Genomic DNA, 57,671 nt, shown 5'->3' with positions numbered 1-57,671 from the left:
ATCGAACACCGTCTCGCCGTGACAGGTCTCGACCGACTCCCGGACGGCATCGCTGCGCGCTTCCTGCGGCTCGGAGGTGACCCGCCACAGATGCGAGCCCGCAATCGCATGCGCGACCATCAGCCTGAGCGCGACCTTGGGCCGCGAGAGCAAGGCGGCGCGCACGGCGGCATGGCGATGCAGGTCGATATATGTCTGCATCGGGCCGGTCACCTCGGGGCGCACCGGCTTGGGGTGGTCGCTCTCGGGCGCCTCGCCGCGCGCGAGGCGCTTGGCTTCCTTGCGGCTGAGATAGCCCTCGTAGAAGACCACTTCGCCGCTGGCGCGCACTTCGATATAGACGCGCCCGCCCTTGCGCTTGGGGGCCCGCTCATATTCCCAGTGCTGGAAATGCTCGGTCGGCGGCACGATCTCGACGCCGGTCCATCCCGCCTCCAGATAGGCGACGCGGCGCTGCTCGATCGCCGCGTCCTGCGCCGCCCAGAAGGCATCATTATCGGTTACGTAGCGCCGTTCGTCGAACAGGTCTGCGACCAAAGCGACCCCGCTCGTCTCGACGTCGAACAGCGCGTAACGAGCGCAGATCGCCTGCCCGCCGAGCAGCCAGCCGCGCAGCTGCCAGCCGGTCGGGCAATGCCTGTCGGGCGCGTCCCACAGCGCCAGCCAGTCCTTTTGCCGAGCCTTGGTGGCAAGGGTGAGGTGGCGCACCGTCGAGGCATCGATCTTGTCGTGACGATACAGATAGCGGATGCGCGGCAGCAGATTGCCGAGCGCCAGCGTGCGTCGGACGGCGAGCACCGGCAGCGCGAAGGTATCGGCGATCTCCTCCGGCGACTGGCCTTCCTTGACCAGCCGGACGAAGGTTTCCCAGCGAGTCACTTCGTCGGGGTCGAGCCGCGCCATGTTCTCGATCAGCGACGCCTCGACGGCAGCGGCATCGTCGCCGTCTTCAAGAATCGCACATGGATAGAGGAACCTTTCTCCATCGCCGACGCGCTCGGCGGCGATGAGTTCTCCGGCGCGGAAGCGGCGCGCACCAGCGAGGATGCCGAAGCGATCTTCCTCGCCGGGCCGGACGATCAGGGTCTGGAGGATGCCGCGCTTGCGGACGCTCGGCAGGATGTCGGAGACATCGGGCGGGCGCTTGGCGAAGCGCATATTGGCCTTATCAACATAGAGCTTGTCGATCGCGATGAATTCTAGTTTCATGGGTCTTGCTCCTTGTGAGCACCGGCCCCGTGCATCTTGAGAAGTGGGCGGGACCGGTTTTCGGGGTTGCGGCGAAAGGCGCGCCGCGCGCCTTTCCCGCCGTCACCCGGACGGCGGAAACCGGTCGGCCAGATCGGATCCGGTCGCGGTGGCGCGGCGGAGCAGCGCCTCGGCTGAGAGAATCGAGCCCGCTTTTCGCGACCAGGCTGCCCAGACCGCGAGCGAATGGCGGGTCGCGAATGTCAGGTCGCGCTCGATGCGCATACCGAACGGCAAGCGCAGCGCCTCGATCTCGCGCAAAGAAAAATAGCCAAGTTCGGGACAGCCGAAGCCGAGATCGGCCAGCCCGAACAGCGTATCGCCGTCTTCGCCCAGTTCGCTCGCCAGCCATGTCGCAGCGCCCATCGGGTTGAACAGCTTGGCGAGCGGACGCTTGTCGGCGGCGTCGCTACAGGCCTGCTGGCGCAGCGCGGCGCGAAGCTCTGGTGTGAGCAGGCTCATGCTGCGCCCTCCATCGCAGGCGCTTCCGAATGGAAGGTGAGCAGGAAGTCGGCTGCCTTGCTGGCGAGGCTTGCGGCGCGAAAGATCGCGCGATTGTCGGCGCGCAGCACGGCGAGCCAGGAGCCCAGATAATCGGCGTGGCGGACGCTCGGCACGATCCCGAGCGCGGCGCAGAGAAAGGCAGACGCCAGTTCGGCGACCAGTTCCTCGCGGGCATAACCCTCGCTGCCAAAGGGGTTGGACAGATCGCGCGCAAGGCGACTCGGATGCCCGGTCCAGTGGCCCAGTTCGTGGAGCGCGGTGCGATAATAATCGATCTGATGCCGGAACGCGGGCTGCGGCGGCACCCGCACATAATCCTGCGCCGGCGCATAATAGGCCTCGGCCCCGCCGATCCGGAAATCGGCGCTGGTCGCCGCTATCAGCGCCTCGGCGACCGGGACGATCTCGCGCGGCGGCAGGGGCGCCGCACCGCTGAGCATCCGCTCGGGCAGGCCGTCGCACTGCGCGACGTTGAACAAGGTGAAGCGCTTGAGGAAGGGCACGGCGCGGGCCTCGCCGCCCTCGCTTACCGCTCGCTCCTTCTCGGCCTCCGGCGTGAACCTATCGGCATAGACCACGCCGACTCCATGCTCGCCCTTGCGGACGCACCCGCCGGCATCCAGCGCCTGCCGGAAGGTCAGCCAGCCCTGCGAAGCATAGCCCCGCGCGATCACCTCGCCCCACAGGATCAGGACGTTGATCCCCGAATAGGCGCGGTTAGAAGCGGCATTGCGCGGCAGGCCCGGCGCTGCGGCAGCAGCGTCCCACGGCTGCACCCATGGGAAGCGCCCGGCCTCAAGCTCGGCCACGACCCGCGCGGTTACCTCTCCATAGATCGAGGCGCGAGCCGTGCTCCCCTCTACCTCTCCCCGCGTCCGACGCTTGTGGTCCTTGCTCACGATCTACCTCCTCACCAAAAACAGCACCCGGCCCCGGAAAGCGGGGTGGGCGGCGAGGAAGCCCTGGAAGGCCCGCGGCCAGGGGCGGGGCGCACCGCAGGCAGCAACGCAGTGGAGGACCCGGGCAGCGCCCGGGTTGCGCCCCGCCCGAGCGGGCCTAGACGGGCGCGACGGCCATCCCGCTGACCGGGAGCGGCCAGACAGCGCCGGCGCGCCAGCGCGCCGTCCACATCAGCATGCGCCAGCGATCGTCACCGCCAAGGCCGGGACGCGGCACGCGGCCCGGCGGCGCGCATGCGCCGTAGAGCGCGGTCGCAGCGACGCGATGCACGAATAAGACGCACTCTTGCCGACAACGCAGGCGGGGCGGCGTGCGCGCGCAAACCGTGCGCCAGCCGCCGCCGCGCCCCCCGGTCAAAGGCAAGTGTGCATGCGCGGGCAAACGAGTTTCTCGCGAACCCTGTGGCTGCGTGCAGCCGCAGTGTGAGCACCCGCCAAACCCGCGCTCCGACAATCCGCGTCGCGTCCCCGAGGCGCCCTTCTCGCGAATATGGCCTTGCCGCTGCGGGTCAGCTGCTCAATGTTCAAGAGCTAACCGCAAGTCTCGCCTGACAGCTGCCACTGTGCCAGAAAGTGATATGACCCACGCACCTCCCGCGCTTCGTAGTGGAGTGATCGTCACCGCCTGCGACATCATGAATTTCATCGGGACCAATGCCGAGATCGAAGGTCTCGTCCTCGAATATGATCTGCTAGATCAGGTGGCGAGCGGCGGCTCGGTCGCAAAGACGATGCTGAACCTGAAGAAATTCGCGGTGCTGAATGCATCGCACCGGGTGATGACCGACAGAGGCGAACGGCCGCTCGCTGCCGTCCTTGTCGACAAGGCAATAGAAATCGCAAGGAAGGAGAGGCGGGCCGCGGCATTGCTCGAGAAGCTCGAGCGCTACCTCAACCTCGACGGCTATTCGCTCATGTTCAGCGCCGTTGACGGGCTCTTCGATACCCGGAAAGTGCCCTCGGGATTTACAATCAGCATGCCTGCCTTCGTGGAGCTTCCCGAGAGCGCGAGCGAGGTGGACCTGCTGCTCGACGCAAACGGCTTTGAGGTCGCAATGCGCCATCTCGACAGCGCGAGAGAAAACATCACGCAACGCGACTGGGAGGCGGCGAACGGTCAATGCCGCACCTTCCTCGAAGCGCTTACCGACGCGATCGCAGACGATCTTTACGGTGCCGAAGCAGCATCCCTGCAGGGCGGGCTCGCGAAACGCCGGCTGCTTGCGGACAGGGGGTTCCTCTCGCGTGCGAAGCACGAGTTTGGGGAAGGCAATGGGCACGCATTCCTTCCGGGCCTGGCGAAGCTTCTTCATCCCGATGGCGCGCACCCCGGGATCTCGAATCAATCGGACGCACTGTTCCGCCTTCAGGCGGTCGTCGTGACTGCGAGATGGCTTTTGAAACGCCATGAAGCCGTCCGTTAGGAACGGGCTGCGCCGTGACTAATCACCAGGCAGGGGAAATCTGAATGGCCGGAATTAAAGGGCTGAGGCTGTCGGGTGAGGCGAGGCTGGTTGCGGATGCCTACCTGGAATGGCATCGGATCCTGATCGCGGGATCCGAACCGGTGGGCGCCGCTCAGCAGATCGTCGGCACCGAAGTCCGTTTTCGGCGCAACGCCAGGCACGAGAGGATGCACCTCGACTTCTGGGTAGGGTCCGCAGCCGGTACAGCCGTGCAGTTGAATCAGCCCGGGACCGCGGGATCGGAGAACCCGGGGACCACGATAGCAGTGGATGACAGGGGCGATCGATATCTGGTGCGCCAGGGGGACCTGCACGAGAGCCCGTCGTCGCCGCGCATACAATGGGGCGAGTTCACGCGCCGGACCGGCCTCGAGCCCGAGCCGATGCAGGTAAAGGGGGCGCCGTCGCGAAAGGAGTGGCACATCGTCACGCCGCTGGATCACGTCTCCCATGCTGCGATCCGCGATTCGACCGCCGAATTCGTCCGGACCTGCTGGAACGCGCGCACCTACGGGCAAAAAGCCGCTGACGATCAGAGCCAGATGGCTGCGCTGTTCGGCAAGCGGGAGCGAGGCGGCTGGTACGACATCGACCCTGCGTTGCAGCCGACGCGCGTGCTGCGCATCCAGGGGTATGTTCTTGAATGCCTCGAAGAAGTGCTGAAGCCATTCGGGATAGAAATCCAGAAGCCGCGCCACGCGGCCAATTACGAGGTCGATGGGGCGATCGACACCGGCGCGGGGCCGTTGCTTATAGAAATCAAGACCGGTGTTTCGGCCGCCGATGTCTATTGCGGCGTTGGTCAGCTCACTCTTTATCCCATCGTGTTGCCGGATCTCGCAGCGCACGCGAGGCTGTTGCTGCTGCCAGGCGATCCGACAGCGCATCTCATCAAGGCGCTGAAGTCCTGCAAGGTGGAACTGCACAGATACGAACTCAAACGGGGCCGGCGCCGTGCGACGGCTGTCTTCTCGGCTGCATTCCTGCGCCGATGCGGCGTATCGGACATGGATGTCCGGAGCCTGATCGCGGCTGGCAAGGCCCTGGCATGAAGCGCGACGAAGATTCGAGCGCTGCCCGCACCGACCAATCGGTTGGTACAATACGCCTGCCCGAGGCGGTGAGGACGTTGGTTACAGCCCACCGCGCGCTGGTCCTCTCATACGCGGCAACCGACCTGCGCTTCACGCTCGATGGCCGGCTGGTCGGCGACATTGGCGAGGCCACGGCTGCGAGCGCCTTTGGCCTGGGGCTTTGCCGGAAACGCATGCCGGGCGTCGACGCCCTGACGCGTGATGGTCGCACGGTGCAGATCAAGGCCAGCGGAATCGGCAAAGGGCCAGCGTTCTCGCCGGGGGAGGGCTGCGCGGATCACCTCATTTTCCTGATGTTCGACTTCGAGCGGGCCGAGGCGCGCGTCCTGTACAATGGCCCCGAAGCGCCGGTTCGGGCCGAGCTACCGCTCAAGTTCACTGGCACGAAGCGCGTGTCGGTGCCGCTGGTTCTGACGCTGGACGCTGCCGTCGACGAGTTGGACCGCCTGAAGAGAGTATGTTGATTGAGGCCAAGGCCACGCTCGGACAAGGCAATCTGAGAAGGGAGTATTCAGATTTGCGGCGTAACCCTCGTCGCATTCGAAAATGAGGTGACGATGCCCTGCCCGCTCTTGATCGGTATGAATCCGAGCCCCCGCTTTCCCAAGACGTCGTGGCACCCGGAAGCGGAATCGACCAGAATACTGGCCGAATTCGCTGTCGGAGACGCCGAGATGACGTGCTACCTCGAAGACGGTCTGGAACTCGACAATCTCAACCCGGCGATCCCGGAGGGCGCCGACAAGAAGATGTTCGTGGACGTCACGGTCGCGCGCGAGAGACTCGACAACTGGGCGAGACAGGGTCGCCTGCACGACCGGCTGGTCGTGCTGCTCGGCGATCAAGTCGCTCGCGTCTTCACGACCTGGGCCGAAATCGAGCCTGTCCCAGGCGACGGAGCCTCGCACATTCGTTCGTCACCGCGCCTCGCCGGCGTAGAAATTCGACTCGCTCGGATTCCCCACCCCTCCCGCATCGCCCGTCTGCGACGTTCCGCTCCCGATAACCTGGAGAGTGCCGAGATATGCTTTCGTTCCTTAGGCGCAATTTACAAGGAGGGCGAGGCAATTGCCTTTGCCGAAAGGCTCGAGATAGATCGCAAACACATAGAGGAGGATGAGCGGGTAACGGCTACTCTCATTGTGATGGAGCAGAACATGCTTCTGCGCGAAGAAGAGAACGCCGAAGCGCGTCAAAGCAGGCTCGAAGCTCGACGGGAATTACGACTGGAACGATTTCACGTACAGTTCGACGGAGATGATATCGAAGAATAGCCAGGCCCGGGGCAACGAGCGACATCAATACTTGAAAAATAATGAGTGGGCTGGAACGGATCAGTCAATCAGTCCCGCCGCTATCGAACGACAACTTTTGGGCGCCCACCGAGCTCCAGCTAACGGAACCAGGGGTTGATATCGACATGCCGGCGGCAGCCTTCGGGGAACGTCGGCCCGCTTTCGCGACCCCGACGGGAACATTGTCATCCTTTCTAGCCGGTGATCTGCTTTCCAGGCCGCCTACATCTAATGCCCGCTTGCGGGTGCACGTTGCAGCATGGCTGGAGGCGCTGTTGGAAGCATTCCGGAATGGCTGGATCTGACCGGAACCCAAAGGCGCCGCCGACCTGGGCACAGCGCAGAGGTCTGGCTCAGGTGCGCAGCAGCGCCCGCCAGGCGCCAGCCGCCATGCGCGTAGCCTCCTCGACACGCCGGCGCACCCGCGACATTAGAAAGTCAGACCGCCCCTTCCACTCGGAGCCGACGAGCTGCTCGCCATAAAGGGCAACTGCCATCTCGCGATAGGATGCGCCTGCTGCGATCGCATCCCCGACGCGCAGTGTCTCGAGTCGCCGCGGCAGGCCGGGCTCAGTCGGATAGAGCGTCCCGGCGAACCGCCCGGTACGCCACAGCCCGAGCATGCGCCGCAGGGTCAGGACGTGGGCATCGAGTTGGGTCAGCCCAGACAGGAGATAGTCGAGCCGCGCCGGCCCCTCCTCGACCAATGTGCCCTCGACCACGTCGATCCGAATGCGGTGCCAGCCATCGGACAAAGCGACATGCTCACGTCCGCCGCCGCGCACTATTGTGGCCCAGCGCGCCAGACGCGCCAAGTCGATCGCCTCGGGGTCCGATCCTGCGGCCGGCAACGCGCGGACCTGGAGAACGAACGGGTCGAGGTCCGCGTGCCAGAGCAAGCGAGCCTCGGGTGCCGGCCGCGCCGCATCTTCCGCGAAAGCAGAGTCCAAAAGCTCGGGCCTCCGCCTCCATCTCGAGATGCAATACGATGCTGTTGCTGCGCCGCAGGCGCGCGCTCATCGCGGCATAGGCAGGATCGCGGCGCAGCCACTCCCAGGCGAGGCCCGCGCGATCGATACCCTCCAGCGCGCGATACGGCGCGCTGTCCCGCCAGTCGGGACGGCCCTCAGGCGCGGGCCCCATCGCCGGCCAGACGAGACAATGCGCCAGCTCCAGAGCCGCTTAACCGTGGTTGCCGCGACCCTGATTTGCCCTCGAGGCGCGAACCGAATATCGAATGCTCATCGATCCATCTGCGGTGTCGACGGAAAAGCGGCGCGCGCGGACAGGGCATGACTGGGACGAGGGCGCAGCGGCTTGGGGCGCGTCCGGCATCGGCGTGGCATGGCCTATGGTACTCGCGACAGCAGAGAAATTCGCAATCGCAGTGCAGGCCGCGGAAAGCATCGCCGAACTCGGCGACCTGCTCGACGCGATCGCGCGCGAGATGGGCTTCCAGCATTTCGCGCTGGCGCATCACGTGGATATCCCGCGAGCGCCGCAGCCGGCGATCCGGATCCACAACTATCCCGGCGAGTGGGAGGCATATTTCGACGCTGAGCGGCTCGGACCCTCCGACCCGGTGCACCGGGCGAGCCACCTGACCAATGTCGGCTTCCACTGGTCGAAACTGCCCCAGCTCATTGTGATCACGCGGCGCGACGAGGAGATCCTCGCGCATTCGCGGCGCATCGGGCTGGCGGACGGCTTCACGGTCCCGGCGCACGTCCCGGGCGAATCGGCGGGCTCGTGCTCCTTCGCGACCGTCAGCGGGAAGCCCTACAGGATGGAATGGATGCCGCTGGCGCAATATGTCGGCGCCACGGCGTTTGAGGCCGCGCGTCGCCTGTCGGGTATACGTCGCATCGATTCCGACCGACCGCGGCTCAGCGACCGTCAGCGCGACTGCATCTACTGGGCCGCGCGCGGCAAGTCGGACTGGGAAATTTCGCAGATCCTCGACATCGGGCATGACACAGCGATCCAGCACATGAAGGAGGCCCGTAGCCGCTACGGGGTCGGCAACCGTACCCAGCTCGCGATCCACGCCCTCTATGACGGGGCGCTGACCTTCACCGATGCGCTGCGACGCTGAAACTCCCCATTTCTGGGGAATGGCAACCTCGGACGACCAGGCACAGCATCAGGCTTCCACGACCAAGGAAGCCTTGCCATGCTATTCACACACGACGACGACAGCGCCGCAAGCGACGCGGTGATGCGCGCGATGTTCGAAGCCAGGAAGCGCGTCTTCGTCGACCTGCTCGGCTGGGACGTGCCGGTTCTCGCCGGGCGATACGAGATCGACCAGTTTGACGACCGCTATGCGAGATACCTGATTCTCGCCGACGACGCCCAGAACCACCTGGCCTCGGCACGGCTGCTGCCGACGACCCGGCCGCACATCGTCGGCGACCTGTTCGCCGAGCTGTGCGACGCCCCCCCTCCCAGCGGCCCCGACACCTGGGAGATCACCCGCTTCTGCCTCGACCGCAGCCTCAAGGCGGCCGCGCGCCGCCAATGGCGCGACGCACTGGTCGCCGGGCTCGCGCATCATGCGCTAGACCAAGGCATCACGACCTATACCGGCGTCGCCGAGCAGGGATGGCTGAAGCAGATTCTTGCATTCGGCTGGCGGGCTGAACTGCTCGGCGCCCCGCGTACGATCAACAACATGACGATCGGCGCGATCAGGATCGAGATCAGCACCGACACTCCGGCACTTCTGGCGCGCCGCGGCATCTTCGCCGCCGTCGATCTCCACCAGGAGGCGGCGTGATGGCAACCCAGTCCCTTACCTCCGCCCCCCAGGCCTCGACCGCGTCCTATCCGATGGTGCAACTCGTCGAGCAAGGCTATTGCGTCGTCCCCGACGCGCTCGCGGCCGAGACGATCAAGGCGCTCGACGCCGACCTGGCGCACAATTTCGCCGACACGCCGTTCTGCCAGGGCGGCTTCTATGGCGAGCGCACCAAGCGGTTCGGCCGGCTGCTCGCCCGCAGCCCCCATGCCGCCGAACTCGTGATGCACCCGGAGATTCTTGGCATCGCCGAGCAGGTCCTTGGCCCCTGGTGCGACTGTATTCAGCTCAACCTGACCCAGGCGATCGCACTCCACCCGCAAGCGCTGCCGCAACTCCCGCATCGCGACCAGGATATGTGGCGCGGTCCTACCGGCACCATCGAATATCTCGTCAACGTGATGTGGCCGTTCACGCCCTATCGCGAGATGAACGGCACCACCCTGATCTGGCCGCGTAGCCATGGTGCCAAGGCGCTCGATCCCGATCCCGACACCGCGCCGATCGCGGTCGATCTCGACCCCGGCGATGCGCTGATCTTCCTCGGTTCAACGCTGCACGGTGCCGGCGGCAACCGCAGCTTCACCGTTCGCCGCGGCGCGATCGTCAGCTACTGCCTGGGCTGGCTCAAGCCCTATGAGAACCAGTGGCTGGCCTATCCGCCCGAAACAGCGAAACACTTCGCGCCCGAACTCGCAGCACTGATAGGCTACCGCCAGCACCGCCCGAACCTTGGCAACTATGAAGGGCAGTGCCCATCGCTCCTGCTGGGCGATAGCCCCCCCCACCCGCTCGGCGCGATCGATGCGCTACGACCTGATCAGCAGGCACTGATGGAGGCGCATGTCGCTGGGCAGCGCGATCAAGGATGAACCATGAGCCCCGGCGCCACCTTCGAGCGCGTATATCACGATATCAAGCGCATGCTGGCGGAAGGCGAGCTTCCGCCCGGCACCCCGATCGAGCCCGCCATGCTAGGCAAGGAGATCGCCTCAAGCATCACGCCGATACGCGATGCCCTGCATCGTCTCACCGGCGAAAGACTGGTCGAGGCGCCGAACCATAATGGCTTCCGCGTGCCGCTGCCGACCGAGGCTGCTCTACGCGATCTATACGACTGGAACGCGCAACTTCTCGGTCTCGCCGCACGCCGCGTGCGTTCCTCGCCGCCGCGATCTTTGTTGACCAATATCACACGTGATGCTGATTTGGTCGCAGCGATAGCCCGCCTCTTTGTTGATATCGCCAACGCGACCGGCAGCCCAGAGCATGTTCGCGCCACCCAAAACCTCAATGATCGCCTCGCGCCGTTTCGCCGTCTCGAAGCACAGATACTGGGCGATGTCGGCGCAGAGGCCGACTTGCTGGCGACATTCCACAGCAAAGGTGACCGCACTCAGTTGATCAAGTTGTTGGGGCAATACCACCGTCGACGCATGAAAATCGTGCCGGCGCTCCTGGCCGAGCGCTAGCGCTAAGGCCGGTGCGGAGTGGCTGAGAAGGCGTACCTCCTGTCGGATAACCACCCGCTTCCGTGCAGCGCGCCCGGCCGTTAGCGAGAAGCAGAATAAATGCGGACTGGATTGCACATGCTATCGAGTATATAACATCGTATCGTTTCTCGAAGCTGCAGTTTATGCCATGGGCGCCGTGATTTCCGCTTGCACGAAGAAGAAGTCTGGAGCTGTGCAAGCCTCGGCGTCGAACATTGTGCCCGGCACGATCGAGGAAGTCGGCGCTCAATGGATCCGTGCGCTTCAGGGAAGTGAAGCGCTCACGTCGGCGGCGGCGCTCTATCAGGGCAGCAGCCATACCGAAAGCCAGCGCGCTGCGAGAAATTTGGACTTTCCGCACCTAATCGTTTCAGCCGGACTGGGCTTGATTTCAGCGGACGCACCGGTCCCACACTATGCAGCCACGATCCTCGCCGGCAACGACAGCGTCCTGGCTTTGCTCAGCGGTGGCGACAAAGCAGCGCGTTGGTGGCGCTGGCTGCAGGCGAACTCGCCTTTGGCCCAGTCACTTGATCATGTTCTGAACACATCTGATGGACCGTGCTTGATCGCGCTGCCGCAACCCTATCTGGCAATGATCGCCGATGAGGTGCTGGCGCTACCGCCTGCGGCACTGGAACGCGTCCGGCTTTTCTCCGGAATGCAGGCACCTCAGGCCCTGGCGCATCTGCAAATGCCGTATGACGAGCGGCTGGACGACAAAAGCAAGACGTACAGAGGCACCCGGCAAAACTTCGCTTCGCGCGCGCTGCGGCATTTCGCGGAAACGATTTTGCCGGGGCGAGAGACGCAATCGGCGGCGCAGCATGCGCTCGCGGTCGATGCATCGCTCGCTGACTGGACCGCACCGGAACTGACGGTCGGACAGCGCAAGACCGACACAGAATTGCGCGCCATCCTTTCGGCGCACTGGGATGCAATGGGGGGCCGGTCAACGCGGATGCTGAGGCTTCTTCGCGACGATCTAGGCATTGCCTGCGAACAAGGCCGGTTCGCGGGCTTGATGCGCGACATGCGCGCAACACGAGGCGGAACCGCATGAGGATGCAGGAGAAACTGCGGGTCCGCGCGACGCGCACTCGCCAAGGCGACAATATCGAGGTTTTCTCGTTCTTCCTGCGCGGTGCCGATGTCGCACGGATCGCCGATATCAATCGTGTCGGGCGGTCGAACGACCAGCTGGAAGGTTTCCAGCGACCGGAGATCAAAGACCATGTCCGCTCAATCACGGAGTTTCTCGATTCCGGCCCCGTGCTGTTTCCCAATGCGATCATTCTGGCTTTCTCGTCGGATGTCACTTTTCAGGCGGTCCGCGGACGCGGGGTTAAAAACTGTTCGGACATTAGCGATGGTGGCGTGATCAGCATTCCCGTCCGCGATCAGGGCAAACGCGCCGCCTGGATTGTCGATGGTCAGCAGCGCTCGCTTGCCTTGGCGCAGGCAAAGAATGACACGCACGTTGTGCCGGTCGTTGGCTTTCTAAGCGCGGATCTCGCAACGGCGCGCGAGCAGTTCATTTTGGTCAACAAGGCGAAACCGCTCTCCGCCCGGCTGATCGACGAACTCCTCCCTCTTGTCGGAGGATTGCTGCCGCAGGATCTCGAGGAGCGCCGCCTGCCCAGCGTCCTAACCGACGAGCTCGCCAAGGATCCCAACTCACCCTTCTACAAAATGCTCAAACGCAAGTCGGACCCGGCAAACGTGGGCGTGATTACTGATTCCTCGCTGCGCGCTGCGATCGGACAAAATCTCAAATCGTCGATGGGCGCGCTGTCGCAGTATCGCGGCGGCGACGAGGTCGACACCGACGCCATGTACCGCTCGCTCTTCATCTACTGGTCGGCGGTTCGCGACGCCTTTCCCGATGCCTGGGGTAAGAAGACGACGCAGAGCCGTCTCATGCACTCGGCAGGGATCCGTGCCATGGGCGTGGTGATGGACCAGATCATGGTGCGCGCCGACAGCATGGCCGATCCGGAGAAAGAGGTTCGCGCCTCGTTGGAGCGCCTTGCCCCGCACTGCCACTGGACCAGTGGCGAATGGGAAGAACTTGGTGTCAAATGGAATAAGGTCCAGTCGGTCCCCCAGGATATTCAGCGTCTCGCCGAGCATCTGTGCCGCGTCGATCGACGGTTGGCGCGAGTGAAACCATGAAGTTCATCTTCGCCGACAGCCTTGATTATGTGGACCCTGCCTTCGACTTCATCGCGGACCGCAGCCCCGCCGAGCGTCAGCCCTATTGGGACGATGCCTATCCGCATGAGATTCTGGGCTATGCGCCCTATGACGGCGTGCTGGTCTCGCGCGGCATCATTGGCGACCACCGGGTCAAAGGAAAATACACGTCGAGCCAGGCCCGGCGCTTCCACCTTGTTGGCGCGCGCAAGTTCCTCCGGCTCGACAAGCCGCAATTCAAGGATCTGGATATCTTCGGCGATTGCGGCGCCTTCACCTATGTCCAGGAAGAGCGCCCTCCGTACAGCGCGACGGAGATGGCCGAATTCTATGACGAGTGCGGCTTCACGCACGGCGCTTCAGTCGACCATATCATCTTCGACTTCGATCCTGCCGCCACCGGCATGGCCGGCGGCAGCGACGACGCCAAGGCCCGCTTCGACATCACGCTGGAAAATGCCGATGCGTTTCGCCGCGAGGCGCTGGCGATGGACGCAAGCTTCAAGCCGCTTGGTGTCGTGCAAGGCTGGTCGCCAGCGAGCATGGCAGAAGCGGCGCGCCGGCTCGTGGCGATGGGCTATGACTATCTGGCGCTTGGCGGCATGGTCCCGCTCAAATCACCCGAGATCAAATTGTGCCTGGAAGCGATCCGCGACGTGATCCCATCCTCGACGCGGCTGCATATCCTCGGCTTCGCCAAGGCGGACGATATCGACGGGTTCCACGGCTTTGATATCGCCAGCTTCGACACGACCTCGCCGCTGATCCGTGCCTTCAAGGACGCCAAGCAAAACTACTATTTGCCGGGCGATGGCCTAGCGCTGCGCTATTTTACGTCGATCCGCATTCCGCAGGCGATCGAAAATCCCAAGCTTCAGCGGACGGTGAAGAAGGGAATTTTCCGGGCGGAGGATCTAGTTGCGATGGAAAGCGCCGCATTGTCTGCGCTGCGCGCCTATGACGCTGGCGGCGCCGATATCGACGATGTGCTGCAGGCCATTCTCATCTACAGCGCCGCGCTCGTTGAAGAAAAATCCTACGCAGAGTGCCGCGACAGCATTTTGCTGGCGCGATTGGCGGTTCGCTACCGCGAGACGCTGATGGAAAAGCCCTGGAAGCAATGCGGTTGCCCTATCTGCGCGACCGTGGGGGTCGAAGTTATCATTTTCCGCGGCAGCAACCGGAATAAGCGCCGCGGAATCCACAATCTCGCCATCTATCACGAACATATCGAACGATTGGATTTGAAGCGTGCCGTCCACCGACCTTATGACCTATCTCGCAGTCTGTGCGCGACAAAGCGATGAGCACCAGGTCCTCACCTTCGCAGCCACGGCCGGCGACATCTTGCGGTTTGCGACGATCGATCGGATCGGGCGCAGCGCGCAGGGTGTGCTTAGCGGGTTCCAGCGACCGCAGGTCGCAGCGCATATCCGCGAGATCCGCGACTATCTTGAAAAGCCCAATGCGGTGCTTCCGAACCCGATCGTCGTCGCCTTCATTCAGGGCGTCACTGTCGAGGCCCGCGAGGAAGGCTCCGCGAGGCTGCAAATCGATGTGAGCAGCGGTGCGCCTGGCCTGGTGGTCGATGGCCAGCAGCGGCTGTCTGCACTGACGGAGTTGGACCGGGATTTTCAAGTTTTCGTGTCCGCGTTGATCTGCCGCGATGAGGCCGAACTGCGGCGGCAGTTCGTGCTGATCAACAACACCAAGCCGTTGCCCAAGTCGCTCATCTATGAGCTGTTGCCCAGCGTGGATGACCTGCCGCCAAGGCTATCGCGTCGCTCGGCGGCGGCAGAAATCACCGCCCGGCTGAATTACGAAAATACTGCGCTGAAAGGCTATATCAAGCAACACACCATGCCCGAGGGGTCGATCGCCGATACCGTGGTGCAAAAGGTCGTGATGGAGTCGCTGTCCAACGGCGTGATGCGCGAACTTGTCCGCATGCCGAAGGGTGAGGATCGGTGCGTGAAGATCGTGTCGAACTTCTTCGACGCCGTGAAGCGCGTGTTCCCCCTCGACTGGCACGGCCACAAACCTGCGACGTCCAGGCTATTGCACGGCGCAGGCATCCAGGCGCTCGGCGACGTCATGGAAGTCCTCGCACAGCGGGCGGACGCGCGTTCGATCGACGATTTCGAGGAGGGTCTCGCCTGTCTGAAGGGCCGAACCGCCTGGACCTCGGGAGAGTGGCATTTCGGCGATGAGGTGCGTCGTTGGAATGGGCTTCAGAACATCAATCGCGATGTCGCGCTCCTCAAACATTATCTGGTCGGTGTGGTGAAGGCCGACCTACGGCGCCGGGCCAAAGCTGCGCCTGCCCCTTTGCTCGACGGGCTGCCCGACGCATGAGCTACGCGGTCAAAGAGATCTTTAAGACGCTGCAGGGTGAAGGCGCACAGATGGGGCGTGCCGCGGTGTTCTGTCGTTTTGCCGGCTGCAATCTCTGGTCGGGGCGCGAGATCGACCGGGCGGACGCGGTCTGCAGCTTTTGCGATACCGACTTTGTCGGACTAGACGGCACAGGCGGCGGACGCTTCGCGGACGCGGACGCGTTGGCGGGCGCAATCGAGCGCGAATGGGCTGGAACCGCAGAACTGCGCTATGTCGTGCTGACCGGTGGTGAGCCCTTGTTGCAGGTCGATGACGCGCTGGTGGCGGCGCTGCACGCGCGCGGCTTCGAGATAGCAATTGAGACCAATGGTACGCTGCAGCCTCCCGAGGGGATCGATTGGATTTGCGTCTCGCCTAAGGCGGACGCGGAAGTGGTGCTCACGAGCGGACATGAACTCAAGCTCGTCTATCCCCAGGCCAAAGCCGCACCGCAGCGCTTCGCCGAACTCGATTTTCACCACTTTTTTCTGCAGCCGATGGACTCTCTCGAGGCGAATGCCAATCTGGCCGCCACGATTCAATTTTGTACCGACAACCCGCGCTGGAGGCTTTCGCTTCAGTCGCACAAGATGATCGGGATCCGCTGATGTTCGAACTCAGCAAGCAGTTCCGTTTTGACGCCGCGCACACGCTCGACCGCTTAATAGAGACCGAATCGAGCCGCCGCATTCATGGTCATAGCTACCGCGCCGAGGTGTTCTTGCGGGGGCGCCCCGATCCCGCCACGGGCATGATCATTGATCTCGGGGTGCTCCAGCGTGCGATCGAAGATGCGCACGACGCACTCGATCACCGCTTCCTCGATGAGATCGACGATCTGGGCCCCGCGACAATGGAAAATCTTAGCCGGTGGATCTGGGACCGGCTGCGTCCAACCCTCGCCAACCTCCACAGGGTTAGCGTCTATCGCGATTCGAGTGGCGATGCCTGCAGCTATTGGGGCGAAGAGGTGGCGGCATGAGCGAAGGAGCACTGGTCCTCTTTTCCGGCGGCCAGGACAGCGCCACTTGCCTTGCTTGGGCGCTGGACCGCTTCGACAGGGTCGAGACAGTAGGGTTCGACTATGGGCAGCGCCACCGGGTCGAGCTTGAATGCCGCGACAGCTTTCGCCAGGAACTTATCGAGCGGCACCCCGACTGGGCCACGCGTCTTGGCCCGGATCATATGCTCGACCTGTCTATCCTCGGCCAGGTGAGCGAGACCGCGTTGACCAGCAACGCCGAGATCAAGATGCGCGAGGATGGTCTTCCCAATACCTTCGTGCCCGGGCGGAACCTCTTGTTCTTCACGCTGGCTGCGGCACTCGCCTACCGGCGCGAGCTTCGCCACATGGTCGGCGGCATGTGCGAGACCGACTATTCGGGCTATCCCGACTGCCGCGACGACACGCTCAAATCGCTGCAGGTCACGCTCAACCTCGGCATTGGCAACCGCTCTGTCCTCCACACGCCTCTAATGTGGCTGGACAAAGCGGCAACCTGGCGTCTCGCCGAAGAATTGGGCGGCGCAGCGCTTGTCGAACTCATCCGCACCGGGACCCATACGTGCTATAAGGGGGACCACGACGTGCTACATCCATGGGGCTATGGCTGCGACGACTGCCCGGCCTGTGAGTTGCGTCGCAACGGCTATGAACAATTTACACTAGCCGATTGATATCCTGACCACTTGAGCCGAAGATGCTTCCGATGGGCGGGGATCTCAACGGGGACGGGAGCAGGGATAACTGGCGCGCGCGCAGCATAGCGCGGGCGGCCAAGGCCTTCTTCGTGGCTCAAGCGGCGGGTGATCGACTTGCGCTGTTGCGTGAGTGGGTGCGCCTCTCGGATAACGTCCTCGATCTAGCCAGCGCCGGTCTTGAATTGAGCGATCGCGAGCGCGCGACACTCTCTCGCTTCGGCCTTTCGCTGAACGGAAATATCGTCCGGTTGGACGGAAGGCCGCCAGACCTTCCCGCGGATTTCGCCGAGGCGCTCGCACTCGATAGCGCGCCGCGTCGCCCATACCGCACGTCGCCGCCCGATGCGATGCTGCTCCGCCTGTCACAGCACCAGGAGTATCGCTGCGAGACGCAAAAGGCTGCATTGAGGGCTGTGGCGACGATGCCACCAGGCGCGACACTCATGGTGTCGATGCCGACGGGCACGGGGAAGAGTCTGCTATTTCAATCCGCGCCAAGCCTTTGGCCATCGCAAGGCAGGGCCTGCATCGCCCTGATCACCCCGACGGTGGCGCTTGCGCTAGACCATGAACGGTCGCTCAAGAAGATCCCCGGCTTGGAGAATAGCCGCGCGATAACGGGGCAGTTGAATGCGAACGAGCGGCGTGATCTGCTCGATGCGTTTCGGCGTGGCGAAGTTCCGGTGCTGATCCTCTCGCCCGAAATTGCTTTCACGTCGGCGCGCGAAGAGCTGCTAGATGCGGCGACCTCGCCTGATCAAAAAGCGCCCGGTGTGAACGCGCATCTCAGCGGCTTTGTCGTCGATGAAGCGCATATTATTGAGAGTTGGGGCCGAAGCTTCCGCCCCGATTTTCAGCGTCTGCCTGCGCTCGTCGGAGAATTGCGAGAGCGCAATCCCGCGTTACGTACCATGCTGTTGTCTGCCACGCTTGGACCGGCGGCCCGCGCCGTGCTGCGCCAAGCGTATCAAGGTGGGCTGTGGCTCGAAGTCCATGCCGGCGTTCCACGCTATGAGTTCGATCTCGCGGCAATGTCAGTCGCGTCTAACGAGGAACGAGACGACCTGCTGCTCCGCTTAATCGACCACGCGCCGCGGCCAACGATCGTCTACACTAACCAGGTTGAACATGCCGAGACATTAGCAGCGACGTTGCGGAAGCGCGACTATGCGCGGCTGGCCGTCTTCACGGGCGCGCTGACCGACACGCGGCTTCGCCAGACGGTGATCGAGGCTTGGGCGGACGACGAGCTCGATCTAATTGTCGCGACCTCTGCGTTTGGAATGGGCATCGACAAGGCCGATGTCCGCACGATTCTTCATGTCGGGATCCCGGAAAGCCCTGCCCGCTACTATCAGGAGATCGGCCGCTCCGGGCGCGATGGCCATCAAGGGATCGCGCTCAGCGTCTGGACACGGCAGTCGGCGGATGGCCGTTTCAAAAGCGGCGAGAGGACCCGCGACGACGAGAGCCAGGCCGCCGGAATGGCGGCAGGGTCATGGCTGACGATCGAAAAGGCGCGGCTGCGCTGGCGCAAGATGCGGGCACTTGCCGAGCGGCAACATTTGATCTCCTGGTCCGGGGCCAAACGGCTGGCGCAATTCGATATCGATGCGATGCACGAGGAACTCAAGGGCGAAAGCAGCGACTATAATCGCCGCTGGAACATGAGTTTGCTTAACCTGATGCAACGCGCAGATGCGCTCAGAATCACGCAAGTCCGAGACCGTGGATCCGACGCGACATTCTGGGAAGCGGAGATCCTCGAAGACGCACTGTTTGCTAATGAGGCTGCGCAGGACGTGCTGTGGGAACGCCTGACGCTTTTGCGCGACGGCGAACAAGCGGAGGCGCTGGGCGAGTTTCGCGCCTTCCTTAAGGTGATGCGTACGCCACCATCGGCGGCGGATTGCGTGCTGGCCGCGGTCTATCGACTGATCGATCCGCTTGCAGAGACGCCGGATTGCGGGCGGTGCCCGCCCTGTCGCCGTAAGGGGCAGCGTGCCCCGCGCAACATGCATTGCAGCGGCGGCAAGGACATTTGGCAGATTGCCTGTGCCGCGTCAGGGCAACTCGCCACAGGCCCGACTTTCGTTGAATGCGATGACCTCACTGCCGAACTTCCGACCGCGCTGGGGGTGCTCGATCGACTGGGCATCCTCCAATATGTCGTACCGGATGGCGAAGGTCCTGCGTGCGCGGATAGACTTGCACAGGGTTCGGGTCTGGGGCTGGTGACGGAGCATCACGAATGGTTTGGTTACGCGGCGCTAGAGGTGCTGGACATGCCAACGGCGCTTTTCCTGCCGCGCGATGACGAGATTGGTGTGGGTCTATGGCAGCGCAGCCGCGCCTTCGTTCACCGCTTCCCTGGGCAAACGCTCGTCATCGTTGGGTCGCGTGGCCTCACCTTCGAAGGGCGGCCACTAGCGCAGATCGCCTCGCGCACTGCGCCCTATGATATCGCTGTGCTTGCGGCACTGACGCGCGACCAGGTTGAAGGGAGCCTTCACTAATGGCTTTGCTCGCAGCAACGCAGGGGACACCTGAAAGGCTCTGGGCGATCGTGACCGTGATCGACGCCCATGGCGGAACGATTGCTCGACCGGAGCTCGAGCAATGGCTCAAGCCGCGCTGGGATGGGGTGACCGACGCCACTCGTGACCGCAACGATCGAGGCCTCGTCAACCAGGCGCTGCAGGCCGCTTCAGGACTCGGTCTCATCGAGACCAGCAGGGATACGGTCGCGTTGGCCGTGCCTTCGCTGCCCTCCAATATTGCGGGATTTACCGACCTCGTGCACAGCTTTTTGCTGGCGCAGCCGGAACAGTCGTCAGATGCCGATATTCTCGATGCATTCGCCTGTGCGGTAGTCGAGACCGAACTGCGCGGGAACCGGCAATGGCTGAGCGATCTGACCGCCGCGCAGATCGCGGACTTGTTCACACGATCGCTCAAACCGCGCGCGGTGGAGACCGCGGATCAGCGCTATAATACTTCGCGGCACGCGACCTGGATGCGTTGGGTGGAGTTTGTCGGCCTGAATGAGTCGATTGCCTCGAGAACGACGTTACTTTCGGTGACCCAACGCCTTCATCGCGCGCTTCGAGGAAGCGATCTGGCACGTGGCGAGGCTATTTCCCCCGACGCGCTGCTTGATTGGGTCGCGTCAACCTTGCCATATCTCGACAGGGGCACATTGTTTCTAGCGGCGGCCAAGCGGATGGGGCATGTTCCAGGAACGACGATTTCACGCCTTCTGAGCGCAGCGCTACGAGACTTGCACGAAGATGGCGTCATCCGTCTTGTCGTGCCGCGCGGCGATGCGCAGGTGGCGGCAAAGCTGGCAAGCGATGCGTTCGCCGACATCCGGGCCTTCAACGCTGTGATCCTTAACGGGAGCGCCCTTGATGCTTGAGCTTTCGCTTGGCGCCGCGTGCTGGAGTGCGGAATCCGCGGCCGCGATGTTTCGGGTTGAAGCGCTCGAGGGCAACGAGGCGATCTTCCTCGCGACGCATTCACCGATCCGGGGCTTTTCGGTCAGCGGCGGGCGGGCGGACGAGATTCGAACACATGACGAGCGCGGCGTGCTGGAAGCGCTTGCGCCGCCAAGCGTCCACCACGCCTTTTGCGTGGTCGAAGGCGAGCCGGGGTCGGGTAAATCCCATTTGATCCGTTGGCTCTATGTCAACTGGCCGGATAATGGGTTGGATCGGCCGTTGCTACTCCAGCGCTCAGACGGCAGCCTCGAGGGCGCACTCGCGCAATTGCGCGAGCGGTTGCCAAGCGAGTTTAAGGAACTGTTCGACGGGCTTGGAACGAAACAGAAGGTTGCCGAAGCGGGGAGGGCACGGACCTTTCACTCGAACCTGTTTCAGGCGCTCAAGCCCGACCATTATGAGCGGCCACCGGCCGATCATGAATGGTGCGAGCGCTGGCATCCGGCACAAATGCTCCGACCCGACAATGTCGAAGAGCAGTGGGACGCACCCCGCCGCATTCTGCGGCTGATCTCGGGGAAGGACGGCGAGCGAAATTCCGAGTCCGCGCGCTTCAACGTATTCGACGTGTATGACCTGATCGAACTGGTCGACCGTAACGATCTGAAATCCTCGAAGACGCAAAATCTGCGGTCGGCGCTCATCGGTGAATCGGTCGATATCGAGGACGCGCGCGAAGCAGGCTGGGATGCAGATCGGGTGGTTCGCGAGCTTGGATCGAAGATCCCCCAGCACCTGGCCTTTGCCAAAGCGCTTAATCTGCGGAAGAACGATGCCATCCAGCATGTCGTTGGCGTCACCTCGGAGAGTCTCAAGAAGCTTTTCCGAGAGGTCAGACGCGCCTTGCGCGCCCGGGGCGAGCGGCTCGTGCTGTTGCTCGAGGACATCACCAGTTGGGAAGGCTTGGATGACAGCCTGATCGACGTGCTGACGACCAATGCAGAAACCCGCAGCGACGACGAAGATTCGCGCGATCAGTGCGATCTGGTCTCGGTGGTCGGACTCACACCGGACTATTACGATACCACGCTACGGACCAACTATCAGGACCGCATCACCCACAAGATCAGCCTGGGCGAAGGCGAGGATGGCATCCAGGACGTCGCAATGATGCGCGATTCCATCGATCGCCAGCGCTTCGTTACCCGCTATCTCGCGGCAACGCGCGCGGGGCCGGAAAACCTTAAGGCATGGCGCGAGGTACGGCGCACCGAGCCCGATCGTGCGCCGCCCAATCCTTGCCCCGAGTGTCCGCGCGTGGAGGTGTGCCATGCCGCCTTTGGAGCGATCGATGGCATCGGCTTCTTTCCATTCACACCAAAGGCACTTGATGGGTTCTTTAATGCGCTGAACGAGCAGGATCAGCGGCGGACGTGGAAGACGCCGCGCGGCGTGATCCAATCGATCCTCTCTCCCAGCCTCAGACAGCCCGGGATGCTCAATGCGGGTGCCTATCCCGGCGCAAATGTCGAAGTTCGCGCCTTCGATCCGCGCACGCGCTACGCCTCGGGTGCGCTCGACCGGTTGTTACAAGCGCGTGGCCAGGACGAGACGGAACGCGAGCGGCTCCGGCGAACCATGACCTTCTGGGGTGCGACCGGGGACTTGCAGACGACACTCGAGGCCGACGGACAGCTCGCCTTTCATGGTGTCCCGCAAGCCGTGTTCGACGCATTCCGGTTGCCTTGGCTGGGCGGCGAACCGGGCGATGCGGTGGTCGTGCCAATCGAAGCGCTTGTGATCCAGCCGGAGGTTGCCGCGCCGCCGCCCCCCCCCGCGCCGGCGCCGATCGTGCCGCTCGATGCAAGCGCGCCCGACACGATCGTGGTGCAACCGCTTCCCGAGGCAGCGAGCGCGACGCCGACAGCGAGCGCAAAACCAGCACCTTCAACTACCGTGCGGCAGGCCAAGCTTCGTCTAGATCCGGCGAACATCCAGCAGTGGCGCAAGGATGGCGGGAAGCTCCAGAATCCAAATGAGTGGAACGACGCACTTTTCCGGATTGCCGATCAGATCGACCCTCGGACGGCAGGTTATGACGGCTGGATTTGGGGTAGATTGATCCAGGCTCCGACGCTCAAGATCGAGGGGACCGCGACAGCACGCGAAGGCGTGTTACTCCTGCCGGCGGAAGCCTGGCTTCAGGACGGGCTGGCGGCGTATGCGGAAATCGAGGCGAACGCGCCGGCGACAGCCAACGAGATCGAGTTCCGCCAGGCACGACTTGCCAGGATGCTACGGCATCTGAAGCGGCATATCTTTGCTTATATCGACAAGGTGCTCGGCGAGACGAAGCAGGGCGCCCCGTGGCGGCCGGCTGTCGCCGCTGCCCAGATTTTGCTGGTTCGCGCTTGGTTGCGCGGCACGGTTCTGCCGACGGCCACCCCCGCCGAACAATGGCGAGTGCTGTTGCAGGACGAGGGTATTGCCGAGAGCGCGCCAGCCTCTCGCACGATCAAGTGGCAAACCCTGCTAAGCGGAACTGCGCAACAGCATGCCGCCTTGCGCACATTGCTGCGCGAAAGCTTGAGCCTGCCTCAAGGCGAATCTAGGGAGTTTGGGCTCGCTTCTGGCGTGGCGGCTAGGGCCATTGTGACGCTGATCCGGACTCTAGAATTCAGCGACGTTCCGACGAAAGTGAAGCATATCGAGTCGCGCAGGATCATCGAGACTGCGGCCGGGCAACTCGTAAACGCGCACGAAGCGCTGCCGGCGATGATGAATAACGAACAGCGACGGCTGGCTGATAGGTCGGAGAAGCTCCTTGGCCTGCTGCGCGGGCGCTCGCTTCGCGCGCATAGCGAACGAGTCGACCAGGCCGTGGTAGCGGCAAGCCAGGCGTTGCCCGGAGTCGCTTTCGATAGGGTCCGTGAGTGGAAGTCTGCCTATGAAGGCGTCCAGGGAACGCTCGCCGACGGGGCCCGCGATCTTCAAAAGACGCTTACTCTGTTCTGCGCGGCGGAAGAGGCGGATGCATTCCCGGACGATTTCAGCGACGAACCTGCATCGCCCTCAGAGACCCTCGCATCGCTGGTCATGGCGCAGTCAGCGGATCTCGAGACGGTGTTAGTTGCCTTCACAGCAGGAGAAGCCGTCGTCACACTCCTTGCCGACGCGGCTAGGGCTACAGTCGAGCAATCAGGGCCTGTAGCAGGGCTCGAAGGGGTCCACGCACACGGTGCCGCGCTAGTTGCTGCCGCAAACGAAATAACGGCCTATCTCAATGCGGCGAGGGAAACATGACCGAGACCATGGACCCTTTGGAGCGCTTGGAGGCGGCGTTGCCCCATCTCAGGAGTGCCGTCAGCCAGCAGCATCTCGGGAAGGTCTTGAACCTGGCGGTTACCGCCAGTGCAGAGGTGCCGCAGCGGGTTGAGCGCCTCAAAGCGTTGAGCGCCAGCTACGCGCTGCTTCCCGGCTATGTTCTTCAGCGCGCCACCGAAATCAAAGAAGCAACGGAAACCGTTCTCGACCTGGGCGAGACGATGGAGGCCGCGTCCGAGCCCGAGCACCTTGAAGCGGTCGTACGCGATGTGAAAAGGCTCGAACCCGCCGTTAACTCGCTGAACCGCTCGGTGCTGGCGCTTACCGAACTTTATACGCGCGACCATGTGCTGCCGCTGAGCGCGCTTGAGAAGTTGCTTCGGCGCCTTGGGCGCGACGAGGTGGCGAACGCAATTGGCCGGTTGCGTGTCATGAGTTCGGGACTGGCGACTGCCAGTGTTTCGCTGCCGGACAAACTCAAGGCCCTGCAGGATGCCCGCGAGGCGCTGACCAACGATCTTACCGAACTCGCGAGCGATCTCGAAGTGGATGCGTTTTTGACCGGTTTTGCGACCAAGGGGAGCGTCAAGCTATCCTTGGTTACACCCAAGGTACTTGCCTGGTTGGGCGAGCAAGGAGCCCTCGATCAGTTCACCGTTCAGCCGATCGACTAGACGTCCGGCTTTTCTAGGAAGCGCGTGAGCAAGCGCCGACTGACGGAACTCGCCATGAGCGATTGTGTCATCAGATCGCTCTCCAGATGAAGGCAGGCGCGGCATCCGTCGACGCATTGACGTGCCGCGAGCCGATAAACCTGATCCGCCAGCCGCATCTCCGGACTGAGGCTGTCATCAAGATTTGCGTGATCCACGCCGCGATACGCCTCAAGCAAGCGGCCTAGCTCGCCGCTGCCCGCTTCTGCCTGGCCGACCGCGGCACTCGTCACTTCCCAAGCTGTGGGCTCACGGCCGCCGCGGGTGAACAAAGTGGCGACCACCTGTTCGATCTCGGTGGCGAGATCGTAGAGCGCGAACTGGTTTGCACCTATTTCTTCATGGCCGAACAAAGTCCTTATCATGGCGGCGGGTAACCTACCGTCCGCGCGACCAAGTGCGTGCGCGATCTCTGCGAGGTGATCAGCGCGCGTCGGATCCATGGCGCGCCAGGAAGCGTGCTCGGCAGGCGATGCAAAGAAACGCGCCGCAAGTGCGTCTTCTTCTGCGGCCGGGCATCGGGTGAGGAAACCTTCGGTCAGAAGCTGCGCGAAGTTGGTTAGGTTCGCTTCGAACGCGCGTGTCGTACCGTCGCCCAATTCGCCAAGCTCGGCGATCGTGATCACGTCCGCGCTTTCGGTCGGAATTTCCGCGCCGAACTGCACGGGCAGTTTGACGTGCGAGACGACGCGCCGGTCATCGCCTCCGCCACTAAGGAGAAAGCCAAGCTTAAGGCGTTGGGCGATGCTGTGCAGCACCAAAGTGCGCAGATATCCGGAGAAGGCTTGATCGTCCTTCATCTCGGCAAGGACTGCCTTGAACATGTCCCTGAAGGCAAAGCTGCCAAGCGCTGCCGCCACTCGCTGGACACGCCGTGCGCTCAGCAGCGGATGCTGGCTGAGCAGCGTTGCCCGCGTATCCTCGAACAAGGCGGCAAGATCGTCCGCGTCCCAATAGGATAAGAGCGTATTGAGGCGCTTGCGCAGCGTTGGTTCGCCGGCGGCCGCGGCGAAAAGCTCGGCGCCGCGCTGCGCCTCATACCCGTTCATGCCGATTGCCCGCGCCCGTGCCTCGACCAAGTGGCGCATCCATTGGTTCATGAACCAACGCCGGTCTGGCGCGGCATCTGCAAGGCGTACACGCTCTTCCGCCACGAACGCATCGAGGCGCGCGCTGTCGAGACGGAATTGGACGCCTTCTGTCGAGACATGGAAGCCATGGAGGAGCGTGTCGTCGGTCCCTGGCGCAGTGAAGGTCTGGCTGAATACCACAGGATCTTCGCGGCGGTCCTCAACGCGGATCTCACTGTCGGCGCCCCAATATAGTCGCAAGACCGCGAGGCCCGAATTCGCCCGACCCAAGCCGTCGCCGACATAGGTGGACAGGTTCTTCAGCCAGGTCTCAGCCCCGCCCAAGTCGAGCGTCCGCCCCTTGTCGACTTTTGCCGCGACGATCGGAAAGCCACGCAGCACGCCGCGCGATTCGTGCGAGATCCGGCGAGGGCGAAGCTGCAGATCCTCTGAGTGGCGAATGACCGGCCCTTCACCAGTCACCTCGCAGATCCAGCGTGTTTGCCAATCGGCCCCCACGAAGAAGCCGAGCTTTTCCAGACTGATCTGTCGCGGTCGGGCAAACTCCGGGAGTAGCCGATCACCGACCCGCTCGCGCCCCTCCAGCGGAAGTTCGGCACGCAACGCATCCGCTCCCGCTTGATAGGGCCAGCGTTCGGCCGCAGCGAAATCATCGGCACCGAGCCACGGCGCGCGTCCATTGGTGGGCGGTAGCCAATAGGCTTCGGTCGGGTGAAAACGGCGCGTGACATTGCCCGGCGCCGTAGCGGCGAGGCCCAGCATGATGTCCTCGCGCTTGCCCTCGCCGGCGCTCCCTGTTCGCGCATAAAGTTCAGGCAGGTTGATTGTGTCGAACAGGCGCTGTGGCACCCACTCCAGGGCTGCTCGCAGGTCAGGAATACGCCGGCGTTCGTCGAGATCAGCACCGGCCAGATTCGCGCCTGCCTTCTCCCAAAACTCGGCCAGCGAGCCAAGGTCAAGCCGATCGGCAATGTCCGCGCCAAACAGATCCACAACAAAGGCCTCAGCGTTCGCCAAAGCCGCTTGCGTTGGTTTGCCCTGGAGATCGAGCGCGGGGGCACCGGTGCGCGACGCATAAGCGGCCAGGCCGTCCAACATCGTTGCGAGCACCTGACCGCGTACGACGAAATGGTTATCCGGATTGATCGGCACGTCGAAGCTGGGGGGCTCGATCATCTCGCGCGGATGATTAAACCACCAACTGTCGCGGGGCGAATAGAGAGACAATGTGACGCCAGTCATCGGCCGATCGTCGATGCCGCGGCCGCCGCGTCCTTTGCGCTGGATGAAGCTGGCGAGGCTCTGAGGAGCGTAATGCTGAAAGACCATCGTCATATCGGGGTCATCGAACCCCACTTCGAGCGAAGAGGTCGCAAACAGGATGTCGCTCGACTTGATCAGCGCGTCGACCTTGCCTTCCGTTGCAGACGAGATCGGCTGGTTCGCCACCTGCAGCGGAGAGCCTGGCTGGAGCGCGCCGTGGGTGGTGATCTGAAATTTGTCGGTCGCGGCAAAGAACCAGCATTCGCCGTCTTCGAACCGATCGCAGCCATGCGGCTGCCTGCAGCATTCGCGCTGCGGGGTCCCGGTCACCGGGTCATCCGGATAGCGTTCGGTTCGCAGTGCAAACAGATTCTGCTCTTCCTCGGCATCGACAAAGGCGCTGTGCATGCGCCGGAGCTTGTCGATCGAATCGAGGAAGACGAGCGAGCGGTATCCGCCGGCCTTGCCCGTGCGACGGCGCATGCCATGCGCAAGACACATCACGGACTGGATCGTCGTCGATGCGCCCGCGATATCGCTTCCGCGCGACTCGACCTCAGGCTGGATGAAGAAGAAATATTCGCGACCGCGCGGATTGGTATCGCTTTCCGTTGGAAGCGGCCGGATCGCAGTCACCGCATCATTTCCGATTAAGCGGCCCCATGCCATCGCGGGGTCGCCAAGCGTCGCGCTCATGCCAATTGCGAGCGGCGCCATACCGCCCGCATTGACCGTGGCCCGGTGGATAAGGCGGCGGAACGCATGTCCAACTTGAGCACCGTGAATGTGCGAAAAGAGATGAATTTCATCTGCCAACACAGCGCGCGGAGCGGCGAAGCCGGGCTGATCCCCGAAGATGCGGCCGTAGTCGGGATTGTGCATCCATTGGTGGAGCGAGTCCGTCGTTGGCAGGAAGAAAGCGGGCGGCGCCTGCATCAAACCAGCCTTGGAGCCGACCCATCCGTTGAAGCGCCAACCACACCCTAGACAGTCGAGCCGATCCGCACCCTCTTCACCGGCAGCAATGTCGAGAAGTAGCGGGGCTTCGCATTCCGGACAGCCGAAGAAGGGGAAATCCAACTTGCCCGGCGCGGCGGTCCGCCAGCCTCGCGCGACATCGTCGGCGTGGAGACGATCGAACCGGCGCGGCACGGCAGCGACTTGAAGCCCTATCGTGAGCAACGGCATTCCATCGATCGCGTTGAGGGCGGCTAGATATTTGGTGAGCCGCTGTGCCTGGTTCGCGGCAAGGCGCACGCGAGGATAGGCGATGACTGCGCGCGTACCCTGCATTCCCGCCAGTCGGTCTGCCGCAGCGGCGGTGATCATTGGCAAGCAAGCCGCTTCGGTCTTGCCCGAGCCGGTGTCGGCCGAAATAACGATCTGTGTACTGCCGTCGCCGTGCCAAGCAGTGAGGATTTCGTCGAAAGCACGTTTTTGGAAGCCCGCGATGGCCGGATCGTCGCCCCATTGCCCGGCCAGCATTGCGGCAACGCCATCAAGCGCGCGCAGAACGTCAGGCTTGGCAGCGAAGCGGGTGCGAAGGCCTTCCAACACGCCAGCGAGCTTTACATCGCGGTTGGGCTTGTTCCGATCACGAAGCTCCACCTTGAGGCTGCGCACGAGATACGGTCGGGCACTGGCGTCGTCCTGACGGAAGCGCTGTTTAACATAGCGCAGTTCGCGAGCGAGTTCTCCCATGCGACTGCGCAGTCGCTGTTCCTCGGCGAGCATCGCATAGCCATGCGCCACGAGCCGTCCTACCGACAGACCGACTGCGGAGCGAGGCCGTTCGAGTATGTCTGCAAGCCGCTGCGGTGAGATCCAGCTCTCGAGAATCCCGAAATTGATCTGGTCCGCTTCGATCGCCTCAAGCGCGTTCAGGACGATGAAGTCGTCATCGCTGAGTTCAGGGAGGGCGGCGCTGTCAGGCGCTTCTGCTTGCCGCCGGCGCTCGGCCAGTTCGACTCGGATGCCTCCGCCTTCGCTCATGAGGCGGATGAAGCCGGTTTGGGCCAGATCTTGAAGGTGGCGGAAGAGCTGGTCGTCTCCCTCCTTCGTCATCCACGCGAAACGTTCCCGGACCCGGTCGTAATATGGGGCTTTGCGACCGCTGCGCGCGCCGATGATCGCTTCCTCGACCCGAAGCGCAAAGTCGGGATCGTCGTGCGTGAACACACGGCGGGGCTGCGGAAACGGCTGGGCAGCCCACCAGGGGCCGTTATTGCCCGAGCGCTGCTGCAGGGAGATCCACCCCAGATGATGCAGCGAGACAAGATCGGTAAAAACAGAGCGTTCGTCCCGCGCGAGATGTTGCCGGAGGCGGCCGAACGCTACGTTGTTGAAGCTGCTCCCCAGGCTCAGTTGATCGACGGCATCGTAGACCGCCTGAAGCGCTGGGGCCATTCCGGCGGCTGGGATAGCGACAGGTTCGGGTTTCAGGTCGGCAAGTACCGGCGTTTCATCAAAGCCGCTGACCATCACTTCGATGCCGATCGAGCGTCCGGCCGCGTCCTGAACAGCAATTTTTCCCTTAGGCGCGCAGGAGGCGACGAACTCGCGCATTAACTCTGCTTGATCGAGGGCATCCTGGTCAGACGGCGTCGCCTCGAGAAGCTTGCGGCTTATGAGCACGATCAGTTTGCTGCGCGCTCGGGTCGTGGCGACATTGAGCCGCTCGGGACTAAAGATGAAGGCCGCCTCTGCTAGCGCAAACTCCGGATCAGCGACGCAGTAGGAGAGGATGACACAGTCACGTTCCTTGCCCTGGATGCGATCGACGGTTTCGACGAACGGAACTTCTCCATCACTTGAGAGGAGTGCGGCGATCTCCTGATTGTGCGCACGGTGCGGGCTGACGACCGCCATACGCTCGCGCCAGAACTCCCGTGCGTCGCAGGGTGCCGTCCCCGACTCGCCGAGGATCGATGCGCGGAGCACTTTGGTTAGCCGTGCTACTATGCCGGCTTCGAATGGGTTACGTGTCGCAGCGCTCGGCCCTTCATGCACAAGGACGCAGATGGGCCAGTCGGGGTCCAAGACGACGCGTTCCCACTCGGTCAGATTCGATGCCCAGCCTTGCGCGAGTGGCAGACGACGGGCTTTGGTCTCGTCGGTCGAGCGAAACTTGCCCTGATAGAAATTAGCTTCCGGAAACCGGGTGAGCGGTTCGTTGAGGCGAAAGGTCTCTTCGAGCGCGAACTCGCGCGCTTCAGCGGATTTGAGATATTCGTAGAGCGAGCCGCCGAGATTGCGCCCTTCGATCTCGACCGCGCGTGAGACGCGTATCGGCGGTAATTGCTTGTTGTCCCCTGCGACCACCACCCGTCCCGCCGGCGCCAGCGCACCAAGCGCGATCAGACCGTGCCCGAGCGGCATTTGTGATGCTTCGTCGATGCAGATGAGGTCGAAGGCAGGCGCGAACATACCGCTCGCACCGGGAAGTCGGCCACTATGAAGAAGCTTGTAGATGGTCCAGACCGATGCTCCGACCACCAGATGCGGCGCTCTGATTCGGTCGACCGCATCCTTCAGACCAGCGGGGCCGGTCCGCTCGATGTGGAGAATACCGCCCGCCAGGCCGTCGGGCGGCGCCGAGCCCAGATAGACGAGCGGAAGCTCGACGCCGTACGCACCGACGCGCTTGGCGACGCTGTCGAGCAGATTGCCGATCGCTGCACGAGTGAATGCGCTGACGAGCACCCGACACGGCCTTCCCGCTGCCTGGCATGCGAGGACATAGCCAAGAACCAGCCAAGCCAGCAGATGGGTCTTGCCGGTACCGGGCGGGCCGAGGATCAGGCCTGCACGCTCGCTTGCGAGCCCGCGCCAGGCTGAGACCTGCGCCTCCCGCAGCGGAAAGTCTCCGGCCGCCGCCAACATCGGTTCGGCGAATTGCTCGAGCGCCGCCAGCCAGACCTCAGGCGCGTCCGCGCCGCGCGCGAATGCAGGGAGGTCGCGGAGGAACTCCAGAACGTCGTCGCTTGCACTCATGGCTGGGTCGATCCGATCAGCGCGCCGATATAGGCGGCCGCGCGCGGGCCGTTAATGTCCGTGAAACTCCGATCGATATGCCAGACCGGCTTGTCGGCAGAGCGGTTGAACATTTGCTGGAACACCGGGCCATCAAAGCTCGCGACGGACATGTCGAGCGTCAAGAAGCGTTGGGGGCGATCCGGCCGACGCCGCCAAAGTTTGATTGCGCAATCTGCCCACGCCGTGGGATCGAGACGCATGTCGGGATCATCGTCGGTGAGGATCAAGCCGAAATCACTGGCGCTGACGTCGCTCATCAGGCTTTCGGGTGGCACATGGAAAGTCATGCGTTGCCGGCCCCCATGGCGCTTGTTTGCCGTCATCTTCATGCCTGCAATGCACCTTCCGGCATCGCGCCGTTGCGAAGCTGGCTGCGCGAGCCCGATCAGCGCATCGAGCAGTCCCGCACGACTTTCCAGGACTTCCATTGCCCGCAAGACATCGAGATCGACCACGTCGAGCGGATCGAAGCTCGCATGGAAGATGAAGGGCTTTTTGTTCAGGCGCAGCAATCCACTCGCGCCCGCGCTACGCTCAGCCGCATCGGCAGCGGACAGCCAGTCGACGATCGACGATAGCGCTGCGAGCCGAGCAGCGACGTCGCGGACCACCGCAGCAGCGTCAGGGCTGTCCGCGCGACCTTCGCGAAGGCCTCGTATCACTTCGATAGACAGCAGCGAGGAGAATGGTCGGGCAAAGGCCGCCTCTGGCAGATAGGGCGTTGCGATCAGCGCGGCGTTGGCCAAAGCCGCCGATACCTGGCGCAGGTCGTAGGACACCGTCACCGGAAGCGCGTAGAGTTGCTCGACGACGTTGCGGACCGCAGTCGCCGGCAAATGGTGTGCGCCTCGAAACTCAGGCTCGGGGACGACATCTTCCGGCGGGAAAATCCGCACGATATGGAGCAAACCGGCGCGGATACGCGGATCGTCCAGGTGACGCCCGATCGCACGCTGCAGATTTTGCGCTTCGGCCGACTCGTAAAAGAAGATGTGCGTGGTCAGTGTCGGTGCGCCGCTGTCCAGGGCAGCGCGATTATGCGCATCGATCGCGCCAAGCTCGTCGAGCAGCAAGGTGAAGATCCGGCACATGGCGTCGGCCTCACCAGCGCGACCCGCATGTTCGATCACCTCGATCACTGGCTGATCGGCACCGCCCTTTTGGACCAGCAGGCCAATCGAAGTTAGCATGTCGTCCACGGGATCGTGATCGACGACGAGGTGGATCGCGATGTCCACCCGAGGCGGCATGAGGAAGCTATGCTCTTCGCGCGAGCGCATGGGGCGGGCCTCGACCAGCGCGCGCGCCCTTAATCGCAACTGATCAGCGCGCCGCTGGAGCGTCCAGCCGACCCCATCGCGCTGGCCGATGCCTTCAGCCTTAGCGAGAGCAGCGACCGTTCGAATGCCATTAGCGTGAAGAGCGCGTTTCGCCTCGTGCGATACGCCCGCGACCGCAGACACGTCGCGCCGCTCGGGAGGTAAGTCGGCCGCGATCGCGCGCTCGCAATGCGGCAGGTAATTGCACTGCTCACATTTGAAGTAGACATGGAAGAAGGTCTTGTCGCCGCCCCAGCCCGGTTCGACGGGAACGGACGCGATTGCTCCGATCTGCTCGCGGCAGAACTTATCGACCATGCGTAGATAGGGCGCGAGTAAGAAGCGCTCGACCTGATAATCCGCGCCCTCGGCGGTGCCATTGTCTGGAATGCGCCAGACCTCGCCATGATCGTCGATCACGGCGTCCACACCGAGTTCCTTGAGCGCGAGTTCGAGCAACCGGACATAGAAGGCGACTTGCGTCTTGTGAAAGGCGGTCGCCTTACGGGTCGCCTTGATATCGATGACGCTGAATACCGGCCGCGTCCCTCTTCGATCGACGCGGATCAAGTCGGGCTTGGTCTGGCGGACTTGAAGGGTCGTCCCGGCAAGCAGCATCGGCGCCGATTTGGGGCGCAGGTTCATCTGCCAGGCAAACTGCTCGGCTTTGCCGCCAGTCAGGAATCCCCGGGTCTGTTCTTCGGTCAGAACCTTTTTGCCCGCGAAAGGCCGCAAGATCGCGGGTCCGCGCGAAAAGACGATCCGGTCCTCATAGGCGTTGCCTAGCTGCGCCCAGAGTTGCTCACGTTGATCGGCAAGCAGTGGGATTGCCGACTGCTCCGCCGGCTCCATGATGTCGTAACGGGTCTTGCGCTCACAGCGATACTGGAACCACGATTTGACCGTCGATGCACTGATTCCGCCGGCCATTCATACCCCTCTGACACCAACTTGCTGAGACTTTCCAAGGCGTCAATCGGGAAGCATAAGTTTGTGACCAGATAATTCGTGCACGAGCGAACTGCAGCTAGTCGCATATCAATCCAAACGTCGGGAGGCGAGTTCGCCGTTCGTGATATGTACTCGCGCCCCTTAGCCAGATCGGCTATGCAGCAATTGTGAGTGAGGCCGAGCAAACCAATCAGGAAGCGGAAGCGCCGGTGTCCACGAAGGACCAGGCCAGCAAGCCGTTGTCGCCAATAAAGGCGATTTATCACGCGCTGCTCGGTCATGAAATCGACCATTACCCGCGGGTGTTGGAAGGTGGGGAGCCGAGGCTGCTCCACACTGACGCATTGATGCGGGAGTTTGTCGACGCGGCCGCGCATTGGACATGTCTGCCAGCAACGGAGGATGTCGATAAGGATCGGCTCGATGATGCGATCAAACTCGCTCGCCAAAGCCTAGACGAGGTCAAGGATCAGACGGAGTATCAAGATCAGAAGGCTACTCGCCTGCTGACAGTGACGACATTCCTCACCGCGTTCTCGGGCGTACTCTTCGCACGCATGCTGGATGCCTATCCCCGGTCCAGCTTCGCAGCGCAACCGCTCCGCTCCCAACTGCTTCTTGGCGCAAGCTACGTCTTATTTGGAGCCTTCGTGCTTTCCGCGGTGTTCGGCGCGCTCATCACCTTTCACGCGACCCGAACCCGCTTTAAATATGTCCATGACGGCGAAGTGTCGCGTGACGACGGCCTGCCGCGCTCGCGGCTTTTCTATCGCGGAATTCTGCGCGTTCGGCCAAAGGCCTGGGCATTGACCTTTGTCACCCCGCACGCGGGTTCGGAGCAGAATGTCGACCCCGTTCTCGATCCTGCGCTCAAACAAGCTTATTTCCGAGATCTCGTTGGTGAGACCTATCTCATCGCTGCCAAAGCCGCCGACAAACTCCGGTTCCTCGATCCAGCGCAGCGACTGCTTGCGACGTCGCTAACCTGTCTCTTCTTTTGGCTGACGAGCCTTGTCATCGTCGGGATAGGCGTGACGCCTCCACCGGCGAAGCCGATGGTTATCCATGTCGATTCTTCAGGCGCGCCCATCGAGATAAAGCCCGTTTCGTCCGCCAGTGAAGCCCCTGCCCCGCCTGCAACACCACAGGTGTCCCCGACGGGCAAGGCGGCGCCACCGCCGCCTAGTAAATTCACCGAGCCGCTGGCCTTTCCTCAGAACACAGTTGCACCCAAGCACAACGCCAAAAAGGGCGCTCCTCATGATTAGGATCAAGGGATTAATTACCGTCTTTGTCGACGCCGACAACACGCTCTGGGATACCGATCAGGTGTTCGCGAGCGCGCAGTTAGCGCTCCTGGAGCAGGTGGAAGCGGCAACTGGGCTGCGGGTGCCAACTGGCAATCGATTGGATTTCGTGCGTGCTTGCGATCAAGCGATCGCAGCGCGGCATCATGATGGGTTACGCTACCCCCCTCATCTTCTAGTGCGTGCGCTCGTCTTTGCACTGCAGGGACAGCCGAGTGAGGTAGCCGCGCGTGCTGCCTGGTCGAATCATCTTCCCTCTATGCCGGCAAGCGTCGATGAGGGCTTGTTGGTGAAGCGCTTCTTCGCGGCGCTGAAGCATCCGCCAGCACTACGGGCAGGCGTGGTCGAGGGCCTGATGATGCTGGAGAAGGCGAACGCCACGGTCCTCATCGTGACCGAAGCTGCGCGCATCAGGGTAGAGGAGACCACGGCCAAGCTCGGCCTGGCGGGCCACTTCACTCGCGTGATCGAAGGAAGGAAGCGCCCTGATCTTTTCAGGCGCATTGTGCGCCTCACCGGCGATCCAGCAGCCGCCTACATGGTTGGCGATCAACTCGATAGAGACATAGCTCCGGCTAAGGAGGCTGGTCTCAGAACGATCTATTTTCCAGGTAATTTCGTCCCACGCTGGACGCCGGACAAGGAAAAGGTTGGCCCGGACCATCAGGTGAGCGACTTCGCGGAAGCGGCGGCCATCATTTTGGAAGGCGAGACAGCACAGTCGGTCCGCGCCATGCAGGCCTAACCCTTGGTGGCGGGCAAGGCGAGATTTAATCGATACTTGCCGTTTGAAGTCTCCGCCCTAGATTATACAGCCGCGGCCCGACTTCGACGATCGTGCAGTTGATGATTTTCGTAGGATTCTCCTGGCAGGACTCAGTGATCATGCCGGCTGACCATTAAATGCGGCCAAAGCCTTCCCAGACTTAAAGATACCCAGATTTGAAGGCCAACTGAGCATGAGACCTCCGCTTTCAAGGTCCACGAAAGGATGCTTGGGCCTGCCGGCGACGGTATGAGCGACCCAAAAGTGGACGTCCGAGCGCTCTTTGGCACCTCTCAAAACGAGACCTTCGTTCACCGCCGCCTCGGCGGCTACGCGGCTCATCTGCTGAACGCATGCGCGCCGTTGACGGTAGAGGCTGTCCGCCGACGTGGTCCGTTCGGTCGCAAGCAACTGATCGAAGTCCTTCGTCGAGGATGTCACGACGGCATGTGAAGGCGTGAGGGCGCTGTAGGCGGACTAGCGGGCGGCCTTGCTCATCATCGCGCGGAGACCCGAAGTTACGCTCGTCATGAAATCCTTCATGATAACAAACGGATCGGGTCGACTGTGGCCGAACCGATGCTTGTTCTTTTCGCGCTTGTATTCGCCGCCGGTGTGCCAAGGGAGCGTAACGTCACGCCCGGTGCTCAAATACGGGAAGTAGACGGGTCCGCGCTCCTCGAGCCTCTCCCGTGTCTCGGCAAGACCGGCAAGAGCGACGATCGAAAGCTGGGCGGTCGGTGCATAGTGCATGAGCGAGCCGCGGATGTCCTCGAGAACGTTCAAGGATGGAGCGACGTCCGCTACGATGACGACGCGCTCGTTCTCTGAGAACTGCTCTGCGAATCCCTTCACATCAGCGGCGAGCCAGCGCTTCTGGAGAGCATGGCTCTTCGATTTCTTGAGGGCCAGTTCGGCCGAGAGGAAGCCCCCGACGCTTCCCGGCCCACCAACGGAAAGGATACGCGTAGTATTGAAGGCCGTAGCGTAGACCAGGAGCTTCGCGAGGCCCTCGGTCGCCCGCGTCGAGATGAGCGTGGGCTTCGCCTCGACTATGAAGACTGGGTCGAATGCACCGGTGCGGAGCGCGACGTCGTGCTGCCAGAGGGTCTTGGCCACTCGGCTCCCGAAGACCTTGCTCGGCAAATGTCGGCCCATGAGACGCATTGTGTCCTTGGACGTCTTGTCCAGGACGAACCTGATATACTGATCGAAAGCCGGCTCGTCGGTGATCCACTGCTCCAGATCAACGCTGCCCGCACGATCCGTGACCTTCATCAGGTGTATCGTCTCCGCCACACGGGCGGCAACAAGGCGTTCGAAGTCGGAGACGTAGTGCCCGCGAGTGGCTTCGTCGACTTCCGTCCAGAAGTGGAGCGAGGGCGCGAGGGTCTGTTTGGGCTCCTTGGAGGCCGACGATCGAAGCACTGAGACCATGGTCTCAGTAGATAATGCTATCGTGGCAGCCGCTTCTGGCGTTACCACTTGGCGGCGTTCGCGGATGGATGCGGAAACGCGCCTTATCCTAGCGAGCGCCTTGTCGCGCCGCGCTTCGGCATCCGACATGGCCTCCCTGCGCAGGGGCGACTTCTTCGCTTCGCGCATGCGCGACATGGCGCCCTGCAGTCCGTGGAGCATCTCTTCGAGTTGTGCGGTCTCGAGCTTCATGAAACGAGCACGCGTGGCCTCCGTCCGGCCTTTCGGTGCATGCGAGAGCACGACGATCTGATCGATGAGATCAGTGCGGGTAACCTGGGCCTCAGGCATATCGTCTGAACTCCTCCTCGACGATGTCGAGCGACGCGAGGGCTAGCTCGCGGGCCGCGTCCAACGCTTCGTCGATGTCCTCATCAAGCACGTGTTCAAATCCACCCTTCAGTTCGTTGAATGCGTCCACGAAGCGGTCGGAGACATCCTCCGGGAGGTCGTTGAGCATTCGTTCGATCTCATCCAGCCTGACCTGCATCACGATCGACGAAAGTTCGCTTCCATGCAACTCCTCGATGATTTCGTCGGTGTCATTCTCCCTGCCGGCGATGAGCAGGAGGGAGAGCGCCCGCTTGAGGGCTTTGGCCGGGTAGCCGTTGCGTTCGGACGAGGGGGTCGCCAGCTTCCGAATCTCGCCTCGTAGCCAGTTGACGTATTCGCCAAAGCGAGCGGGCGAAACAAGGTTTCGGACCGGACCGGCGCCGGCGACGACCGCCTCCTGGTAGGCGAAGCTGTGTCGCGCCGCCACCTCGTCGTCGTTGGTCGCGATGACAACCGACGTGGTCGGAAGCAGTCCGCGTGGACCCTCCGAAAGGAAGTCGAACTTCATTCGCACCTCGTCGGAACCTCCAACGAGCTTCTTGATCTCGTCTCGACGTCCTGCCCAGGGACCTTTCAGCGGCGTGTCGCCGAACTTTAGCCAAATGAGCGGGATGTCCTCGCGCTCACAGACATCGGCCGCGTGCTCCGCTAGACCGTTCAGTCCGGCCAAATGGTACTCGCAAAAATCCAGGTCGCCGATCTCCTCGAGTTTACCGAGGAAGGTCGTGCTGCCGCTGATGCACACCGGATCGTTCGGATGTAGGGAGATGCGGTCGGCAATCTTCATGACGTCCTGCACTATATCGGAGGCCGGGAAGACACCTGCAAGGTTGTAGGGAACGAAGATCGGCCGTCCATCGATCTTGCGGCTGAGATATCCGGGATGCTCGAGCGAGGGTTCGAGCGATCCCTCCTGGTCGGAACCGGCAGCTAGCAGCGTCTTGACGCGCAGAAACGCTGCGGCCTCCTCCAAGATCCCCGTAGTCGCCTCGCGACGCCCTTCCGCGATAGCTGAAAGCAGCGCGGGAAAGTCGCGCAGGTGGTCATCTTCGTCCATTCAGTTCCGCTCCCCCAGCGCCGACCAGCGATAGCCGCTGCGCCGCAAGTTTCAAGTGGAGCGCCCCGTTCGAATGATCCGATCTAGTTACAGGCAAGCTCCCGCTCGTGACACAAATTGCGCGATCAATCACTTTAGGCGAAACCGGACGTCGCCCTCGCACAGATAAGAGCGGCCGGCTTTGGTCGATAGTTGCCCCTCCGCGCCAGGAGCGGGCAGTGGCAGATTTGGTGTAACGCTCGTCTGGAAGCTGCCGGTCGGCAAGCGGCCCAGTTCCAGCCTTCTGGCTCGTTAGATGCCACGATGGAGGTTCTTGCGCGGACTGCTGACTGGCGGCTTTCGGAGGAACACACGGGGATAACTGCCCTTCCCGGGCTGGCGTATCGACGTAAGCGCGGTGTGGCGCGTCACCTTGCCGGCGCCGATAGATTAGTAGTGGAGTGTCGCGCTCTACCGCGCCTTTGTATGCGCTAAACCCTAATTTGTCGGACCCCGGCCTTGTCGAGCAGGTCGAAGATCTCACGAATCTTGGCGCTGCGATCATAGCCGCACCGCGTCATCATCAGCCGTTCGCGGGCGCGGGAGGCGGCCACGAAGAAGGTCGAATGACCCTCGACGGGATCCTTGTCGAAGCTCCACCATTCGGAATCGTTGAGGCCGAGTAGCATGACTAGGTCGTATTCGAGACCCTTGCTCTTGGTGATCGTCATGAGCGGCGTCTGGCCCACGCCCCGGAAGCGTAACAGCAGATCTTGCCACGATCCGGGCTGCGCTGCGCATTCGGCGAGGAAGGCCGATGTCGCGGCCCGGATGCGGACGAACAGGTCGCCGGTGCCATATTGCGGCGCGACTCCGCGCAGGCGCTCCAGCCCAAGAAACGCTTCGATCGCGGCGATCTTGGCCGCGATCGCCCCGGCCGTCATCTGCTCGGTGGCACCGATCTTGTGGGCGCGATGGAATTCGTCAAGGCGCAAGGCAAGCTCGCGCTCGACCGCCTCCTCGTCATCGAGCGTAAGGTTGGCGACGGCGGCAGCGTGGCCCATCGCGACATTCCAGAGAAGCCCGCCATGCCGACGGGTGAGCAGGTCGAGAAAGTCGATAACGATCTGCGAATAGCTTTCCGTCATGAGATCCTGGATCGACGCACCACCGACGTCGCGATCCTCATTGCGGAATGCCAGGCCGTGCGCATCGAAGCGGGCCTTGATCCGGGGCTCCCAGTCGACCGACTTCTGGCGCACCAGCAGGCCAATGCTGCGCGGGTCGACGCCCTCGGCGATCACGCCGGCGACGGATGCCGCGATCGCCTCGGCTTCCGCGCCCGCATCGTCGGCAACCATGACCGCACAGATCTTCTCGTCGGGCAGATCCGGGGCTGGCCGGACCGCGACGAAGTCGGGTTCGGCCGGGGCGAGGTGCGCCTTCAGCGTATTGAGGATCGCGACGATACGCTGATTACTGCGATAGTTGCGGGTCAGGCTGATCCTAGCGCGTGCGCCCGGCGTCGCCAGGAAATCGGCCTCGAACGCGGCAAAGGCGTCCATCCGTGCACCGGCCCAGCCCATGATCCGTTGCTTGTCGTCGCCGACCGCGGTCAGCTTTGCCGCCGAGCCTTTGAAGATCGATTCGATCAGGCCGTACTGGACCGAGGTCGTGTCCTGAAACTCGTCGAGAAAGACATGGCCATAGGTCGCACAGATCGCCCGCCGCACTTCCGGATTTGCGTTGACGATCGCCTGAGCGAGCCGGCCGATCATTGCGAACCCCAGCATCGGCGCCGGACTCACCAGCGCGGTGCGCAGTTGGACCAGCTGGAGAAACGCGCCGTAGCTGCTGATGTCGAGCGGATGCAGGCACAGCGACTGGACCGACTTGTAGAAGGCATCCATCGTCACCCCGTGGATCCCGCTCGGCTCGGGCTGCTTGCCGATCAGCGTCTTGGCCCAATGAGCGGGGTGGCCGGGCCGGTCGAGGCCATCCGCGGTCGACCGCTGAAGGTCCGCGAGGTATGCGCTTTTTAGGAAGGGCGCGATGCCATAGCCGCCGGCCAGCGCGACATGCTCGGGCAAGGCGCGCCAGAAGCGGTCGAGCAGCTGCTTGGCAAAGGCGTCGAAGGTCATCGAATCGAGGCGCCGGGCAAGCGCCGGACCGCAGCGACGCCCGACACGGTCACGCAAATTGGTCGCGGCGTCACGCTTGAAGCTGATCGCGAGAATGCGCCGCGGATAGATGCATGTTCCGGTCTGGAAGAGATAGGCGGCGCGCTGGCCGAGCAATTCGGTCTTGCCGGTTCCCGGGCCGGCGACGACGAGCGCGCTGCCGCCGGAGCGGACCGCCGCGAGCGCCGCGTCCTCCATCTCGCCGACGCCGATGGGTACCCAATCGGTGGCAGAGATCATGCCAGCGGCGCCTCGAGCGATGCTTGGACGTGCTTGATCAGCCGGTATAGGACCGGCGGACAGGCTAGCTCGATGTCGAGATCATCGAGCTCGCCCAGCGCGGCGAGATGCACCGCCGGTTTGCCGCGTGCGCCGAGAAATAGATAGGCGTACCAGGGGAACAGCGCTCGCTCGGGCAGATTGGCATAGGCCGCGAGACTGAGGCCGCCATCGCCGAGCACACGCTTGCCAGCGGCTTCCTGCCGGGCGGGATCGTCGCAGTTCTGCGGGCCGGTCGCCCCCTCTGGCAGCTTCTTATACGCGCTCTGGAACGCCGACAGCATCAGCATGTCGAGATCGAGCGGCCCCGACATGAAGATGCCCTGGCCCTCGAACGCCTTGCTCCAGTTGGTAAAGAAACCCACATCGACCTTGCCGCCCTCAGGGACGACCGGACGCACATTCGACAGCGCAGCGGCGACGTCCTGACGCTCCACTTCGGACAGCAGGCGCGACGAGTCCTGCAGCGCCTTGGCCACGGACTTGAACTGGAGGTTGTCGCCGGTGCTCCGGCCGAGATCGAGGTCGAGCAGGGTGGTGTGCGGGATGCCGAGCTGCTCGACGAGCCGCCAGAAATGCTGGATGTGCCTGCCGCCGATCGGCACGATCGCGACGAACGAACGGTCGATTGGAATGCCGTGCGCCTCGGCGAGGCGCGGGATCACGATCTCCTCCGATGGCCCCTCGCCGAAGATCGCGTGGCGTGCGAAGTAGATTTCGGGATGCGCGCGCACTGCCTCGCGGACGAACTTGGCAGCATCGGCGTCGCCGATGGGGAGCGCGAGCCTAGCGACATGCGAGATGCCCGTCCCATGGACGCGGCGGACATGGCGCACCGCGGTCGGTTCGATGCGGCCGACGATCGCCGGGGCGTGGCTGGTGACGACACCTTGGACACGAGCCGTACCCGTAAGGCTCGCAAGCTCGGTGAGTAAGCGCGACAGGAAAAAAGGCGAGAGGTGGTTTTCCGGCTCCTCGAACGCGAAGATTGTCAGGGCCGGCGCCCGAGAGAACTCGGGCTGGAAGGGTGGGTTCGCGCCGCTCGCGACTTCGCCTTCGAGCTCGAGGCGGAGGTCGAGCAACGCCTTGACAAGAGCGAAGTGGAACAGCGAGCGCTGGCCGTCGCTGAGCTCCTCCACCGCCATCGGGCGGCCGGTCGCGGATGGATTGAGCATGATCGTCGCCGAGCGGACGATCTGCTGGAGATCGGGCGCCAGGACCGACAGCCGAGCGACCGTCCCGGTTTCGGCGGTGTTGAGCTGCGACCAGCACGCATTGATCGCCGTGTTAACGCGCTTGAGGGCGCCTTCCTGATCGAGTTCGCCCGAGGCCTGCGCGATCAGCGCGTCGATCTGCTCCTTCTTCTCCCATTTGATCGCCTTCATCAGGCTGCGCCCGAGGCTGCGGACCGTCAGCTGCGTCAAGGCGGTGATGTCGCGCGATGCGGGAATATAGCGGACGAGCACATGGCCGCGCTCGCTGACCGAGACCTTCTTCTTGATCAGCGGATCGCCGTCGCCGAACGGCACGTCCCCGGCGCCAAGGATCCAGTACAGGGATTCCTCGACGATGCCGTCGAGCGTACCCGCCAGCTGCCAACTGGCCTCGAGGCGCATGCGGACATAGGGCGACGCGCCCTCGCTCTCGACCACCATATGGCGAAAGGCGGGCGGCACGGTCTTGTCAGCGTCGTCGCCCTCGGCCGCGAGTTCCGGAAAGTGCAGCACCGCCTCGATGAACAACCGGCGGAGCGGCTGGGTCTCGAGCCGCTCGTTGGGGGGTACGAAGAAATCGGATGGCTGGACGCTGCGTTCGTCCCGCGTCTCGCCGAACAGTCGAAGCAGCGCCTGGATCAGCGCACTTTTGCCCGCACCGTTGCGGCCGATGAAGACGCTCGTCTCCGGTTCGAGGCTGACGTCGGTCGATTGCGGACCTAGAAAGAGCTCAAGGTCGGGGTTGCTGGAGGCGAAGCTCCGAAAATTCCACAGCCTCAGCAATTCAATATGCACAGCAAGCTCCCAGGTTTTCTGCTAACTAATCTGCTTCGCCGTATAAAATGGCGCTAGAATAACGCCTTGCTGGCTCCTGGGCTATGTACGTGGTCTGATATTTTGTTTCGGCGACCCCGACTGAGATCCGATCACGAACGAGCCGACGTCGCCCTAGTCTGCTAACCAGTCCACAGGAACGAGCGCGCGGTCATACCATTCTTCAGTCAGTATTACGCCATCGATCCCGCCCCAGACTTCCTCATCGGCGTGATCGAGCACTATGACCTGCAGGCGCGTGTTAGCGGCTCGGACTTGCTCTCCGAGAAGTTTGAATACCTTTTGCACCGCCACCACATCCTGATCTCGCCAGACGACCGGATCATCATCGTCACGATTGCCTCCGGCCGCACGCCGCGGGAAATACACCTGACTCGGCTGATCATAGATGAGCAGACCCGGCACGGGATGATGCGGCAGAGCAAGGAAAAAGGTCTGCAGCGCTAGCGTGAGGGCCACGTGATAGGCAAGCCAGTTGGCGCCGCTACCGATCTCCCACAGATAATCGTCACGCGTCCCACGGACGACCTTCACGGTGAGATCATCGACCATCAGGCGGACCGGTGCGTTAGGCCATTCCGCGTCGAGTTTCGGCACGAAGCGTCCTGTCTCCGCCTCAACACTGTCCACGGCGTTGCGCATCTTGCGGGCGATCTCGCTCTCCGAAACCACCTTTTGCAATTCGGAGATCTGCCTTTTAAGTCCATCGATTTCTTGACGAAGCCCGGCCGATTGATCCGTCCGATCATAGAGAAGGAGCGCTTGCTCGAGGCGGCCGAGGAATCTCTCCATGCGATCGAAGCGATCGATAGTTTGCTTGGCTTGTGACGAATTCTTCTCGAGAATGCCTATCTCGCGTCGAATCCCGTTGAGACGCACGAGCAACGTTTCGGTAGCCGCACGAAGGCGAAGCACTTCCTTGTCGAGGGTATCCGAGACGCTGGGGTGCGTCCTCAACCTGACCTCAAGTGCAGCAAGCGCATCGCTCAGTTGAAGGACCTTCTTGCGACCACCTTCCCCGAGCATGGCGAGCGTGTCGTCCGGTCTGTCCGGCGGCAGCAGCCCTCTCATCCATTCGGACAGCGAGAGACGATCACGCTGGATGCGGATCGCGCTGCCATAGGCGTCGCTGCTCTCGATCAGCCGGCGCAACTCGCCCAGTCGCTGGCGATGCTGTGTCAAGTCGGCAGATACCTCGCTCTCCTGCGTCCTGAGGGCCTGAAGCTGGGTCAATGCCGCGTCGATACCCTGGATGCTCGGATGTGCCGCGGCGGCGTTCGACGAAACCACGCGTCGAAGTAGGTCCAGAATGTCGGGCCATTCCATTGGAATTACCTGATTTGATGGCAATAGGCCAAGTTCGACTGCCTGCCGCAACCAAGTCTGTGCCTCCTGCCGCCACGTGTTTCCCGCGCTTACCAGCGACCTCAGGTCGATTTCTCTCCGTCGGAGAATTCGCCCAAGCCGATCAAGTTCGTAGCGCGCCTGGAGAACCTCGGCCGTGACCGCCTGGAGTATGTAGGGGAAGATCGTCTTCAGCTTCTCGCGATGCTCGGTGGTGTCCGCTTTGAAGAACATAACGTCGGGATTGGCGACAATGTTCTGCGGCTGGAACGTGAACGCCATGAGGTCACGGAAGCTCGGCCGGGACTTATACCCGCCGTCGGTCTCAGGCTCGAAATCGAGATTGGTGAGGCCGGCAAGCCGATTGAGCATTGCCTTCACGATAGGGACAGAGCTGTCCTTTCTCTCGATGCTGTGCGGCACGGCGATATCGTCGCCTTCGATCAGCACCATGTCGCGCGTGCCCTGCTGATCCCCGGGCTCCCGGCGGGCGAGCAGCTTCTGTCCCTCGATCGTATCGATGACAATGCCGAACCAGCTGCAATTCTCCCGGATCACCCCAACCGGGATCGCGCACTTGTCGGACGCCAGGCAATAATCGACGATCGGGATGACCGCCGACTTGCCTGTCTTCGACGCTCCGCTGATCACGTTGACAACGCCGGGCGTGAAGGTGACAACCCTCGGTTCCCCGTCATCGCGAGGCCACAGGATCAGCTTTCGCAACTGGAAATACATTAGAAGTCGATCCTGAGAGTGGACGCTATCTGCGCCAGGCCAAGCCTCGAGAACCAATAGCCAATCTTGCCTGACGCCGGCCCGAAGCCCTTGAGCCGTTCCGGCAGGACCGGTTTTTTCACGTCGAGCAGATCCTGTGGAAAGGCGTGGATCATCGCGGCCCCATAGTCGACGCGTACGAGCCGTGTTGTGGCCGCCATTCCGATCGACTGCAGACTCAGAGCCCGCAGCTGGAGAGTCCTTCCATGCAGAGCCATCAGAGCCTCGCGGTCCTTGTCGAACTTGGCCGCGAAGAGGGGAAGTCCCGACGCCTTCCGCGTGGACGCGACTTCATCGAAGGTCCGCCGGTGGAGCAGAAGCGGCAGGACCAAGAAGGCAAGTGCGATCGGGGCGTCGTCGACGCCGTCCTCCTGATAGCCGAGCGCGAAATGCCAGATCAGGAAGGCGCCAAGTGCCGGGTTCTGGACAATGTCCAACTCGTTGAGCCCGGCTGCCGTCGTGAGGCTCATCCGACGTCGTCACTCAAGAGCGTCTTATATTCCGGATGCCAGCCAAGCCGTCGGCGATCGGCGAGATCATTGAAACTACCATGGACGAAGTGACCGGGCACAACGCGCCCTTCTAGCGGCGCCTGGTGACCGGCGCAGCAGCGATAGGCCAACCGACCTTGGACCTCGGGAGGTTTGGTACCGTGAAGATCTGCAACGTCACCGCGCACCAGGCTATGCCGGTGGACGAGGCCATCATCCCATTCATCAAGGCTGCCCGGGAAAATGAAGCCACGGTCGGCCCATTCGGCCTTGTCGGCTGAGGCACGCAGGAAATCGCCGACAGCGCGAAGTTGGTCATCATTGCTGGCTTCGACAAGTTCGAGTTGCCTAATGAAGATGGGGCGCGTCGACATGATGTCGGTTACCAGATCTTCGGTCGGCGCCTCGCTCAAGGCGGGCAGGAAACCCGACATCAGGTTCTGGCGCAGGAACGCGCCATAGGCTTGTTTGAATGTGTCCGCATCGAGGATTGGTGTTTCGCCGCGTTCGATAAGACGATCGAAGGCCTGCTTGGCCTGACCGATACCCGAGCGACAAAGAAGGTCGATCACGCTCTCGGGGACCACCGGCCTCAATCGGGTCCGTATCACCTCCAACGGCTCGGGTGCATCGCTCTCCAACTCGAAATTAGCGATGATCGCAGTCTGCTGTTCCTCTGTCGCGTCGAGCAACGGCTGAAGATAGCCTACACAAGCCGGAGCCTCTTTAAGTTTGGCGAGCTTCTGCCTGACGGTGGTGATGACCGTCGCGACGTCCCCAGGCGTTCCCGCCAAGGATAGCGCTCGCGCCAGTTCGCCGTTCTTCTTAGGTACAACGTAAAGACGAAAGCGCGTCTTGCCGGCCTCGCATTCACCCGCCTTCAACATCGTCAACCAATTGTCGACGGCCTTCCAAAGGTCGTTCGCCCAATCTGAGATTGGATTCTGTTTGAGGGCACTCTTTGTCTGTTCGAGGCATAGGGTGCCATCGGCGTAATGAACCGCCACATCGTCCAAGAACTCAAGTGATACCTTGGCGCCCTTCGCCGCAGTGAGCAGATGATAAAAGGCACGAACCGGTTGGAGAGCAAAGCCGAGATACTGTCCCGGAGCGCTATGCCTCGCTGGTTTGGTCTCGATGTTCATCGCGTTAGCCCCCGGACCGATGCTTCGCGACTCCTCATGGCGCGGTCAAGGGCACAGTGGTGCACCGCCGATGATATGGGTCGGTCGGTCTTCTGCTGGACGCTGATGACAACGGGGCTGCATCGAACTTCGCGCTAGTTGGCATCGGCAGGGAATCGATTGCTGAGCATCGAGCCTCGGAACGACGCAACCCACAGTATCGGTTCCCGGCTAATCCAGCATTAATCCGTCAATTACTGACTCGCCAGCACAGGTTCTTGTAGCCGTTGCAAGACCCTGTAAGATCCAGGCGCGTTTCGGCCGAAAGCCTGAGCGCTGTGGCGGAAGCCGCGATGATCCTGACAAGGAGCAAACATGATGACACCATCGATATATTCGCAATTTTTAGCATGTCTGTATGATCAGGCTGAACCCGTCGGTGACTTAGGCCGCGGCACCCACTATTCCGTGTTCCGCAGCGTCGAGTGGCGCGACCTGGACGGCGACTTCCGCGACAGCGGACGCTTCCATGATTTCGCCATCGTTTGGGACGAGGACCACGACACCCGCGTGATCGCCTTCGCCGAGCAACTACACATGCACGGTCTGCTATGGCCGATCGTCTTCATCGGCGAGCGGAAGGGGATGCTTACCGTGCTGCTTTGGCGTGACGTCGATCCGGTGCGAGAGCGTTCGGACTGGTTTGACGTAGTGAAGGAGTTGGCCGAGAATGCGGTCGAATGCGACGTGTGGAAGGCAGACTTCGGGCGGTTCCACCGTGATCCCGCGAATCGCCAGTGCCTGACCGAGCCAGCGGGCATCATTAGCGACAGCGACGAATTAGTCGTGGCTTATCTGCAGGTAATCGACGTGCTGTGGCAGTTGGGCGAAAAAAAGCGTGCCGTCTACAAACCGATCACGCTGCCTGTAGGTATCATCTGAGGCCAATCTTGAGAAGCCGCGCATCCATACGACAGCGCGCTAGCCATATAGATGAACGACCGATCTTAGGGCGCGCCGCTCGGTCACTGAGTGACCGACATTGGCGCGAAGCTGCCGTTGCGTGAGTAATGAACAAAAGGCCGCGTACACCATACGTGAGCCCAAAAGGGGCCAGTCCGGGTTCGACCCATTTTGCCCGCCAACGCAGAATTACTGAATGGCGGCCTTCGGGCTTGGCCGACGGCTCGGCGAACGGAAATAGTTGGTGGGCTTAGTTGCCATGTAGCAGAAAAACACTTTCGCCTCAGGCTGCGGAACTGCGTTCGAGCGCGGCGATATGCTCCTCGCAGATGAGTTGCACCGTGAGGCCGAGCACTTCCACGCGTTCACTGAGCCAGGACAATTCTACCTCGGTGATTCGGTAATGCTTGGAGTAGCGCGCCTTCACATAGGCTTCCTTGAGCTTTTCGAAGCGTCCGCGGTCGGCGCGGGTGTCGCGAGGCCACGCATCAATCAGACGCGGATCGATCCGCTCCGCCTGGGTGCGGAGGAAGCCTAGGTTATGAACATGCGGCGTGTAGAACGTGCATACCAGCAACACGCAGTGGTAGTAGCTCTCCGTAGCCTGATGCAACAGGAAGGCTGCCTTCTTGTTCCAGCCGCGATTGCCACTGAAGCGGGCGGTGGCGAAAAATTGCTCTCCGCTAGGCAGCCACTCACCGAAATATTCCTGGGCCATCGCCAGCGCCTGCTGCTGTGTCTTCGGCTTAGGCTCGTGCAACTCGGTGCCGTCGCTCTCGTAAAGCGCGATCCCGTCCCGGGCGACGTCGATGAAGAAGTATCGGCCATGCGCCAGCCCGTCGTTCACCTCATGCAGGGTGTGGACAATGAAGTTGACCGGCGTGCGCAGCGTCTTCGTGACTGCCAGTTCGCGGTTGAGCCGATCCTCGGCGGTGGACCAGAAGGCTGCACGGTCGGTGAGCTTCTCGTGGTTGACGATGATTAGCAGATCGAAGTCAGACTGGTATCCCTTCGCAGTATGCGGCTCGTCGACCCAGCCACCGCGCGCATAGCTGCCGTAGAGGATCACCTTGAGGATGCGCGCCTGCCGCTTCCAGTCGACCGTGGCGGCGGCGGTGACGTCGCGGAATTCCTCGAACAGGATCTGCACCACGCGCTCGAGCTCGCGCTGCTTGGCGGGTGGCAGATGATCGAGATCGGTGCGCATCGGTCGAATCCTAGAGCGCCCAGGCGGGGATGCAACCGCGGGAAGGCCGATCAAGCCATTTCAGAGCGGTCCGTCATCAGCACTACCGCTTGGAAGGTGGCGGGCCAGCAGGACGAGGGCATTAGCGAGCAGCCGCTCGACCTCGAACACGCTGATGGCGAGCCGGGCGGCCACCGCTGCGTAGTCCAGTCCGTCGATGGCGTGAAGCCGGAACACCTGCTGTTCGGGCTCGGGCAGCGCTGCCACCCCGTCTCGCATGCGTGCAACCAGCCTGGCATCAACTTCGCTCATATCATCGCTCCCTTCAGCCGGCCCGGGGACCGGCGGCTACGCCCAGCGGGCGCGCTGGAGCGGAGGCCTGCACCGCAGGGCGGAGCGCAGCGGAGCACCCGGCATGGCCGGGTTGCGGGACGCCGCGGCGCGCCCGACAAGCGGAGCTCAGGCCCTGGCCAGCTGGGAGCGGGTGAGCCGGGCAATGCAGGTGTTGCGCATGCCAGTGAAGTGACGCAGACTCGAGCCGCAGCGCGGTTTCGAGCCGGCAGCCCGCTGCGGACAGACCGCCAGGCATCAAACGCTTCCGGCCATTTCGGTCGGCGGTAATCTCCGAGGCACCGCCCGGCACGAGACAGGCTCTCGTGCGATTGCTTTCCCCTGCCCGCGCTCCGCGCGGCGGCAGCCGCCCGCGGTAACGCGCATGCGGCGGCCCGATGACGAACTTGGCCAGTCGCCCGGAGGGGGCGGCAGCGACCAGGCACGCTTCGATGTCCTGTACCGCGAGCAGGCACCCCGCCTGCGGCGCTGGCTGGATGCGCGCGTACGATCGAGGGAGGAAGCCAACGACTTGGTTCAGGATGCCTTTGCCCGGCTGCTTGGCTCGGGCGCTCGCGACGGGCTGCGCCAGCCAGAAGCGTTCCTGAACCGGATTGTACGCAACCTGCTGATCGACCGGTCGCGCCGCGTGTCGAACCGCATACCGCACGTTCCGATCGACGAAATGAACGAACCTTCGACCCGCGCAACCCAGGAGGACGCCATCGAGTTGGCGCAGATGCGCGAACGCTATCGCATCGCCGTCGAAGCGCTGCCGCCGCGGACACGGCAGGTGTTCGTGCTGCACCGGGTGGATGGCATCGGCTACAAGGAGATCGCGACTCAACTCGGCATCAGCATCCGCACCGTCGAATGGCATGTCGGCGAGGCGCTGGTGCGGATCGGCAAGGACCTGGGGCAATGACCATCGCCGAGGGGCAAGAGGAAGACCGAGGCGAGGGACTTGCCCGCGAGGCAGCGCACTGGTTCGCGCACATGCGCAGCCCCGATGCCGAAGAGAGCCGCGCGAGGTTCGAAGCTTGGCTGGCGGAAGGCCCCGCGCACCGCGTTGCCTACAACCGCACCGCCGAGATATTCGCCATGGGCAAGCTCATAGCTGAACCTGCTGATTCCGTTCCCGCGCCGTCGCCCTCGCCGACCAGTACGCCGCGGGATAGGAGGTCGGTCGCGGCAATGGCGGCCTCGGTCGCGCTGGTGCTTGGCGTCGGCGGATGGATAGCGTTGCATCCCTCGGGACCGGCCCCGGGGCAGCGCGAAATTGCGGCAGGAGCCACCGATCGTCGCACGATCTCCTCGATCGGCGCTGAGGCGCGCGTGGTACGGCTCGCAGACGGCTCGACGGTGCGCCTCGGCAACCGGACGCTCCTCGACGTTGATATCGGCAGCCTGCAGCGAACGTTCCGGCTGCTGCAGGGGCAGGCGCGCTTCGAGGTGGCGCACGCGCCCCGTCCCTTCGTGGTCTATGCCGGGGGCGGCAGCGTCACCGCGCGCGGCACGGTCTTCGAGGTCGCGCTAAGCCGGTCGGGCAAGGTCGACGTAAATCTCGTGCAAGGCGCTGTCGACGTCGCCCTGCCGCGCCGGGCGGCAACCGCGCGTCCAGTAATACGCACGCTCTCCGCTGGCCAGGGTGTATCGTTCGCGGCGCTTGCCCCCGCCCCCGGCACTACCGCAAATGCGCCGGTGCCCACTGCGACCAACGTTGTCCGCGACTTCGAGGGGGTGCCCGTTGCCGAGCTTATCGCGCTGGCCAACCGCGGTGCCGCGCGTCCCATCCAGCTAGCCGACCCGACCCTTGCCTCCGAGCGCGTCTCCGGACGCTTCCGCATCGACGATACGGCGGTGCTCGCGCGGCGGCTCGGCGCGCTGTTCGGCCGGCGCGTAGAAGTGGATGCTGCAGACAAGATCGTGCTCGCGGCAGTCCAGGACAGGTAGCAGCCGAGGCTCGCAGCGGTCACGGGAAATGGCGGGGAGTGCGGCGGCCGACAGCCAGCGGAAAGACGCGGCAAGTCGCCAACGCCCTACGCCGCGTTGCAATTGCTTGTCGCACCACGGTGGTCGAGCCGGGCGGGAAAAGCACGCCTTGGAGCATGCGCCACCACCTTTAGCCACGAGGCCTGGACATAGTAGTGGCCACCCGGCCGTCAGCATAGTCGAACAACTATGTTGCCAAAGCGTATCTTGCGCGGTTCGAGCAAAACATTCGAATTATAAATGGATTATAACGTTCTCATAATCCACGCCTTTGCTACATTCGCACCTGTCATGGCCATGACGTTTCTCTCAAATGGAGGAATGCCATGAAGTACGAACATGAAAACACGATCGAACTCGGCGTCGTGAGCGCCGATACCAAGGGAAGCTCGATCGGCTTCGCCGACACCGAGGTTGGGCTCCAGCCCAACGCCGGCCTCAGCGACGACTGATCGGACGTGGCGCGTGCCTTCACCGGCACGCGCCTTTTCCCTGGAGGCTCCGCCATGTCCCTTACCCTGCGCGCAGGCCTGTCTTGGTGCATTTGTGCACGCCAGGCTGTCTTTCTCGACTTGCCACAAGATCGCTATTTCTGCCTGCCGGACGGGTTGGACGGGCTTTTCCAGCGTTGGGCTTCAGGAGAGACGATCGACGCCTTGAGCGGCGACGCCCTGATCACGGCCGGAGTCGCCAAAGCTGGCTCCGGGTCCCTCCCGATGGCTACCGAGCATCCGATCGCAACCCGCGACCTGGCGAGCGGCACCCGTAGCCAGTCACTTCGCGATACGCTTGGCGCGATCACCGGTCATCTGCGTGCGCGAAGGCGACTTCGGCGCCATTCCCTCGTCAGCCTCATGACCAACCATGTCGCGGCCGCGTCCGATCTTCCCGTCACGATACATGACGAGGGGATGCTTCGGAGGATTGCCGGCGCCTTCGCGACGAGCGCGATCGTCCTGCGCGCTGCCGACCAATGCCTCCCCCGCGCCATCGCCGCTCGGCGGCTGTGCCGTAAACGCAGGCAGGACGTGGCACTGATCTTCGGCGTGCGCCTTCACCCGTTCGCCGCGCATAGCTGGGTTCAGGCGGGCCACGCAGTCGTCGTCGGCGACCTCGAGCAGGTGCGACTCTATACGCCCATCCTGGTGGTCCGGTGAGGCCGCAATATCTCATCCTAGTCGCGCGGCAGCCTGGTCTGCTGGCGGAGGCGAAGCGCATCGCCGACTGCACCGGATTGCGCCTTGCTCGGTGCGCGCCAACACTTGCTGTCCTGGCGAACGAGGCCTGTAGCTGTCTTGACATTGACGAGCATGCTGCGGTGGTCGGGACCCTATTCCACCGTCATGGGCCGCCCCGTGCGATCACGGTCTTGAGCGACGCCAAGCGCGCCGCCCTTTCGCGCGACGGGACTCCCGCGCTGCTTCAATCCTATTGGGGTGGCTATGTGAGCGTGCGCGCCCGCGGCGAGTGCATCGAGCTTCTCCGCGACCCATCGGCGGCGCTTCCCTGTTACCGTGCCGAGCGAGACGGCACAAAGCTGTTCGCTTCGGATCTCGCATTGCTGGCGGCTGCGGGCAGCGAGACCGGGCAAGTTGCCTGGGATGCGCTCGGCCGGATCCTCTATTGTGCAGGCCTGCCCACGAGCGAGACCGCGCTCGCGGGTGTTACCGAGCTACGTGCCGGTGAAGTAATAGCGGTGGACGCCCGCTCCGAGCGGACGATCACGGGCTGGTCTCCCTGGGACTTCGTCGAACCAGGCGGCGGCGACTGCGCCGCGGGCGCCGTCCTGCTACGGCGCACTATCGAGCAATGCGTCGCAGCCTGGTCGTCGCCCTACCGGCGGCCGCTCGTCAGCCTATCTGGGGGGCTCGACTCCTCGATCGTCGCTGCGTGCCTGGCGCAATCTAGGCGCGAGGCAACCTGCCTGACCTTGTTCACCGATGATCCCGCCGGCGACGAGCGCGGCTTCGCGCAAATGGTCTGCGAGTCGGTAGGCTTGCCGCTGACCGAATGCCGCTACGATCTTGACGCCGTCGACTTAGGACGCGCGCTGGGATCGCACCTGCCGCGTCCCTCCGGCCGAGTGGAAGCCCAGCCCTACGAGGCGGCGCACCGAGAGGTGGCCGTGCGGGTCAATGCCGATGCCTTCTTCACCGGCAATGGCGGGGACAATGTCTTCGGCTATTCGCAGTCCGCCGCCGCGCTTGCCGATCGCGCGCTGCAAGAGGGGCCTGCCGCCGGTGCCTTCGCGACGCTGCGCGACATCTGCCGTCAGACCGGTGCCGGGCCTTTGCGCGTCACGCGCGCCGCGGTACGCATCGCGCGTCAGCCTCCAGGCTATCGCTGGAAGCCGAACCCGAGCTTCCTGCATCCGGAGTTGGTCGCCTCGTTGCGCGGCATGGCCTTCTCCCATCCTTGGCTTGCGCCGCCACCATGGGCGCTTCCGGGCAAGGCAGCGCATATTGCAGCATTAGTACGCGCCCAACTCACGCTGGAGGCGGATCGCAGCCGCATGGCGCCCTTGATCAACCCCCTGCTGTCACAACCCGTCGTCGAGGCCTGCCTCGCGATCCCTAGTTGGCAATGGCGAGAGGGCGGCCGCGATCGCGCCATCGCCCGCGCGGCCTTTGCCGGGAGGCTTCCGGCCGCCATCGTCGATCGCAAGGTCAAGGGCACACCCGACCCCTTCTGTGGCGAGATCGTCCAGCGCAAGTGCGAGGAACTACGCGCGCGGCTGCTGGACGGCCAGCTTGCCCAGCACCGAATTCTCGATCCGGGCGCGATCGAGGATACTCTCCGGCCGGGACGTCCGACCTCGGGAGAGGAGAATGTGCGCCTGCTCGAACTGGCGAATGTCGAGGCTTGGCTGGGTGCCCGGCCTTCGTATCCGTCCGGCGGCGGACCCGCCGTATATTCGGGCGCAGCTGGATAAACGACCACCATAGGAGAAGAGCAATGCGTATCGAAGACACCAATACGATCGAACTTGGGGTAGCCAGCACTGACACCCGCGGATCGACGATGGGGTTCTCAGACGGCGAAACAGGCCTGATGTGGCACCCCGGTCTCTACGACGATTGAAATGAGCGAGCGGGTGCTTCTGCACCCGCTCCCCCGCATGGGCGCGTTCTTCCTCGCTTGGATACAACGGGCTTTCCTGCGCGGTATAGGAGTCAAACCCTGATTTCACGCCGATTTGCGTGGCCTGCGAATGTCCGGGTTGGGTGGGAAAAACCGCCCGTCCGCTTTTGGGCGGGCGGGCTAAGCTGCCGTTCGTGCAGGTGGCCGGACACGGGCTTCAGATGCCTATTTGTGTTGGTGAGCGGCCCGGCCGACTCGTGGGTCTTCGATGGCGTAAGCGGTTTTTCGAAGAACGTGGCGTGGCGCAATGCGCTGGCTACAGCTAAAAAGCCCTTACCATGGCCAAACACCCGTCCTACTCGACCTTCGACAGCTATGACCACGTCGATTCTGATGCCGGCGTGGTCACCTTCCCTCGTTCGATTGAGCTGAATGAGTGCCCTATCTGCGACGGTCGCTTTGTCGATCTCGAGCACGAAGAAGATCATGCCAGCGTTCTGGGGCTGCATATGTGCGCCAACTGCGGCTGGTGGCACCTTGATCAATTTACGCGCGGCCTGGTCCTTGACTCCAATACCGATCAGGCGATCCTCCAGCGCGATTGGGCGCAGTGGTGGGAACTGCACCATGCTGCGCTCAATCGGATCGACCTCGCCAGCGACAGCCTCACCGTTGAGGAGCTGCGTGCCCACCTCGCGCGCTACTGGGAGCAACGCGTCGATATTTCGGCTCAGCAGGCCGAGGATCTGGTCGCCTCGATCCTTCGCGAGCGCGAAGGCGGCGATGTCATTCGCATGTCGGCAAACGCGACTGCTGCGGATGGGGGCATCGACTTATTCGTGGTCACAAAGAACGGCGCCATCACTCGCGCGGTGCAAGTCAAACGACGGCTCACGGGCGATCCCGAAGGAATCAAAGATGTGCGCAATTTCGTTGGCGCATTGCTACTCGAAGGTCAGGACCGCGGCACGTTCGTCACGACGGCGAGCCGCTTCACTCGGCCGGCGAAATGCGTGCCCAACAATCCGAACCTGAGTCGATCTCAACTCTCCCTCGAACTCATTGACGGCGAGCAGCTCTTGGCAATGCTGCAGCATTCGGCGCTTTCAAGAGCGGTGACTTTGCCAAAGCCCATGTCGCTCGATCAGGAATGGGTTGCATCCGACGGCACATTATTCGCCGCTCGCGAGCTGCTTCTGGGAGATATCAGGCGACTGGCGGCGTCGGCCCGTCCGGTAGGGCAAGCGCCACCGATTTCGCGAGCCAGCGCGCAGTATCGCGCGTTGCACGCACCTAAAGCGAACTGAACTCAATACCAACCAAAGTCGACACGCTTGCGGCTGGCTCGCTGCGCCTCTTCAGGGCTGACCGCTTCGCGCCTGGGAAAAGGCCGCCATTATCAGGTGATCCAAAGGTCATCCGGACCGAGATAGCGTAAATCGACGCGCGCCGCTTTGGCGGCGGTCGTCGCCCGGATCAGCCCGCGGCGGGTTGGATTGAGCGGCACGACAAGATTACCCAGCCGTTCTCCGGTAGCCGACAGGACAACGGGCTGACTGCCAATGTGATGCGCGCGCAGCGCCAGCAACCTGACGCGCTTCTTTTGGGCTGGACGCGCCGAGGAGCGTAGTGGACCTCTTCGCCCCGATGAACGGATGGCTATTTTTGGGCAGCGCTAATCTCGCCATGAGCGGCAGCTTCTGAGCGAACCCGACCCTGCGAAAATCGGCCAACAGTAGGCAAAAGCTCCCCATCGCTTACCAGCAAGCAGAAGCTGCATGCATCGCCAAGATTGGAATATATTTGTGCTCGGAGCGGCCAGCACTGCGCCCGCGGGTCGACGATGGGTTTTGCCGAAAGCGAACTCGGCCAAGGCCTGTCTCCTGGGCTACACGAGGATTGAGACGAGCGGGCAGGTTCGTTGGTGCCCCTCCCGTCGTCTGCTCGATTAGTACGAGCTAGGGCGCAGCGGGTTCTACTGTGTCGGGCTTCGGTAGTACGGGCTGCGCCTCCCGCATGGCCTGCCAGCGCGCGATTTCCTCGTCACGACCGCGTGCCTCGATCCCGTTCAACCAGAAGTCGAACCAGTCGATCGCGCGGTGGTAGGTAGCCAACCGGTGCGCCGGCTGCCATTTGACGTGATGCTCGTCCGGGAAGACGAACATGTCGATCGGCCGATCGAGATCCCGAAGCGCCGTGAAGCTCTGGAGCGCGCCCCAATATTCGTCGTCCGCAACCTGCACTAGAATCGGAGCCCGAATGTTATGAGCATTGGGAGTGATGGCGATCTGGCGCCAGAAGGCGCGGGCAGTCTCGCTGTCATCGGTCACTCTCGGATAGCCCATGTGATAGAACAGCTTCGCCGCACCCGGCCCGACGCGGATCGGCATGCTCGTGTCCCAGCAACAGCTGCTCGACGCGAAGGCGGAAAACAGCTTGCTGTGCAGCAACGCGAACTGAACGGTAGACGAGCCGTCGCTCAAGCCGGTGATGCCGATGCGGGCGGGGTCTGCGATGCCACGCGCGATCACGGCACGAACCGCATCCTCGACCGCCTCCAGCACGCTGCGGCGATCTGCGAAGTCCTTAAGGTTGATCCGGTCACCTTCGACGTAATCGGGCGCTGCCTTCATGCCGACCGCATCGGGCTTGTCCACGCTCAGCACCGCAAAGCCGCGATTGGCGAAGGCCTGGATCGGATAGTCGTCGCCAGTCCCGCCGCGCAGGAACCCGCGCGACACATATTGCACCACCACCAGCGGGTAGCGCTTGCCGGGCTGATACCCGACCGGCAGGACGAGATCGGCGAAGGATGCGAGGCCGAAGCTGTTGCGCGAACGCAGGCGCTCGACGCGGCCCAAGGTCAGGTTCGCAAACTCGGGATTTGGGTCGAAAACGATATCGCGTCGGCCGCTCACCGGGTCCAGCCGCTCGAGCCTGCGCGGCTGCAGCGCGCCCTCACGTAGGCATGTGAGCGCGTGTCCCACCGGCACACAGCCTATCAACAGGTCTTGTGTCAGATAGAGCCGGCGGGCGCGAGCGCTGCCCGGCTTCCACTCGTAGATCGCGGTCTCGCCCTTCCTCCAGCCTTCGCGTCGAAGGAATCGCACCCTGCGCCCCACCCACCAGGGATAGCTTGCCTCGGCGCATTCGACCGCGCTGCACGCAAATGTGCGCTGGCCGGTCTCGACCACCAGCCGGCCGCGCGAGGCGTCGAGGCTGTTTTCCGGAAGCTGAACCCTGGCGACCGCTCCCTCGGGGCCGGCTGCTGCGATCCGGTCGCCCTCTTGCGCCGGCCTGTTGTCGAGCAACGCGGCTTCTGCCGGCGTTGCCTCGCGCGTCTGGCCGCTCGCTAGCTCGAGGAGCCAGAACTTTATCGGGACAGGGGCGGGGGCGAACGGCCGATTGCTGGAGAGGGGCGAGAAGCGACCGTCATAGTGAAATCCGGATAGGCCCTCCTTGTCGATCGCGGCCAGGGCCTCACGCAGACCCGGCTTCGTCGCATAGACGATGCCGTGCCCGTCCGAGGTGACGCGGAAATCGTCGATATCGTCAACGCTTTTGGTGATCACTTCGCTGCCGCTGCCATCCGCCTGCGCCCGCCCTAGTTGCACCACGCCCTTGTCCCGACGGCGATAGACGATCCATCGCCCATCGGGGGACCAGCGCGGCGTGATCGTGTCAGCGAAG

47 protein-coding genes and 1 pseudogene (2 of these 48 cut by a window edge) are annotated in these 57,671 nt (G+C 63.0%); 29 read left to right on the top strand and 19 right to left on the bottom strand.

Features of this window, described 5'->3' with window-relative positions; all coding sequences use genetic code 11:
* The 4 genes from NMP03_RS15535 to NMP03_RS15520 form a co-directional block, all read right to left on the bottom strand.
* Nucleotides 1-1,209, bottom strand: partial view of a ParB/RepB/Spo0J family partition protein gene (locus NMP03_RS15535; RefSeq protein ID WP_256506397.1) — the 5' portion only. Its footprint begins 567 nt before the window's first position; only the first 1,209 of its 1,776 coding nucleotides appear in the window; the start codon lies at nt 1,207-1,209; the stop codon falls past the left edge of the window.
* Nucleotides 1,210-1,311: 102 nt separating this feature from the next.
* Entirely contained in the window at nt 1,312-1,710 is a 399-nt protein-coding gene (locus NMP03_RS15530) for a DUF2958 domain-containing protein (protein WP_256506396.1), read from the bottom strand.
* Nucleotides 1,707-2,561, bottom strand: a complete 855-nt coding sequence (locus NMP03_RS15525) for an ArdC family protein (protein WP_455153308.1) — start codon at nt 2,559-2,561, stop codon at nt 1,707-1,709. The genes NMP03_RS15530 and NMP03_RS15525 overlap by 4 nt, the downstream gene beginning before the upstream one ends.
* 247 nt (nt 2,562-2,808) lie before the next feature.
* Nucleotides 2,809-2,982, bottom strand: a complete 174-nt coding sequence (locus NMP03_RS15520) for a hypothetical protein (RefSeq protein ID WP_256506394.1) — start codon at nt 2,980-2,982, stop codon at nt 2,809-2,811.
* 340 nt (nt 2,983-3,322) lie between these two features.
* On the opposite strand from NMP03_RS15520, the gene NMP03_RS15515 reads away from it, so the two are divergent.
* The 4 genes from NMP03_RS15515 to NMP03_RS15500 all read left to right on the top strand — a co-directional run bounded on the left by NMP03_RS15515 (nt 3,323) and on the right by NMP03_RS15500 (nt 6,545).
* Nucleotides 3,323-4,135: a hypothetical protein gene (locus tag NMP03_RS15515; RefSeq protein WP_256506393.1), complete on the top strand. Its 813-nt coding sequence runs from the start codon at nt 3,323-3,325 to the stop codon at nt 4,133-4,135.
* Between the two features lie 44 nt (nt 4,136-4,179).
* Nucleotides 4,180-5,229 carry a hypothetical protein gene (locus NMP03_RS15510; RefSeq protein ID WP_256506392.1) on the top strand — a complete coding sequence of 350 codons (1,050 nt, stop codon included), beginning with the start codon at nt 4,180-4,182 and terminating at the stop codon, nt 5,227-5,229.
* The gene (locus tag NMP03_RS15505; RefSeq protein ID WP_256506391.1) at nt 5,226-5,735 is read left to right on the top strand and encodes a DUF6998 domain-containing protein; all 510 of its coding nucleotides are present in this window, start codon (nt 5,226-5,228) and stop codon (nt 5,733-5,735) included. The genes NMP03_RS15510 and NMP03_RS15505 overlap by 4 nt, the downstream gene beginning before the upstream one ends.
* A gap of 108 nt (nt 5,736-5,843) precedes the next feature.
* Nucleotides 5,844-6,545, top strand: coding sequence for a hypothetical protein (locus NMP03_RS15500; protein WP_256506390.1), 702 nt, complete (start codon nt 5,844-5,846; stop codon nt 6,543-6,545).
* 374 nt (nt 6,546-6,919) lie between these two features.
* Here NMP03_RS15500 and NMP03_RS15495 read toward each other — a convergent pair whose 3' ends face one another.
* Together NMP03_RS15495 and NMP03_RS16245 are read right to left on the bottom strand one after the other, a co-directional pair.
* The gene (locus NMP03_RS15495) at nt 6,920-7,465 is read right to left on the bottom strand and encodes a DNA -binding domain-containing protein (RefSeq protein ID WP_256506389.1); all 546 of its coding nucleotides are present in this window, start codon (nt 7,463-7,465) and stop codon (nt 6,920-6,922) included.
* Between the two features lie 94 nt (nt 7,466-7,559).
* Nucleotides 7,560-7,709, bottom strand: a pseudogene (locus NMP03_RS16245) (transcriptional regulator domain-containing protein); the annotation flags it as partial.
* A gap of 94 nt (nt 7,710-7,803) precedes the next feature.
* Between NMP03_RS16245 and NMP03_RS15490 the strand changes: the two are divergent.
* The 15 genes from NMP03_RS15490 (at nt 7,804) to NMP03_RS15420 (ending at nt 24,570) form a co-directional block, all read left to right on the top strand.
* Entirely contained in the window at nt 7,804-8,661 is an 858-nt protein-coding gene (locus NMP03_RS15490; protein WP_256506388.1) for a LuxR family transcriptional regulator, read from the top strand.
* A 78-nt stretch (nt 8,662-8,739) separates the two neighbouring features.
* Entirely contained in the window at nt 8,740-9,345 is a 606-nt protein-coding gene (locus tag NMP03_RS15485) for an acyl-homoserine-lactone synthase (RefSeq protein ID WP_256506387.1), read from the top strand.
* Nucleotides 9,345-10,238: a phytanoyl-CoA dioxygenase family protein gene (locus NMP03_RS15480; protein ID WP_406697927.1), complete on the top strand. Its 894-nt coding sequence runs from the start codon at nt 9,345-9,347 to the stop codon at nt 10,236-10,238. Before NMP03_RS15485 ends, NMP03_RS15480 begins: the two co-directional genes overlap by 1 nt.
* A gap of 3 nt (nt 10,239-10,241) precedes the next feature.
* A complete protein-coding gene (locus NMP03_RS15475) occupies nt 10,242-10,838 on the top strand; it encodes a GntR family transcriptional regulator (RefSeq protein ID WP_256506385.1) in 597 nt (198 codons plus the stop codon).
* Nucleotides 10,839-11,007: 169 nt separating this feature from the next.
* On the top strand, nt 11,008-11,922 hold the full coding sequence (locus NMP03_RS15470) for a hypothetical protein (protein WP_256506384.1): 915 nt from the start codon (nt 11,008-11,010) through the stop codon (nt 11,920-11,922).
* Nucleotides 11,923-11,924: 2 nt separating this feature from the next.
* Complete coding sequence (gene dbpB / locus NMP03_RS15465; protein ID WP_256506383.1) at nt 11,925-13,034, top strand: DGQHR domain-containing protein DpdB; 1,110 nt, start codon at nt 11,925-11,927, stop codon at nt 13,032-13,034.
* Entirely contained in the window at nt 13,031-14,362 is a 1,332-nt protein-coding gene (dpdA, locus tag NMP03_RS15460) for a tRNA-guanine transglycosylase DpdA (RefSeq protein WP_256506382.1), read from the top strand. Before dbpB (NMP03_RS15465) ends, dpdA begins: the two co-directional genes overlap by 4 nt.
* Nucleotides 14,325-15,410, top strand: coding sequence for a DGQHR domain-containing protein DpdB (gene dbpB, locus NMP03_RS15455; protein WP_256506381.1), 1,086 nt, complete (start codon nt 14,325-14,327; stop codon nt 15,408-15,410). Before dpdA ends, dbpB (NMP03_RS15455) begins: the two co-directional genes overlap by 38 nt.
* On the top strand, nt 15,407-16,039 hold the full coding sequence (gene queE, locus NMP03_RS15450) for a 7-carboxy-7-deazaguanine synthase (RefSeq protein WP_256506380.1): 633 nt from the start codon (nt 15,407-15,409) through the stop codon (nt 16,037-16,039). The genes dbpB (NMP03_RS15455) and queE overlap by 4 nt, the downstream gene beginning before the upstream one ends.
* Nucleotides 16,039-16,413, top strand: a complete 375-nt coding sequence (locus NMP03_RS15445) for a 6-pyruvoyl trahydropterin synthase family protein (protein WP_256506379.1) — start codon at nt 16,039-16,041, stop codon at nt 16,411-16,413. Before queE ends, NMP03_RS15445 begins: the two co-directional genes overlap by 1 nt.
* Nucleotides 16,410-17,108: a 7-cyano-7-deazaguanine synthase QueC gene (queC, locus tag NMP03_RS15440; RefSeq protein ID WP_256506378.1), complete on the top strand. Its 699-nt coding sequence runs from the start codon at nt 16,410-16,412 to the stop codon at nt 17,106-17,108. The genes NMP03_RS15445 and queC overlap by 4 nt, the downstream gene beginning before the upstream one ends.
* A 146-nt stretch (nt 17,109-17,254) precedes the next feature.
* Complete coding sequence (locus tag NMP03_RS15435; RefSeq protein ID WP_256506377.1) at nt 17,255-19,648, top strand: helicase-related protein; 2,394 nt, start codon at nt 17,255-17,257, stop codon at nt 19,646-19,648.
* Nucleotides 19,648-20,550: a hypothetical protein gene (locus tag NMP03_RS15430; RefSeq protein WP_256506376.1), complete on the top strand. Its 903-nt coding sequence runs from the start codon at nt 19,648-19,650 to the stop codon at nt 20,548-20,550. Before NMP03_RS15435 ends, NMP03_RS15430 begins: the two co-directional genes overlap by 1 nt.
* On the top strand, nt 20,543-23,875 hold the full coding sequence (locus NMP03_RS15425) for a hypothetical protein (RefSeq protein WP_256506375.1): 3,333 nt from the start codon (nt 20,543-20,545) through the stop codon (nt 23,873-23,875). Before NMP03_RS15430 ends, NMP03_RS15425 begins: the two co-directional genes overlap by 8 nt.
* Entirely contained in the window at nt 23,872-24,570 is a 699-nt protein-coding gene (locus tag NMP03_RS15420) for a hypothetical protein (protein ID WP_256506374.1), read from the top strand. Before NMP03_RS15425 ends, NMP03_RS15420 begins: the two co-directional genes overlap by 4 nt.
* Here the strand turns inward: NMP03_RS15420 and NMP03_RS15415 are convergent.
* Entirely contained in the window at nt 24,567-30,956 is a 6,390-nt protein-coding gene (locus tag NMP03_RS15415) for an AAA domain-containing protein (RefSeq protein WP_256506373.1), read from the bottom strand. The genes NMP03_RS15420 and NMP03_RS15415 overlap by 4 nt on opposite strands.
* The gene (locus NMP03_RS15410) at nt 30,953-33,247 is read right to left on the bottom strand and encodes a hypothetical protein (RefSeq protein WP_256506372.1); all 2,295 of its coding nucleotides are present in this window, start codon (nt 33,245-33,247) and stop codon (nt 30,953-30,955) included. The genes NMP03_RS15415 and NMP03_RS15410 overlap by 4 nt, the downstream gene beginning before the upstream one ends.
* 188 nt (nt 33,248-33,435) lie before the next feature.
* Here NMP03_RS15410 and NMP03_RS15405 point away from each other — a divergent pair, with 188 nt between their 5' ends.
* Both NMP03_RS15405 and NMP03_RS15400 read left to right on the top strand, forming a co-directional pair.
* On the top strand, nt 33,436-34,536 hold the full coding sequence (locus NMP03_RS15405) for a hypothetical protein (protein ID WP_256506371.1): 1,101 nt from the start codon (nt 33,436-33,438) through the stop codon (nt 34,534-34,536).
* On the top strand, nt 34,529-35,320 hold the full coding sequence (locus NMP03_RS15400; RefSeq protein ID WP_256506370.1) for an HAD family hydrolase: 792 nt from the start codon (nt 34,529-34,531) through the stop codon (nt 35,318-35,320). The genes NMP03_RS15405 and NMP03_RS15400 overlap by 8 nt, the downstream gene beginning before the upstream one ends.
* Before the next feature lie 498 nt (nt 35,321-35,818).
* Here NMP03_RS15400 and NMP03_RS15395 read toward each other — a convergent pair whose 3' ends face one another.
* From NMP03_RS15395 to NMP03_RS15365, 7 genes are all read right to left on the bottom strand, one after another.
* Entirely contained in the window at nt 35,819-37,108 is a 1,290-nt protein-coding gene (locus tag NMP03_RS15395) for a hypothetical protein (RefSeq protein ID WP_256506369.1), read from the bottom strand.
* Nucleotides 37,101-38,207, bottom strand: a complete 1,107-nt coding sequence (locus NMP03_RS15390; RefSeq protein ID WP_256506368.1) for a hypothetical protein — start codon at nt 38,205-38,207, stop codon at nt 37,101-37,103. Before NMP03_RS15390 ends, NMP03_RS15395 begins: the two co-directional genes overlap by 8 nt.
* A gap of 470 nt (nt 38,208-38,677) precedes the next feature.
* Entirely contained in the window at nt 38,678-40,606 is a 1,929-nt protein-coding gene (locus NMP03_RS15385) for a UvrD-helicase domain-containing protein (protein ID WP_256506367.1), read from the bottom strand.
* Nucleotides 40,603-42,654, bottom strand: a complete 2,052-nt coding sequence (locus NMP03_RS15380; RefSeq protein ID WP_256506366.1) for an ATP-dependent nuclease — start codon at nt 42,652-42,654, stop codon at nt 40,603-40,605. Before NMP03_RS15380 ends, NMP03_RS15385 begins: the two co-directional genes overlap by 4 nt.
* A gap of 153 nt (nt 42,655-42,807) precedes the next feature.
* Entirely contained in the window at nt 42,808-44,775 is a 1,968-nt protein-coding gene (locus NMP03_RS15375; protein WP_256506365.1) for a DUF3732 domain-containing protein, read from the bottom strand.
* Nucleotides 44,775-45,284, bottom strand: a complete 510-nt coding sequence (locus tag NMP03_RS15370) for a three component ABC system middle component (RefSeq protein WP_256506364.1) — start codon at nt 45,282-45,284, stop codon at nt 44,775-44,777. The genes NMP03_RS15375 and NMP03_RS15370 overlap by 1 nt, the downstream gene beginning before the upstream one ends.
* Nucleotides 45,281-46,450 carry an ABC-three component system protein gene (locus NMP03_RS15365; RefSeq protein ID WP_256506363.1) on the bottom strand — a complete coding sequence of 390 codons (1,170 nt, stop codon included), beginning with the start codon at nt 46,448-46,450 and terminating at the stop codon, nt 45,281-45,283. Before NMP03_RS15365 ends, NMP03_RS15370 begins: the two co-directional genes overlap by 4 nt.
* A 354-nt stretch (nt 46,451-46,804) precedes the next feature.
* Here NMP03_RS15365 and NMP03_RS15360 point away from each other — a divergent pair, with 354 nt between their 5' ends.
* Nucleotides 46,805-47,371 (top strand): hypothetical protein, encoded by a 567-nt coding sequence (locus tag NMP03_RS15360; RefSeq protein ID WP_256506362.1) that lies wholly within the window; start codon nt 46,805-46,807, stop codon nt 47,369-47,371.
* A 304-nt stretch (nt 47,372-47,675) separates the two neighbouring features.
* Here the strand turns inward: NMP03_RS15360 and NMP03_RS15355 are convergent, their stop codons facing one another.
* On the bottom strand, nt 47,676-48,599 hold the full coding sequence (locus NMP03_RS15355) for a HEPN domain-containing protein (RefSeq protein ID WP_256506361.1): 924 nt from the start codon (nt 48,597-48,599) through the stop codon (nt 47,676-47,678).
* Nucleotides 48,600-48,659: 60 nt separating this feature from the next.
* A complete protein-coding gene (locus NMP03_RS15350) occupies nt 48,660-48,890 on the bottom strand; it encodes a sigma factor-like helix-turn-helix DNA-binding protein (RefSeq protein ID WP_256506360.1) in 231 nt (76 codons plus the stop codon).
* Between the two features lie 403 nt (nt 48,891-49,293).
* On the opposite strand from NMP03_RS15350, the gene NMP03_RS15345 reads away from it, so the two are divergent.
* From NMP03_RS15345 to NMP03_RS15315, 7 genes are all read left to right on the top strand, one after another.
* Nucleotides 49,294-49,833, top strand: a complete 540-nt coding sequence (locus NMP03_RS15345; protein ID WP_256506359.1) for an RNA polymerase sigma factor — start codon at nt 49,294-49,296, stop codon at nt 49,831-49,833.
* Entirely contained in the window at nt 49,830-50,861 is a 1,032-nt protein-coding gene (locus tag NMP03_RS15340) for a FecR family protein (RefSeq protein ID WP_256506358.1), read from the top strand. Before NMP03_RS15345 ends, NMP03_RS15340 begins: the two co-directional genes overlap by 4 nt.
* Before the next feature lie 365 nt (nt 50,862-51,226).
* Nucleotides 51,227-51,352: a hypothetical protein gene (locus tag NMP03_RS15335; RefSeq protein ID WP_256506357.1), complete on the top strand. Its 126-nt coding sequence runs from the start codon at nt 51,227-51,229 to the stop codon at nt 51,350-51,352.
* A gap of 54 nt (nt 51,353-51,406) precedes the next feature.
* Nucleotides 51,407-52,057, top strand: a complete 651-nt coding sequence (locus tag NMP03_RS15330) for a lasso peptide biosynthesis B2 protein (RefSeq protein WP_256506356.1) — start codon at nt 51,407-51,409, stop codon at nt 52,055-52,057.
* A gap of 212 nt (nt 52,058-52,269) precedes the next feature.
* A complete protein-coding gene (locus NMP03_RS15325) occupies nt 52,270-53,832 on the top strand; it encodes an asparagine synthase-related protein (RefSeq protein WP_256506355.1) in 1,563 nt (520 codons plus the stop codon).
* Between the two features lie 23 nt (nt 53,833-53,855).
* Complete coding sequence (locus NMP03_RS15320; RefSeq protein WP_256506354.1) at nt 53,856-53,981, top strand: hypothetical protein; 126 nt, start codon at nt 53,856-53,858, stop codon at nt 53,979-53,981.
* A 338-nt stretch (nt 53,982-54,319) separates the two neighbouring features.
* Entirely contained in the window at nt 54,320-55,288 is a 969-nt protein-coding gene (locus tag NMP03_RS15315; protein ID WP_256506353.1) for a restriction endonuclease, read from the top strand.
* A 92-nt stretch (nt 55,289-55,380) separates the two neighbouring features.
* On the opposite strand, the gene NMP03_RS15310 is transcribed toward NMP03_RS15315, so the two are convergent.
* Complete coding sequence (locus tag NMP03_RS15310; RefSeq protein ID WP_256506351.1) at nt 55,381-55,569, bottom strand: hypothetical protein; 189 nt, start codon at nt 55,567-55,569, stop codon at nt 55,381-55,383.
* A gap of 370 nt (nt 55,570-55,939) precedes the next feature.
* On the bottom strand, nt 55,940-57,671 hold the 3' portion of the coding sequence (locus NMP03_RS15305) for an Atxe2 family lasso peptide isopeptidase (protein ID WP_256506349.1). Its footprint extends 212 nt past the window's final position; only the last 1,732 of its 1,944 coding nucleotides appear in the window; its start codon lies beyond the right edge, outside the window; the stop codon is at nt 55,940-55,942.

It is taken from the genome of Sphingomonas qomolangmaensis (genome assembly GCF_024496245.1).
GTDB classification, from domain to species: Bacteria; Pseudomonadota; Alphaproteobacteria; order Sphingomonadales; family Sphingomonadaceae; genus Sphingomonas; species Sphingomonas qomolangmaensis.
Note: the sequence above shows the minus strand (reverse complement) of the source record. Positions and strands in the feature narration are given on the sequence as shown.

What these genes read in the sequence shown, in the direction of transcription:
- NMP03_RS15530 (WP_256506396.1), bottom strand. Translation starts at nt 1,710, where the DNA reads ATGAGCCTGCTCACACCAGAGCTTCGCGCCGCGCTGCGCCAGCAGGCC.
- NMP03_RS15510 (WP_256506392.1), top strand. Translation starts at nt 4,180, where the DNA reads ATGGCCGGAATTAAAGGGCTGAGGCTGTCGGGTGAGGCGAGGCTGGTT.
- NMP03_RS15505 (WP_256506391.1), top strand. Translation starts at nt 5,226, where the DNA reads ATGAAGCGCGACGAAGATTCGAGCGCTGCCCGCACCGACCAATCGGTT.
- NMP03_RS15490 (WP_256506388.1), top strand. Translation starts at nt 7,804, where the DNA reads ATGCTCATCGATCCATCTGCGGTGTCGACGGAAAAGCGGCGCGCGCGG.
- NMP03_RS15485 (WP_256506387.1), top strand. Translation starts at nt 8,740, where the DNA reads ATGCTATTCACACACGACGACGACAGCGCCGCAAGCGACGCGGTGATG.
- NMP03_RS15480 (WP_406697927.1), top strand. Translation starts at nt 9,345, where the DNA reads ATGGCAACCCAGTCCCTTACCTCCGCCCCCCAGGCCTCGACCGCGTCC.
- NMP03_RS15475 (WP_256506385.1), top strand. Translation starts at nt 10,242, where the DNA reads ATGAGCCCCGGCGCCACCTTCGAGCGCGTATATCACGATATCAAGCGC.
- NMP03_RS15470 (WP_256506384.1), top strand. Translation starts at nt 11,008, where the DNA reads ATGGGCGCCGTGATTTCCGCTTGCACGAAGAAGAAGTCTGGAGCTGTG.
- dbpB (WP_256506383.1), top strand. Translation starts at nt 11,925, where the DNA reads ATGCAGGAGAAACTGCGGGTCCGCGCGACGCGCACTCGCCAAGGCGAC.
- dpdA (WP_256506382.1), top strand. Translation starts at nt 13,031, where the DNA reads ATGAAGTTCATCTTCGCCGACAGCCTTGATTATGTGGACCCTGCCTTC.
- dbpB (WP_256506381.1), top strand. Translation starts at nt 14,325, where the DNA reads ATGACCTATCTCGCAGTCTGTGCGCGACAAAGCGATGAGCACCAGGTC.
- queE (WP_256506380.1), top strand. Translation starts at nt 15,407, where the DNA reads ATGAGCTACGCGGTCAAAGAGATCTTTAAGACGCTGCAGGGTGAAGGC.
- NMP03_RS15445 (WP_256506379.1), top strand. Translation starts at nt 16,039, where the DNA reads ATGTTCGAACTCAGCAAGCAGTTCCGTTTTGACGCCGCGCACACGCTC.
- queC (WP_256506378.1), top strand. Translation starts at nt 16,410, where the DNA reads ATGAGCGAAGGAGCACTGGTCCTCTTTTCCGGCGGCCAGGACAGCGCC.
- NMP03_RS15430 (WP_256506376.1), top strand. Translation starts at nt 19,648, where the DNA reads ATGGCTTTGCTCGCAGCAACGCAGGGGACACCTGAAAGGCTCTGGGCG.
- NMP03_RS15425 (WP_256506375.1), top strand. Translation starts at nt 20,543, where the DNA reads ATGCTTGAGCTTTCGCTTGGCGCCGCGTGCTGGAGTGCGGAATCCGCG.
- NMP03_RS15420 (WP_256506374.1), top strand. Translation starts at nt 23,872, where the DNA reads ATGACCGAGACCATGGACCCTTTGGAGCGCTTGGAGGCGGCGTTGCCC.
- NMP03_RS15415 (WP_256506373.1), bottom strand. Translation starts at nt 30,956, where the DNA reads ATGAGTGCAAGCGACGACGTTCTGGAGTTCCTCCGCGACCTCCCTGCA.
- NMP03_RS15410 (WP_256506372.1), bottom strand. Translation starts at nt 33,247, where the DNA reads ATGGCCGGCGGAATCAGTGCATCGACGGTCAAATCGTGGTTCCAGTAT.
- NMP03_RS15400 (WP_256506370.1), top strand. Translation starts at nt 34,529, where the DNA reads ATGATTAGGATCAAGGGATTAATTACCGTCTTTGTCGACGCCGACAAC.
- NMP03_RS15395 (WP_256506369.1), bottom strand. Translation starts at nt 37,108, where the DNA reads ATGCCTGAGGCCCAGGTTACCCGCACTGATCTCATCGATCAGATCGTC.
- NMP03_RS15390 (WP_256506368.1), bottom strand. Translation starts at nt 38,207, where the DNA reads ATGGACGAAGATGACCACCTGCGCGACTTTCCCGCGCTGCTTTCAGCT.
- NMP03_RS15385 (WP_256506367.1), bottom strand. Translation starts at nt 40,606, where the DNA reads ATGATCTCTGCCACCGATTGGGTACCCATCGGCGTCGGCGAGATGGAG.
- NMP03_RS15375 (WP_256506365.1), bottom strand. Translation starts at nt 44,775, where the DNA reads ATGTATTTCCAGTTGCGAAAGCTGATCCTGTGGCCTCGCGATGACGGG.
- NMP03_RS15370 (WP_256506364.1), bottom strand. Translation starts at nt 45,284, where the DNA reads ATGAGCCTCACGACGGCAGCCGGGCTCAACGAGTTGGACATTGTCCAG.
- NMP03_RS15365 (WP_256506363.1), bottom strand. Translation starts at nt 46,450, where the DNA reads ATGAACATCGAGACCAAACCAGCGAGGCATAGCGCTCCGGGACAGTAT.
- NMP03_RS15360 (WP_256506362.1), top strand. Translation starts at nt 46,805, where the DNA reads ATGATGACACCATCGATATATTCGCAATTTTTAGCATGTCTGTATGAT.
- NMP03_RS15355 (WP_256506361.1), bottom strand. Translation starts at nt 48,599, where the DNA reads ATGCGCACCGATCTCGATCATCTGCCACCCGCCAAGCAGCGCGAGCTC.
- NMP03_RS15350 (WP_256506360.1), bottom strand. Translation starts at nt 48,890, where the DNA reads ATGAGCGAAGTTGATGCCAGGCTGGTTGCACGCATGCGAGACGGGGTG.
- NMP03_RS15345 (WP_256506359.1), top strand. Translation starts at nt 49,294, where the DNA reads ATGCGGCGGCCCGATGACGAACTTGGCCAGTCGCCCGGAGGGGGCGGC.
- NMP03_RS15340 (WP_256506358.1), top strand. Translation starts at nt 49,830, where the DNA reads ATGACCATCGCCGAGGGGCAAGAGGAAGACCGAGGCGAGGGACTTGCC.
- NMP03_RS15335 (WP_256506357.1), top strand. Translation starts at nt 51,227, where the DNA reads ATGAAGTACGAACATGAAAACACGATCGAACTCGGCGTCGTGAGCGCC.
- NMP03_RS15330 (WP_256506356.1), top strand. Translation starts at nt 51,407, where the DNA reads ATGTCCCTTACCCTGCGCGCAGGCCTGTCTTGGTGCATTTGTGCACGC.
- NMP03_RS15320 (WP_256506354.1), top strand. Translation starts at nt 53,856, where the DNA reads ATGCGTATCGAAGACACCAATACGATCGAACTTGGGGTAGCCAGCACT.
- NMP03_RS15315 (WP_256506353.1), top strand. Translation starts at nt 54,320, where the DNA reads ATGGCCAAACACCCGTCCTACTCGACCTTCGACAGCTATGACCACGTC.